Below are 45,247 nucleotides of genomic sequence, written 5' to 3' on the forward strand. Positions count from 1 at the left end.
CATGCACAAAATATACTTGAAGCCATTTGCTACAACATCAAAAGAGCTCCCCAGTTATACCTCAATACATTATTGCAAAATGAAGAAGCCTCTATAAGAGGAGCACTTGTTATGAGATAAGTACTAGAAATCCTCTGTAAAAGCTCATATTTAGAGCTTTTACAGAGGAGAATAATCAAAAAACAAGGCGATTTTTCAAGCTAGACAAGACGAAAATCTGAAAAAAGGTCAGTCAAAAACGTCTAAACTCGAATGTGCAACAGTCTCATATAAGGAGGTGTGCCGAAAGGTGCACCTCCTTTTTGGCACCCTCAGTAGGGGGAGGGCAAACAAATAGTGGGGGAAGGAGGTTTATTTATAAGGAGGAGACCTTAGACCCCAACACCAATAGGCTAGGGGGGTCCCTCTCATGGATACTATACTAATCGTAAAGAGATGGAAAAAAAGATATTCACCGTGACGGGCATGAGCTGTGCTGGTTGTGTCGCAGCCGTCCAATCCCAACTCAACAAAGCTAAAGGCGTATCGAATGCAGAGGTGCACCTCCTAGAGGGGCGCACGGTAATCACCTACGACGAGCGTAAGACCTCGCCCGAGCAGTTGCGTGCCGAGGTACGAAGCCTTGGCTACGATATGCTCATAGAGGAGCGTACCGAGGTGCGTGAGGCACAGAGAGCTGAGCGGGAGCGTGCCGAGCTTTCGCATGTCCGCACCAGGCTCATTGTCACCGTGCTTCTTACCATTGTTATGATGGCGGTGTCGCACCTAGGGGTGCCCGAGCGCCTCACACACTTGGTGATGCTCATCCTTGCCACCGTCATTATGTTTTACTCCGCTGGGGGCTACCACAAGCGGGCGCTCAAGCAGCTCACCCACCTCACATTCAGCATGGATACCCTCATCAGTATGAGCGTAAGTGTTGCCTACTTCTTCAGCCTTATTCGCTACACCATCTTGGGCACTATAGAGGAGGGTGGTCTCTTTGGTAATAGTTACTTCGATGTCGTGGGCATGGTTATGAGCTTTGTATTGCTGGGTAAGTATATCGAAGAGCGTGCCAAGTACAAGACCAATGACGCACTCCGCAATCTTATGGCATTGACCCCCGAGACGGCACTGGTACGAAGGGGCGATGAGTGGGTAGAGCTTCATGTGGACGAGATACAGATAGGCGATTATATCCGCCTGCGCAAGGGCGACCGAGTACCTGTAGATGGGCTTCTCCAGGAGCATGGGACCTTCGACGAAAGTAGTATCACAGGCGAACCTCTGCCAGTGAACAAAGAGAGCGGTAGTGAGGTCTTCTCTGGTACCGTATCGGTAGGAGCAGTCACCACCCTACAAGCTACCAAGGTGGGTAGTGCCACTCTCCTAGGGCGCATTATAGATGCCGTACGACAGGCACAAGCCTCCAAGGCCCCTATCCAGCGTATTGCGGATAAGGTGTCGGGCGTATTTGTCCCCTTTATCCTTGCTATCGCACTATTTACCCTCGTGGCGTGGGGCGTGGGTGGCATAGAGCAGCCTTGGCTCCACGGTATCTACTTCGCCATCAGCGTGCTCTGTATCGCCTGCCCTTGTGCACTCGGACTGGCTACCCCTACTGCCATTACTGTGGCTATGGGCAAAGCCTCAAAGGAAGGCTTGCTCATACGCGATGCCGTGGCGCTCGAACGCCTTGCGAAGGTCTCCGATATCGTCTACGATAAGACCGGTACCCTCACGGAGGGTACTTCCGAAGTGATTGCCTATGCTGGCGATATGAGCCAAGAGCAAGAGGCGCTCCTCGTGCGTGCGGAACTGCAGTCTAGTCATCCCCTTGCAGCCGCTATCCTCTCGAGGTTCAGTATGATGCAGCATACTGCTGAGCCACAGCATGTGGAGGAAGTGGCGGGTGTAGGGCTTCGCTTTGAATACCAAGGTGACTCCTACTTTGTGGGTAATAAGCGCCCCGCTTCACTATCAGTAGCACACCCTCTCGAGATGGCGCACCCCCTTGCTACCTTTGTGTACTACACCAAGGGCGAACAGCTCCTTGCGCTCCTCGTAGTGGAGGATAAGGTGCGTCCCGATAGTAGGGAAGCCTTGCAACAGTTGCACCGAGAGACTGGTGCTACCATCCATCTCCTTTCTGGCGACCGACTCGAACGGGCTCAAGCCCTTGGCCAGGAGCTAGGTATTGCTGAGGTGCGTGGCGGACTATCCCCACTGGATAAGAAAAGCTACATCGAGGCACTTCAGCAGCAAGGCAAGGTGGTAGCCATGGTAGGCGATGGTATCAACGATTCGCCCGCGCTTGCCACTGCCGACCTCAGTATCGCCATGAGTAGCGGTAGCGATATCGCCAATAGCGTCTCCCAAGTTACTGTTATAGGCGGTTCGCCCTATGCTCTAGAGCGCGCCATACGGTTGTCTCGCAAGACCGTGCGAATTATTCACCAAAACTTCTTCTGGGCATTTGTGTACAACCTCCTAGCCGTACCTATTGCCGCAGGAGTCTTCTATCCCAACCTATTTGTGAGCCCTATGATTGCCGCTGCTGCCATGGCGTTTAGCTCGGTCTGCGTCGTGCTCAATTCCCTCCGCCTTCAAAACTCCCCTAGCCCCCAAACCCCCTAAAGGGGGCTTCCCCATTGCTCATCTAGCTACCTGACGTTCAAGCCCCCTTTAGGGGGTTTGGGGGCCAGATGTGGGGCTAGGTTTCCTATTTTTTTGTAAGTTTGCATATCACAGATGGATAACGTATATACACTAAAAATAAAGGTATGGCGACAGAAGATTTATTGAAAACGATTAGGGCAAAGGCTGAGAGTTGGACTACCCCTCAGTATGATGAGGCAACTCGCCAAGAGGTGCAGGCGCTTCTGGATAATTCGGATACGACACAGTTGGTAGATGCATTTTACAAGGATCTAGAGTTCGGTACAGGTGGTCTGCGTGGTATCATGGGGGCTGGTACCAACCGCATGAATAGGTACACCGTGGGCACAGCAGCCCAAGGGCTTGCTAATTATCTGCTCAAGGAGTTTGGCTCTGAACAGGAGATTAAGGTGGTGATTGGCTATGACTGCCGCCACCACAGTTCGGAATTCTCTCGTATGGTGGCAGGCATCTTCGCCGCCAATGGTATCAAGGTGTATCTCTTCGAGGCACTCCGCCCCACGCCTATGGTATCGTATGCCATCCGTACCCTAGGTTGCCAGAGTGGTGTGATGCTTACGGCTTCGCACAATCCTAAGGAGTACAATGGCTTCAAGGCCTATTGGAGCGATGGCGCTCAGATGATTGCGCCACACGATCGTAACGTTATTTCGGAGGTCAATGCGATTCGTTCGGTAGACGAAATCAAGTTCGATGGTCCTGCAGAGCTGATTACGATGCTCGGTAAGGATATGGACGATAAGTTTATCTCCGATGCGCTTGCTAAGCGTCTCTCCCCTGAGGTTATCAAGCGCCAGAGTCAGCTCAAGATAGTCTTCACCCCACTACATGGTACCAGTGGTCAGGTATTACCACGCACCCTTAAGGAGGCTGGTTTCGAGAATGTCCACCCTGTAGAGGTGCAGATGCTCGTGAGTGGAGACTTCCCTACCGTGGTTTCTCCTAACCCCGAGGATCCTGCTGCCCTCAAGATGGCGATAGACCAAGCGAAGGCTATCGATGCCGATATTGTGATGGCAACAGACCCTGATGGCGACCGTATAGGTACCGCAGTAAAGGATAAAGAAGGCAATTGGGTGCTACTTAATGGTAATCAGACTTGTCTGCTCTACGCCTACTATGCGATAGAGAAGCGCCGTGAGTCAGGCAACCTCAAGCCTAACCAGTACTTGGTCAAGACGATTGTGACCACTGACCTCATCGCTGCTATTGCTAAGCGCAATAATATCGAGCTCTACGATACTTACACTGGTTTCAAGTGGATAGCCGATGTTATCCGTAAGAATGAGGGCAAGAAAGAGTACCTCGGTGGAGGAGAGGAGAGCTATGGTTACCTGTGGAGCGACTTCGTACGCGATAAGTGCTCGGTAACCGCTTGCCTTATCTTCGCAGAGATAGCTGCATGGGCTAAGGACAAGGGGCAGAGTGTCTACGAGCTCCTAGAGAAGATCTACCTACAGTACGGTTACTCACTAGAGCAAAATGTGTCGGTCGTCCGCCCAGGTAAGAGTGGTGCAGAGGAGATAGAGCAGATGATGCGTGACTTCCGTCAGAACCCACCTGCCAAGCTAGCTGGTTCGAATGTAGTGGAGATTCTCGACTATGCTACACTAGAGGGCAAGCTACTAGAGAGTGGCGATACCTATACACTAGATATGCCTACCACGAGCAACGTCCTCCAGTACCGTTGTGCCGATGGCACCAAGCTATCTATCCGCCCTTCTGGTACGGAGCCTAAGATTAAGTTCTACATTGAGGTACACTCCGAGCCAAAGAACCTTGAGGAGCTTGATGCTGCTCGGGTGAAGAGCGCAGAGCGTGTACAGCAGATCCGCACTCAATTGGGTATCTGATATTCAATAGGACTAAGGGCGGCAAGGACACTAATGGTCTGTGTCCTTGCCGTCCTTAGTGTCTTTGTAGAAGAGTAGAATGATTCTCTGTATCTGTGAGAAACCCTCCGTTGCCCGTGATATAGGGGCGGTGATAGGGGCGAATGTACAGCGTCAAGGTTATCTCGAGGGCAATGGCTTTTGGGTCACTTGGACGTATGGACACTTCTGTACACTTAAGGAACCAGGCGACTATTACCCCCATTGGCAGCAGTGGAGCTTGGTACACTTGCCCATGATACCGGAGCGCTTTGGTATCAAGGTAATGGAGGATAGTGGGGTACAACAGCAGTTCGGGGTCATCAAGCAACTGGTAAGCCAAGCTACAGAGGTGATCAATTGCGGCGATGCAGGGCAGGAGGGAGAGCTCATCCAGCGCTGGGTACTACAGATGGCGGAGTGTAGGGTGCCGGTAAAGCGCTTGTGGCTATCGTCGATGACCAATGAAGCCATTGTGAAAGCCTTTCAGGAGCTTAAGCCCGAGAGCGAGTACGTCAACCTCTATCACGCAGGGCTTGCTCGCGCTATCGGCGACTGGGTGCTGGGGATCAATGCTACCCGTCTGTATACCCTCAAGTACCGAAAAAGCGGTGAGCGTAGGGTGCTCTCCGTAGGGCGTGTGCAGACCCCCACGCTTGCGCTACTCGTGGATCGGTTCGAGGAGATTCGCGACTTCGTGCCCGAACCTTATTGGGAGATCAAGACGCTCTATAGGGAGGTGCTATTCGCTTCCACCAAAGGTCGCTATAGCACCGAGGCAGAGGCCAATGAGGTAATTGAGAAGATAGCCTCGGAGGAGCTCACCATCACCAAGATAACCAAGAAGAATGGTAAAGAGGGTGCGCCTAGGCTCTTCGACCTTACGAGCCTACAGATAGAGGCGAATAAGAAGTTTGGTCTTACCGCTGAGCAAACTCTCGCAATCGTGCAGACGCTGTACGAACAGAAGCTGGTCACTTATCCTCGTGTAGATACCACCTATCTGCCCGATGATGTCTACGACAATTGCTTGCCTACGGTGCAGCAGCTCTATCCCGCCTATGCCCAGCAGTGCAGTCCGCTTCTCCAAGGGGGCAAGCTACGTAAGCTCAAGAAGTACTTCGATAGCTCTAAGGTCACCGACCACCATGCGATTATTCCTACAGGGATGCTCCCAAGATTCCTCGACCAAGCTCACGGTCAGATATACAATATGATCGTATTACGCTTCCTCGCTATCTTCTACCCCGACATGGAGTACGAGCAGACCACGGTCTTGGCAGACGTGGCTGGGATAGAGTTTAAGGCGACAGGTAGAGTCGTGACCGCCGAAGGGTGGAAGGCTCTCTACCAAAATCAGGAAGAGGAGCGTGAGGAGGAGGGAGAGCCCTCCGACAAGCAGGTGATGCCTACTTTCACCAAAGGAGAGCACGGTCCGCATAAGCCCGATCTCCTGGCCAAAGAGACCCATCCCCCTAAGCAGTATACCGAGGCCACCCTCCTCAATGCCATGGAGACGGCAGGTAAGATGGTGGATAGCGAAGAGCTGCGAGAGGCAATGAAGAGCAAGGGGATTGGGCGACCGTCTACCCGAGCCGCTATCATCGAGATACTCTTCAAGCGCGGCTACATAGAGCGCAAGGGGAAAAGTATTTTGCCTACACCATTGGGCGTAGACTTGATTCATACCATAGCCAATGAGCAGCTCAAGAGCGTAGAGCTTACTGGGGAGTGGGAGTATAAGCTTCGACTGATAGATCGGGGAGAGTATCGCACAGATCAGTTTCTATCCGAGCTAAAGCAAATGGTTCATGGATTGGTACAAGAGGTCATCAAAACGTCCTAGATGCTCTAAATTCAACCTCGAAGTGCAATATTTATGAAGTAATTGTACTTCGATATTGAATTAGGGTAGAATAAAAACCGCCATCAGAGAGATAAAACTCAATGATGGCGGTTGTTTTAATTGTTCATGACAGTCAGAAACTATGGAAATATCAGAAGTTTTCTATTGATTCTGAGTTTTTGAAAACCCTCTTGCTGGGTTAATCTTTTTTTTTGTCCATAAAAATGAAAGTTGCAAAAAACAGCACAAATGTTACGCTTGAAAAAAAAGATTCCTTGTAAGGGATGCTAGACTCTGATAGAAGAGAAAGTATGACAGTACAAAAAACTGATATCAGAAAGAAAATAAGGTATTTCTTTTTCATAATAACAACTGTTTAACAGCGTTTGCAGCTGAAGCCCCAGCTGCTCCTCCAACAACGAGTGCTGCAGTGAGTTTCCATCCAGGAGGACCACAAAACACCCATCTAGCACCAGCTGCCACTGCACCGGCTACAGCTCCTCCAACATCTGAGACTCCGACTTCTTTCCAGCTAAAATCAGCTCTTAAGGTGTTCTCTTTGAAATAGTTATGCCAATATGAACAAGTGTTAGCAGCAATGCTAGTTGCAGTTAGAACTACTGCAAGTTCTTCTTCGCTAAGATTGTTGATAGCTCCATCTTGTACTTTCGATATTCTATTTAACACAGACTCTATCGAGAGATCGGTGTCCTTCATTATAATTTCTATTTCATCAATAAATTCCTTTTGTTTGTCGCTAAGATACTTTGCATCGTCGGAGGTATAAAATACCATATCTTCGGTTTTCTTGCCATAGTTTAATAGGACAACATCATCGTATATCTCATTGAATTCCTCTTGTGTTATTACATCACCGCTTTCTGATCTTAGAGAAAGTCCAGGAATTTCATATTTCCCAATAGACTCAAAAACCTTCTCTTTTATGAATTCGTAAGATTCTGTATCCGTCATATCGGAACTTCTTAAAGTGGAGCCGTGTTGACTTATTAATAAATCAACAATTTCATTGTGTGCTATACCCATATGGGATAGAGCATTAGAGTTGTTTATCTCCTCCAAAATATTTTTGCTTTGTTTAGCACCTAGATTTAGTAGATCTTCCTCTTGTCTTGAAGAGCAAGCAGACACAAGCAGTGCTATAGCTATAAACACTGCAGCAAAATAAAAGGGTAGATTTCTCAAGTTCATACTTTATTACGTTTATAAGTGGATAAAAATTCAACCACAAATATACTAAAATCTATCTATTCCAAAAGAATATAAATGTGACACATTCCAACGTATTTTCCAGTATTAAGTGCAACACGGAGAGCATAAATGAGTAACCGCAGAATCTGGCAGAGAAGGGAATAAATATCTCCTCAAAAGTAAGTATATTTGTGCTCCAGAATAATTTTCACTCAAAATATTGATTATATGAAGATCAAACATTTAGTGCTTGGTGCACTATTTTCTATTCTAGTGGTACTGATGAGTTCTTGTGCCGGCAAGCTCAAGCCGCTTGATGCTCGTCAAGTCGTCGTAGATCCACAGCCACTTGTACTACAGGGCGGTCGTGTACCGGTAACTATTACCATCACTTTCCCAGCTAAGTGGTTCAATAAGAACGCCGAGGTGCGTGTGACTCCTGTGCTCAAGTATGCAAGGAGCGAGGCGTGGGGCACTACCTACAACTTCCAGGGCGAGAAGCTACGTGGCAATGCTACCACCATAGCCTACGACACCCCTACCTCGGTTACAGTGTACTCCGACTTTAAGTATAAGCCAGAGATGTCCGAAAGCGAGCTAGTGCTCCTCTTCGATGCACGTATCAATGGTAAGCAAGTGGCGCTCCCCGTGCTCAAGATTGGCGAGGGCGTGATTGCCACCGAGGCACTCGCTAGCGCAGAATTTGCTACCCCAGCGATTGCCCCAGATATCTTCCAGAGGATTATCAAGGAGAAGTACGATGCCGATATCCACTTCCTTATCCAGCAGGCTAATGTACGTAGCTCGGAGCTCAACTCTGCCGATGTGCGTGAGTGGAAAGATATCGTAGAGAGTGCCGATATGACGCCTAACCAAAAGGTGGATGTCGAGGTGCAAGCCTATGCTTCGCCCGATGGCGGTCGTGAGCTGAATGAAAAGCTCTCTGCTCAGCGCGAAAAGAATACCTCCGCACAGATTGCCCGCGACCTGAAGCGTGCCAAAGCGGATGTGCCTATGAGTGCATACTATACCGCTCAGGATTGGGAGGGTTTCCAAAAGCTCGTGGAGCAGTCCAACATCCAGGATAAAGAGCTTATCCTCTCGGTGCTTTCTATGTACAAAGACCCTGAGACTCGCGAGCGCGAGATCAAGAATATCTCTTCTGTATTCAGCCAGTTGGCAGATGATATTCTGCCTAGGCTACGTCGTTCACGCCTTATCGCCAATGTAGAGATTATCGGCAAGAGCGACGACGAGATTATGAACCTATCTCAGAATAATCCAAGTAAGCTCAATGTGGAAGAGCTCCTCTACTCCGCAACCCTTACGGATAAGGTGGCAGAGAAGAGTCGTATCTATACCCAAGCTACAGCTCAGTTCCCTAGCGATGCCCGTGCGTATAACAACCTCGGTGTGCTGAGCTATCAGGCAGGTGACTACGATACCGCTAAGAGCTACTTCGATAAGGCAGCATCCATCAGCAAGCTCCCTGAGGTGAAGATGAACCTCGGGCTACTGCAGCTTCTCGATGGCAAGCTCGCAGAGGCAGAGACCCTTATCGGTCAGGCAACCAATGTGCCAGAGCTGGGCGAGACAATGGGTTTGGTGTACATGCAGCAGGGTAAGTATGCCGAGGCAGCTAAGGCACTGTACGATGTAGCTACCAATAATGGTGTATTGGCTCAGATCCTCAATAAGGACTACAGCCGTGCATCTGATCTGTTCGAACTCATCGATCACAAAGATGCCACCAGCTATTACCTACAGGCTCTCATCGGCGCACGTACGTCGCAACCCGCTATGATGGCTGAGGCTATCCGCAAGTCTGTACAGCTCAATCCTAGCATGGCAGCCCGTTTCCTCAAGGATAGGGAGTTTGCCCGTTTCGCTAGTCAGAGCTTCTTCCAGAGCGCTCTCAAGTAAGCCGAGGTACATACATAGCTAGATAAGAGGAAGATGTCGTACTATACGTATAAAAAAATGAACGCTCCGAACCTGTCTCAGGTTCGAAGCCTTCTGGAAAATCAATGATCTTAAACTAGTGTTCTTAGAGATAAAATTTAGTTGGTGGAGAATACCGGACTCGAACCGGTCGCCTCGACAATGCCATTGTCGCGCTCTAGCCAGATGAGCTAATTCCCCGTGTCTGTTGCAAACCTAAATAAATTCTTTCAGATGACCAATACATATTCTCAAATTAGGACAAAAATAGTTTGAAATCGGTATTATAGCACAATCGATAGGCTAAAGTGCCATTCCCATGGTCTCCTTTATGACTATGCGCTGAAATTTAAGTGCCCTTATGATGATGATAGAGCATAAGGGACGGGGGAAAGGCCTTAGGTCATGGAGCTTATGCTTACACGCTATGACTCATATCTTGTTGCCAAAGAGAGCACCCATCGAAATACATCATCGCCTTTGTCCACTACTGAGTCGCCAAGCGGGCTTGCCGTCGTAGGCAGTGCTACGACGGCGAGCACCCAAATTTATCTCTAGGAATAAATATATTTATTCCTAGAGATAAATATTTTTATTTGTACAGATAAATAAATTTATTCCTAGGAATAAATTTGGCTGCTTGCGCTCGTCACGGATCCCATGATGGGGAGGAGCGACAACGAGAAGGTAGCCCATAGGCAAGGGATAAGCCCCCCAAACCCCCTAAAGGGGGATTGAACGTCAGGTAGCTAGATGAGCAACGGGAGAAAAGCCCCCTTGCCTATGGGCTACCTTCGGTTTAGGGGGGTTGGGGGCTTAGATTCCGCTCCTCAGTTCAAGCGTGGTAACGAAAACCGCGCTAATGTTTCTCCCTATAACCAGTTTCGTCCCCAATAGAGCAAGTTTTGGTAAATTTGTAGCTGGGGGAAGTAAATAGTTAAATGATTATGCAGATAGTACGAAGAGTGACAACAGGGTTGGCGCTATTGCTAGCCATTGCGAGTATGCCATTCAGCTACGCTCAAGAGCTGAAAAAAGTGACCATAGAGGAAGCTACGCCTGGCTCCAGGGAATATTGGAAGATAGTACCACAGTCTTTGCCTGTGGTGGGTATATCTCCTTCGGGGGTACTCTTACACATGCAAGACGGGCTTTATGCTCAGGGGATGGATGTCAAGAGCAGGCTGTTGAAGTGGGAAGATGTCGGAGGTCGTGGCAACCTTACCCCTTTCTCTGAACGCATCCTTGCCGGATGGGTCGATGACAATTATATTCTCTTTGACTATCATGAGATGAAGGAGGTAGGGCGTTTCACTGTAGACCGTGACGAGTGGACTGCTCAGCAGGTAGCACCCAATGGGAGCTATATGATGCTATCTGACCGCAAAAATATTGCGGTGATGGTACCTGGCGGTACGCCCTACCAACTTACGCAAGACGGTTCGTTCGATGTCACCTATGGTATCGAGGTGCACCGCAGCGAGTTTGGAATAAGTGGCGGTCTATTTATCTCGCCAGATAGTCGTTACGTCGCCTTTTACCGCAACGACCAGAGTGATGTGGAGCCTTATCCTATCGTGCGTATCAATAGCCATATTGCCGTGCACGACCCCATCAAGTATCCTATGGCAGGGCGAAAGAGTGAGCGGGTTACGATTGGTATCTACGACACACAGGCAGGTACTATCCAGTACCTAGAGACGGGTGCGCCCTACGATCGTTTCTTTACCAATATTGCTTGGGCGCCCGATAGCCGCAGTCTCCTGATCGATGAGGTAGAGCGCAGCCAGCAAGTGACCCATCTGAGGGAGTACGATGTTACGAGTGGTCGCCTACTTCGTACGCTTATCGAGGAGCGTAATCCTAAGTATATCGAGCCCCGTGAGCCTATCCACTTCCTAAGCGATGGACGTTTTGTGCGCCTGAGCCGTGTGGATGGCTACAGCCACTTCTATCTCTATAGCCGCGAGGGCAAGCTACTGCGTCAGATTACAAGGGGCGCGTGGGAGGTAAAGGAGCTACTCGGTATCGATGAGCATGCTGGGAAGATTTACTTTACATCCAATAAAGACTATATCATAGGGCAAGACCTCTATAGCGTAAACCTAGAGGGCGGCGCTTCGGTTCGCCTCACAGAGGGAGAGGGTTGGCATAGCGTGACTATGTCGGATGATTACAAGCTATTCCTCGACAACTTCTCCAACCTCAATACCCCTGGTGTCTCTACGCTCGTTTCGCTTGAGTCGGGTGAGAAGAAGGAGATATTGCGTGCTGAGGATCCACTTGTGGCTTATGAAAAACCAGTAGTGGAGCTGGGGAGCCTAAAGAGTGACTCGGGCGATGATCTGTATTATAAGCTCACCCGCCCTGCGACCCTAGAGGCAGGTAAGAAGTATCCTGTAGTGCTCTATGTGTATGGAGGACCACACTCTCAGTTGGTCAACGATAGCTGGAGAGGGCTTCGCATGGGTTGGGATACCTATATGGCGAGCCAGGGATACGTGGTATTTACCCTAGACAACCGTGGTACTGCCCATCGCGGTATGGGCTTCGAGAGCATCACGCATCGCCAGCTCGGTACCGTGGAGATGGCAGATCAGATGAAGGGCATCGAGTACCTCAAGGGGCTGCCTTACGTGGATAGCGACCGTATCGGTGTCTATGGCTGGAGCTTCGGGGGCTTTATGACTACCAACCTCATCCTCACCTATCCAGAGACCTTCAAGGTAGGCGTTGCTGGTGGTCCTGTAATGGATTGGTCGTACTACGAGGTGATGTATGGTGAGCGGTATATGGATACGCCTGAGGAGAACCCTGAGGGCTATGCCAAGAATAATCTGATAAAGAGGGCGGGCGACCTCAAGCGGCGTCTTCTCCTTATCCATGGCGGTGTGGATCCTGTAGTACTCTGGCAGCATTCACAGCTCTTCCTACAGGCTGCCGTGAAGGCGGTTACCTTGCCCGACTATATGGTCTACCCTATGGACGAGCATAATGTGAGGGGGCAAGACCGTGTGCATCTGCACAAGGTGATATGTAGGTATTTTGAGGATCATCTATAAATAAGAGGTATGAAGGCTTTAGTAATAGGCAATGGGGGAAGGGAACAAGCGCTAGCTTGGAAGATAGGGCTCAGTGGTATGATCTCGGATATCTATATGGCGCCTGGTAATGGTGGTCAGCTGCCCAAGTGCCACAATGTGGCGATAGGGGTATCGGACTTCGAGGGGCTTTCGGAGCTTATCAAAAAGGAGGGGATAGAGCTTGTGGTGGTAGGTCCTGAGGTGCCGCTTGTAGAAGGCGTGGTAGACTACCTGAATGCCGATCCAGAGCTAGAGGATCTTTATATCGTTGGTCCTACCAAGGTAGGGGCAGAGCTGGAGGGGAGCAAGGACTTCGCCAAGGATTTTATGGCACGTCACGGTATCCCCACTGCTAAGTACCGTACCTTCACAAGTGAGACTCTAGAGGAGGGGCTTCGCTATCTGAGGGAGGAGGAGCGTGCACCTTACGTGCTGAAGGCCGACGGTCTGGCTGCGGGTAAGGGCGTGGTGATTCCTGAGACTCTCGAGGAGGCAGAGGCAGAAATGCGCGAGATGCTGGGGGGAAAGTTTGGTTCCGCTGGCGCAAGTGTGGTAGTGGAGAGCTATCTGAAGGGGATAGAGTGCTCCGTCTTTGTGCTCACCGATGGCAAGGATTATATGCTCCTCCCTACAGCAAAAGACTATAAGCGCATTGGCGATGGCGATACAGGACTCAATACCGGAGGTATGGGTGCCGTTTCTCCTGTGCCTTTTGTGGACGATGCCTTTATGGAGAAGGTAGAGACGCGTATTATCCGCCCTACCATTCAGGGGCTTCTCGAAGATGGGATAGACTACCGTGGATTTATCTTCTTCGGGCTGATGAATGTAGGGGGCGACCCTTATGTCATTGAGTACAACTGCCGTATGGGCGACCCCGAGACCGAAGCTGTGATGCTACGAATTAGGGGCGACCTCGTGGGCTCTATGCTTGCCTTACGCGATCAGATACTAGGCCTTATGGAACCACTCTTGGAGTTCGACGAAGTGGCTACTACCGTGGTCACGGTATCGGGAGGCTATCCTGAGACGTACCAGAAGGGGTTCCCTATCCTTGGGCTCAGAGAGGAGACAGAGGGGGTACAGGTGTTCCACATGGGGACCAAGGTGGATGGCGACCAGGTGGTTACGGCTGGGGGTCGTGTGCTAGCTGTATCGGCTATGGGCGGTTCTATAGAGGAGGCTCTAGGCAAAGCGTATGGAAGGGTAGGGGCGCTCTCTTATGAGGGGATGAACTACCGTAAGGATATAGGTCAAGACCTGCTAAAGCTCTGAGATGGTAGAAAGACCGTCACTCGTGAGTCTATACCTGCCACAACTAGGGGAGTGGTGGGCGGCTCTGCTCGCCTCGCCATGGCTGACCGTAGTCTTCGTTGTATTGGCACTGCTAGCGGTGCGGCGCCATGGTGAGTTGGCGTATGGAACCTACCATGTGCGCCCTTTGGGGCTGTTGCTCCTCCTTGTGTATCTTGTGGGTGTACCGCTAACGGGGATCTCCGCTACCAATCTTGGCTTTATCGCCATGATATTAGCGGTGATTCTGAGTGATAGTGTGGTGATGTCTATTAGCCGAAGTCGCTCTACATTCTTTGTCTACGACCTCGGTGTGGCATTGGCATTGCTTTTCCTTATTCACCCGATATTCGTGGTCTTATTGCCCTTCTTTTTGGGCAAACTGCGGACGATACACTCCTCTTCGCTTAGGCATATCATCGCCTATGTGGCAGGGTATCTTACCATTTTAGCGCTTGCCACCATGCTCTTTGCTACTCGTAGCTGGGCAGGCATCCTACAGTACTGGTCTGGATGGATAGCTCCGCTTGGTGCGCTTCATTGGCCTAAGCTGTTGGATATCCCACTGTTGGTGCTGGATACAGCCTATCTGGTGGTGGTGTCGGTAGCCGTCTCTCAGATGATACGTGCCAGTACGGTGCGTGTGCGTGTGGCAATGGGCTACCATATTCAGCTTGCATGGGTGCTGATGCTCATGAATCTCCTCTATGGTGTGCAGGGTGAAGGCAACTATGGGTTCCTCCTATCGTCTCTTTTTCTCAGTGGAGCCATTGCCGATTATCTTCTCACCCAGAGGCGTACCCGTTGGCTACTCCTCCCCTTGCTGGTCGTACTCTCTGCTGCCGTAGGTGTGCGCGTATGGTTATATTTAGGGCAACCTACATTGTGATAGATTATGCTTGATTTCCTTATAGAATACGGTTATATCGGGGTCTTCTTGGCCGCCTTCCTAGCCGCAACGGTATTACCTTTCGGTTCGGAACCCGTAGTGCTGGGCGTCCTTGCCGCTGGTGCGGCATCTGTGCCGGTATTGATTGCAGCTACCCTTGGTAACTTCCTCGGGGGCATGAGTTGCTACTGGCTTGGGTGGCTGGGCAAGACCGAGTGGATTGTGAAGTACCTCAAGATGCCACAGGAGAAGGTAGATAAGTGGACACGTTGGCTTCAAGGGCGAGGCTCCTGGATGGCTTTCTTTGTCTTCCTCCCCGGTGTTGGCGATTTCTTTGCTGTAGCCTTGGGTTTGCTCAAAGCCAATGTATGGAGTGTGGCTATGTGGATGTTTGTAGGGAAGTTCCTCCGCTACCTGGTGCTATTCGGCGCCTTCGATTGGGTGATGTCGCTTTTTTAGTTGGGGCGATTATCGTTATATTTGTACTCGTTGAGAATATTAGATAGATACTATATGAAGAAGATCAGTAGTCTGGTGGTAGTGCTATTCGCATTACTTACCAGTGTACCTAGTTGGGCAGAGGGAATTAGCCTGAAGGATATCACCTATGGCGTATATGCAGCAAGGAGCGCAGGCAATAGCTTTCGCCCTATGGCGGATGGCAATAGCTATACCGTGGTGTCGGACGATGGCACTCGATTAGTGCAGTACAGCTATGAGAGCGGCAAAGAAGTGGCGGTGCTCTTCGATACCAAGACGGCAAGAGACTGTAGCTTCGATACCTTCGAGGATTATATCATCAGTGATACCGGACACCATATCATTATCCTGCGCGATGGGAAGTCTATTTACCGCAGGAGTGCTACCTACGATGCCTACCACTATGATGTCCGTCGTAATAGGGTAGAACCCCTAACGAGCCCTGGTGCCCGGGTACGCGTGCCTCTGCTCTCTCCCGATGGTAGGAACTGCGCTTTCGTAGTGGACAATAATATATATGTCAAGAAGTTCGACTTCGATACCGAAGTTCAGGTGACCACTGATGGTAAGCAAAACGAGATACTCAACGGTGTCACCGACTGGGTGTACGAAGAGGAGCTCTACCTCACTAGCCTCATGTCGTGGAGCGCTGATAGTAAGTACCTTGCCTTTGTGCGGACGGACGAAAGCCAGGTGAAGAGCTACGATATGACGGTTTACGGTAAGGGTAATTACCCCGATATCTACAGCTTCAAGTACCCCAAGGCAGGAGAGAAGAATAGTGAGGTATCGGTTTGTCTGTATCACCTAGACAACCGCAAGACCTCAGTGCTAGACCTTGGGATGAAAGAGGAGTTTTATATCCCTCGGATGACTTTTCACAAGGAGCACCTCTACGTATTCACGCTCAATAGGCTCCAAAACCACCTCCGCACATATCAGATTAACCCCGATAGCCAAGTAGCTCGTCTGTGGTTGGAAGACCAAGATGACCGCTATATAGATAGCAATAGCTGGGTGCTGCAGCTCGCTTTTACCAATGACGGGGCATACTATGTCTCTGAGACAAGTGGCAGACCACAGCTTTACCGACTCGACCAAGCCGGCGTGCGCCAGCAACAGCTCACCAAGGGGGACTACGATATCGACACCTTCTATGGCGTAACCCCAAGTGGCGAGGTGGTCTACTCCATGGCGTACCCTACGCCTATGGATCGTACTATTGTGGCACAGGATAAAAAGGGGCGTACCCGCTACCTCTCTCCCGAGAAGGGATGGAGTACTGCTACCTTTAGTAGCAATCTGAGCTACTACCTCCTTAAGCACTCTTCGGCTACCGAACTACCTAAGTACGAAATCTATCGCACACGCGATGCCAAGGCGCTCACCCTTCTAGAGGATAATAATGCGCTGGCTCAGAGATTGGCACAGGTGAAGTACAATCATAGGGAATTCATACAAGTCAATACCAAGAGTGGGCAGACGCTTAATGCTTGGATGATCAAGCCTGAGGGCTTCGATGCGCATAAGAAGTACCCAGTGGTGATGACACAGTATAGTGGTCCAGGTTCGCAGACGGTGAAGAATAGCTTCTCATTCGGTTGGGAAGAGTACCTTGCGCAGGAGGGTTTCGTGGTCGTCGCAGTAGATGGCCGTGGCACCGGAGGGCGAGGAAGCGAGTTTAAGAAGTGCACCTATCTGCAGATGGGTATGCTGGAGAGCCAAGATCAGATAGAGGCAGCCCAAGCCCTAGGTCAGATGTCCTTTGTGGATAAAGAGCGTATTGGTATCTGGGGCTGGAGCTTCGGCGGGTATATGACACTGATGACCCTCTCTCGTGGTAATGGGACCTTCGCAGCTGGAGTAGCAGTGGCACCACCTACCGATTGGCGACTATACGACTCTATCTATACTGAGCGTTACATGCGCACCCCACAGCAAAATGCCAAGGGATACCACGACACTTCGGTGATGAACCATGTCGCAGGTCTTAAGGGGGCTCTGCTCATTGTCCACGGTACTGCGGACGACAACGTACATGTGCAGAGCGTGATGCAGCTGGTACCTGCGCTGGTGGAGGCGGATAAGGATTACCGGATGCTATTCTACACCGACAAGAACCATAGTATCTATGGTGGCAACACCCGCAACCACCTCTATAGGCAATTTACCGACCACTTCAAGAAGCACCTGATGCGATGAAGATGAGTAATAAGAAGGAACCTCTCCTTCGGAAACCCGCCTGGCTCAAGATCAGCATAGCAAGTACCGACAACTACGCAGGTACTTCCGAGACCATCAAGGAAGCGGCACTCCATACCATCTGCAGTAGTGGGCGGTGTCCCAATCAGGCAGAGTGCTGGAGCCGTGGTACTGCTACCTTTATGATTGGGGGTAATGAGTGCACCCGCTCTTGCCGTTTCTGCGGTACGCCTTCGTGCAAGAATCCTGCACCGCTCGACCCCGACGAGCCGCGCCGTGTAGCGGAGAGTGTCAGGAGGATGGGGCTAAAGTATGCCGTCATCACCTCGGTAGACCGTGACGATCTCCCCGATGGGGGAGCGGCGCACTGGGCAGAGACCGTTCGGGAGATACGGCGACTCTCGCCCAATACCACTATCGAGGTCCTCATCCCCGACTTCCAAGGCGACCTCACTGCTCTCGATACCGTGCTCGAGAGCAAGCCAGATGTCGTGGGGCACAATATGGAGACGGTGAAGCGGCTCACCCCTACGGTGCGGCACCGAGCTACCTACGATACTAGTCTGAAGGTGTTGAAGCACATTGCGGATAGCGGTTTTATCACCAAGACAGGTATAATGGTAGGGCTGGGCGAGACGCCCGAAGAGGTCGAAGAACTACTTCGGGATTGCTATTCTGTGGGGGTCTCGAGCCTTACGATAGGGCAGTACCTTCGCCCTTCGAAGCAGAATATAGCGGTGGAGGAGTATGTGCACCCCGACCAGTTTAGGAGATACAAGGAGATAGGAGAGGCACTCGGACTCTCGCATGTGGAGAGTGGTCCTCTGGTGCGCTCGTCCTACAAAGCCGACCAACAGTTTGAAGTCGCCAAGAAAAGTATCCATCTAAAAGACTTATAACCCATGCGTCGTTGTCTCTCCTTACTTCTATTCGTGTGGTGCCCCCTAATGGTGATGGCTCAGACGGGGTGGCAAGGGGAGTGGCAAGGCGACTTACAAGCATTTCATATCGAAGGCGCTACCCTCACCCATCGTAATGATGGTGTGGCGGGTAGCGCTTCTATCTTCCGGCCTTATCAGCTCGAGAGTACTCTTTCTTGGCGCTTTGGCTTCCGGTTTGTCAGTCTTCCCACTACCGCCAATACCTTTGAGTACACCCCCTTGTATATCGATGAGGGCAACTATCGGTACTACTATAAGGTCATCCCCTATGGCAATCAGAAAGGGATTCAGCTGGTGCAAGAGACCCACGAGGCTTATAGTGGGCATTGGCGCAAGCTATCGAGCCAAGTCCTCTCACAGCAATTATTCAAGTCCGCCCTACTGGTATGGAACAACCTACAGGTAGAGCTCTTCTACGACAAAGAGCGAGGGCTACAGCTGCAAACCTTTAGTACGCATACCGGACTGTGGCAGGGGGAGTGGGTGAAGATACGACAAGGAAAGGTTACGCCACGTTTTACCATCTCCACAAAGTTCTCTTCGCAAAGGAAACTAGACTATACCTACCTTCTCCCTGAGCTGGTAGGCGGTAGCGCAACTCCTGAGGAGGTGAAAATCCTACGCTTCGAGCCTGAGGATATAGGGCGGGTTACGCTCTACCTCTCTGCCCCAGTGCTGGTGCACAATGCTAGGGTCACTTGCGGCGGTTTTCAGCCTACCATTGCCTCTGGGGCTGCGGCAGATCAGTTGGTGGTCTACCTAGGCATTGCTTTTGCGCCTAATAGCCAATACGACTTCACCATCCACGGGCTTCAAGATAGGTCTGGGCGCACCTTCTCTCTCTCGTTTGTTGTGGAGACTAAGGGCGAGACCTCGGGGAGTACCGCCATACCCACGGGTATCTACTTTACCGAAATTATGGCATCCCCTCCCGAGTCGGGACCTCTCCAAGCGGTGAAGTACATAGAGCTCTACAATAATAGTGGCGCACCTCTTGCGCTAGGCGATTTGTATCTCCTCTACGGTCGTACCAAGTACCCCTTGCCAATGGCTACGGTAGCCAACCGCTCTTTTGCTGTCCTCTATCTAGAGAGTGATTCCCCTCCCTCCCGCCTGGGTACCCTTGTGCCTATGGAGCGCTTCCCCACTCTAGGGAGTAATTTCACACTGTCGCTCAATGATGCCAATGGCGTGGAGTATGACAAAGTCGCCTTTTCGTCTCGGCTATATGGTGAGGGAGAAGCGAAAGGGGGCGCCTCTATTGAGCGTGTCACTTACAATCCTGATAGCTGGCGAAGGAGCAACCACCCCAATGGCGGCACGCCTGGTGCGCCTACCACGCTGATGCCTTATAACAAGGTGGCTCAGGGGAGTGTGGTGATCAATGAACTGATGCTCTCGCCTGCCACTACGGGGGAGAAGTATATCGAGTTGTTCAATAACTCGTCTGAGGTGGTCGACCTCGCCGATCTCTACCTCTCTTATACCAATAAGGAGGAGGGTGTCTCTGCCGCTTCGTGGTTGCTGGTGCGTGAGTCGTATCTCCTACAACCGAAGAGCTATGTGGTGCTCTCGCCATTTCCCGAAATACTCCCTAAGCTCTATCCTCAGAGTGATGCTCATGCCCTTGTAGAGCGGATAGACTTCCCCGCTATCTCCCCTACTTACTCCGAAATAGCACTCCACGCACACACCTCCCACCAAGTGGTGGATGCGGTGGTCTATCGCCGACAGTGGCTGGGGGAGAATAGCTCGGATCGTACGGGTTTCTCGCTCGAACGCCTCAGTCCTAGTGCCGACGGCACCCAGCGTCATAGCTGGAGGCGAGCACTAGAGAACGGCTCAAAGAAAGGCATGGGTGGTACCCCTGGGATCAAGAATAGTGTAGATGGGAGCGCCCTCCCCGATGACACTCAGACAGGTGCAATAGAATGGCCTGATAATCCTACGCTCAGCCTGGAGCAAGTGGTGCCTATGTTCCAACGTTTTTCCTCCCTAGCTACACTCACGCTGTATAGTCTCACGGGCGATGTCCTTATGTCAGTATCGGGCGCAGATATACGTCCACTTTTTACTTCGCTGAGGGCGGGCACGGCACCGCTTCCTACCATGTTGTTCCTTGTGGATTTGCACTTTTACAACCCCGATAAGGAGCCTGCTTCGGTAAGCTATAAGTCTACATGGCTACATATTCGGTAAGTCCCGGATTTAACCTATCCCTATTTCTATTATCAAAAGGAGAGAAAGGAATAGATTACTTAATGAAAATTGGACTTTGGATATGAAGAAGATTAAGTTGCTACTCGCTGCTGCTACAGTGTTGCTTGTGTCATCGTGTTCGATGTTTATCCCTATGGGTGGACAAAGGTATCCTTATGGTGGAAATAATGGCAACCACTATGGGGTGATTAGAAAGGGCACCCATATTAGCGATGTGATTAGGGTCAATGGTGAGCCTGACTATGCGGATTCTTACATGAATGGGCGCAACCGTATGGATGTACTCTACTACTATCGACCCAATTGGAATAATAGATACAATTCTCGGGATCGCATAGCGGTTAAGTATACTTTCCGCAATTCTTACCTGCAGAGTACGAAGCAAGAGAAGATTAAGACTCGCAAAAATAAGAGCCGTTACGATCGTGATGACGACCGATATTACCGCCGCTACGATGACCGTGACCATCGCCGGAATAAGCGCAATAAGTCTCGTTGGGACTAAGAAGCTATAGATGGAGTGGGACAATGCCCCCAAACCCCCTAAAGGGGGCTTTCCCTTGCTCACAGGATGTACAAGCCCCCTTTAGGGGGTTTGGGGGCTAACTCTCCACGGCCTCGGGCTTCGCCCTCAACCGAGGCTCGCGTAAACTGCGCTACTGCCCCCAAACCCACTAAAGGGGGCTTTCCCTTGCTCACAGGAAGTACAAGCCCCCTTTAGGGGGGTGGGGGCTAACTTTCCACGGCCTCGGGCTACGCCCTCAACCGAGGCTACCGTAAACTGCGCTAATGTTTTCTATTATTGTTCGTTATGAGTGATCCCGAACCCCAGCGGTGTCGTGGGGGTGCAGCCTTCTAACCGTAATCGCTCAGGCGAGCACCAGTTGTGACGAGCGAGAGCGGGCAAATTTATTCCTAGGAATAAATTTATTTATCTGTACAAATAAATTTATTTATCTCTAGGAATAAATTTTGCTGATATAGGGTCTCAGGAAATGGTTATAGCGATAACAAGCAAACGATGATATAGACCATAGGGATTGAGGGAACATTATCAGGCTATTACACTGATGAATATTCGTGATGGCGACATTGGGTATACGGGGGTGTAAACAAATGTGACCCGCTGGTGGGCGGGTCACAACTATCTTTGCTATGTCACTGCTTCTTGAGTTGTTTGGCGTACTTCTCGAGGAGCTGATGGAGGCGCTTGTCGTCTTTTTTCGGAGCGATCAGGAGGGTGTCATCGAGGTCTACGATGAGGTAATCCTCTAGCCCTACCACCACGATGTCTTTGTGCTTGACGCCTTGGTGTACCATGGTGCGGGAGCTGTCTTCGAGTAGCACCTTGCCTTTTCCCTCGGTATTTTCTGGCGTGCAAAGTGTGGGGTGATGCTCTAGATGCTGCTGTAGGCTCTGCCAAGTGCCGAGGTCGTCCCAGTCGAAGGTCCCTTGAATACAAGCTACATTATCGGCCACTTCCATTACGCCATAGTCTATGGAGATAGAAGGGCAAGCGAGGAATGCTCTGGATACGGCATCTATCTCTCCAGGCTGACCATATACGTTGATCTCGGCGAAGTGAACCGCTACCTCGGGGAGGTACTTCTCAAGAGCGCTGATAATATCACGCACACGCCAGACGAACATCCCCGAGTTCCACACATAGTTGCCTGTGGCAAGGAGCTGTACCGCTTCCTCTTCGCAGGGCTTTTCCTTGAACCTAACGATAGGTCCTACGCCTGTGGCTTTGGCTTCCTCGCCTAGCTCTATGTAACCATAGCCCGTAGCGGGATAGGTAGGGGGGATACCTATGGTCATGAGGCAGTTGTGTTCCTTCACATAGGCGACGGCTCCGAGGAGGGTCTCTCTGAAAGCTTTGATATTGGTGATATGCTGATCGGCAGGGGATACAATCATCACCGCATCGGGGTTGATGCTGGCAATCTTGTAGGCAGCATAAGCAATTGCGGGAGCGGTATTGCGGCGATCTGGCTCCGTGAGCACTTGGCTCGGGTGGAGGGCAGGCAGCTCATTGAGTACCATCTTCTCGAACTTCTTACCCGTTACGACCAATACATTGTCCTCGGGGACTAGGGTATCGAAGCGGTCGAAGGTCTCTAGAATCATTGACCTCCCGCTCCCTAGGATATCGAGAAACTGCTTGGGACGATTCTGCCGGCTCCAAGGCCAGAAACGGGAACCAATCCCTCCAGCCATGATAACACAGTAGTTGTCGTTGAGTAGACTATTCATCTTCGCTTACTTTTGTTGGGAGAATAAGAGGGTACTATCCCGCTGAATGGCAGGCTCTGTCCACTCTTTTGGTTCGAAAGACCACTTTGCCTTTACAATAGGAGTATAAGGATTGTGTTTCTTGAAGAAGTCTATGAGATAGAATCTTAGATCCTTGTCGGTAGACTTGACTAGCCTCTCTGGTAGCTCCTCGGCAGGGATGCCGCCGCCACGTGTAAGGAGCCCACCACCGCCATTGCCCCGATAGGAGTTGATGGCTACTAAGTATTCCTTTTGGGGGTCGAACTCCTTGGTTCCTACTTTCTCTATTATCACGCGCTCTCCTTTGGGCTGGGTAACGTCTACAGTGTAGGTCATCCCAGAGGCGGAGTCGAAGTTAAAAGAGGCATTCTTGGTAGCGAGGTATTGCCCACCGAGCTTCGACTCGTCTATCTGAATAAGACGGTCGGTAGGCGAGGTCATGGTCTGTATCCAGCGATCATAGCTCTCCTCTAGCGTCTTGCGGATTTCGTCGCCCGTGAGCTTCATGAGGTAGAGGGTATTTTCGTACCTATAGAGCTTGAATAGGTCTCTTACCGCTATCTCGCCTTGGTTAAGGGTGACATTGAAGTCCAGTGGAGCGGTAAAGGATACCTCTGCCTCGGGATAGATGAAGAACTGTAGCTGGTGGATAAGATCGGTAAAAGGGGTGGGGCGGAAGAAGGCACTCCTAGCCTCGATAGGGCTAGTGAGTGTAGCGATGGGGCGCGCCACGAAGTCTCTGACTGCCTGCTCTTGGTCTTTGAATCCCATCAAGAGCGCTGGGTCGGGCTGTACCTCTTCGAGCGATACAATCTCAGGGGCAAGGGTGATTCGTCCTTTGCCCTTCTTGCTATCGTGGAAGGTGACCACGGTGTGGCTCACCGCATTGGCATCGTTAGCGGGGTTGAGGAGGTAGGTGACCTTACCATCCTGATGCACTACCGAGTCAAGTAGCTGTCGATGGTCGTGCCCTAGGAGTACGAGATCCAGCTCGGGCACCTCGCGTGCCATTTGGTAGCCTACATTCTCCGACAATGGGCGAGTCTCGCCATCCTTATCGCCGCTACCACTATGGATGAGTGCCACAATCATATCGGGTTTGCTCGCCTGTATCTCGGGGAGATACTTCTTTATGGTCTCCACCTGGTCGGTAAACTCCAGTCCCTCCCACAATACGCGAGGGAGGTTGTGGGTAAGACCGGGCATAGTGGTACCTATCACTGCTATCCTGCGCCCGCCCTTCTGGATAAAGACGTAGGGCAGGAAGTAGGGGGCGTCTGTCCCCTCCTTCAGTACGTTGGCACCCAGTACGGGGAGCTTAAGTTCCGCCACGAACCTATCATAGGTGCTGTGCCCTGTCTCGATATCGTGATTACCTATAGAGATAGCGTCGTAGCCCATCTGGTCGAGCACCTGAGCATAGATATGCGTGGAGGCAGTGTCGATAAAGTTGTAGTAATAGGCGGAGGGTTGTCCTTGTAGGATATCCCCCGCATCAAGAAGCAGTACTTCATCGCTTCCCTGCTTTAGCTGCTTGATATAGCTGGAGACACGGGCGTAGCCTCCAGTGCCTGGCTGGTCATTGACAAAGTCGTAGGGAAAAAGATTGCCATGGACATCGGTAGTATGCACGATGTGTAGCGTGGTGCTCTTCTCAGGGGGTTGGCACCCAGCCAAGAGAAGGAGCAGAGAGGCAAATAGTATTATCCGCTTCATCTTGAGTATTATTCTACAATGTCGATTTCGTCGAGTAGGCGTTGGGCTCCGAGGTACTTGTCAAGTACTAGGAGTAGGTAGCGAGCATCCACGATGATACTTCTCTGGTAGTCGGGGAGGTATTGTATATCACCACCTACGCCTTCCCAGTTGCGGTCGAAGTTGATACCCACAAGCTCGCCACGACCATTCACAAGTGGTGAACCAGAGTTGCCACCTGTAGAGTGGGTAGTAGAGATAAAGTCCACAGGCATCTTGCCATTCGCTAGGGCTAGTTTGCCGAAGTCCTTAGCCTTATATATCTCTACGACCTTAGGGAGCAGGTAAAACTCGGGGCTATTGTCGTCCCACTTCTCCATGATACCCTCCATCGTGGTCTGGTGCCCATAGTAGACATTGTCTCGTGGCGAGTAGCCCTTTACTCTACCGAAGGTATAACGAAGGGTGAGGTTGGCATCAGGCCATAGGTTCATCTCGCCCTCCATCTCGAGCATCCCTTGGAGCATCGTTTTGCGTGCGAAGGCGAAGTCTCTGTCGTACTCTGCTAGTGCCTTAGATATTGTAGCTATGTCGTTGTGTGTAGCCATGGCAAGTGCCACAAGAGGATCGCTAGCATAGTCGTTGTAGGTTTTGCCCTTGAGGATTTGCTGGAGCTTCTCTCTATTTTGGTAGAGGCTATTGTCGAAGACCTTATCTAGTTCTCCGCGCTCAAGAAGAGCTTTCGCAATCGCTGGCGCTGCTAGCTCCACTGGTAGTGTCTCAGTGCCCTGCACCTTTTGGATATAGTCGAGCACTGCGGTAAGCATCGCTTTGGTGACCTTCTTATCTACCGCTATATTGTAGTCCTTATTGAAGTAGTTGTCGAGCTGCTTCATGAACTTATCTGGCTCTGTATTGGCAAACTCTTTCTCCGTAAGTAGGGGAGCACGCATAGTTTCTACGGCTCGGTTCAGACCCTCATCGTATATCTTGGAGAGTGCACGTAGCTTGGCACGCTCTGCCACCATGGATTCTATCTTGTCTATAGCTTGGGCATACTCGGGCTTGCCTACCTTCTTGGCGTAGGCGCGGAGCTTGTCTACCATTGCCCGCTTATTGCCCTCGAAGTCCATCTTATTGGTTGCCCAATTGGTGCCTATGGCATTTTTGTAAGCGTTGGTGGAGCCTTGGTACTTAGCTGCGTACTGGATATTGACCGCCTCGTCCTTCATCATCTCTTCCCACATGGTCTCCTGGCGAACTTTCCTGAGGTCGATGCGGATCTGGTTGTCTATATCTCTACGCTCTACTACCTCGCTAGGGGTATAGAAGTGATTGGTGGTGCCAGGGAAGCCCATCATCATTACGAAGTCGTCCTCCTGCACTCCAGAGCTATTAATCTTGAGGTAGTACTTGGGGTTGAGTGGGATATTCTCTGCTGCGTACTCTGCTGGCGAACCGTCGGGAGCGGTGTAGATGCGGAATACCGAGAAGTCGCCAGAGTGGCGAGGCCAAGCCCAGTTATCGGTATCGGCACCAAACTTGCCGATACAGCTAGGAGGTGCAGCTACCAATCGGATATCGGAGTAGATCTTCTTGACAAATAGGTAGTACCTATTGCCTTCATAAAAAGGCGCCATATCTAGGTTCACACCATTGGTGAGCTCGCCTCTATTCTCCTTGTACCACTGTTCCGCTACCTTGCGAAGAAAAGCACGGCGCATGTATTGCAGTGGGTCGGTGATGCCTTTCGCCTTGATATAACTATTGAGATAGTCGGTAGCATCTACGATCTCCTCTACTATCGTGACCGTGAGCCCAGGGTTGGGGAGCTCGGACTGTAGAGTAGGGGCATAGAACCCATCACGGAGGTAGTTGTGGTCTACCGAACTGTGGTTTTGGATCTCACCAAAACCGCAGTGGTGATTGGTGATGACCAATCCCTGACTAGATATGATCTCTCCCGTACATCCGCCACCGAACTGTACTACAGCGTCTACTAACGACCCTTTGCCAGGGTTGTAGATATCCTCTGCCGACATTTGCATACCCATTGCTTGCATCTTGGCGAGGTTCTGTTGCTTCAGGAATTGTACCATCCACATCCCTTCGTCGGCCTTAGCTATTGGCGCTACGAAGAGTACCGCCGCGGCGGCTGCTAACCATCTCTTCATCATCTTCATGCTCTTATCTCTATTTGTCTGTTATTTATTCCAAGTACTGTAGGGGTGTTGTGCCAAGTAGTAGTTGAGGTAGTGCGGGTCGTTGGTCACCTCCTCGCCTATCCATTCAGGGATGATGACCGTCTCTTCTAGCGATGGTAGCTCCAGCTCCGCTATGATCAACCCTTCGTTCTCCTCCAAGAAGAAGTCCACCTCCCACCTGCGTGCGCCATCTGTGATGATATGGCGCTGTTTCACAATCTTGCTGTAGTGGCTCAGCTGCATCATCTCTATCGCATCCTCTACAGGGATTGGGTACTCAAACTCACTGCGGATACCGAGTTCCTCTGTCCGAGCCTTCTTGATGGTGAGATATGCCTCCTCCATATTGATTAGGCGAATGCGCACCGTGAGTCCCTCATCGTTGGCGATATAGGCTTGCTGTATATTTAGTACTATATCGCTCTCAGGCAATTGTGCTCCAGGTTTGAGCAAAAACTTACGTTCTATCTCTAATGCCATAGCTCCTATCTTATCTAATGGTTACCTGTGTAGCGCCAAATCCGTATTGCTGGAATGAGGCGTCCTGCTGGTCATATCTGGGGTACTTGCGCTTTAGGAGATTGATTACGGCTTGGCGCAATACACCCTCGCCCTTGCCGTGTATAAAGATAATCTTCTTTCCCTTGAAAGAGGGTTTGCGATGTGCTCGAAGCACTTCCTCTACCCTTTTGAGTTGGAGCTCCAGCATATCCCGAGGCTCCAAGCCTACGGTGCTATCTACCACTTCATCTATATGTAGGTCGATTACTAGAGGCTCGCTGAGTTTCTTTTGGGGCTCGGTGTGAGGGCGCTTCTGCTGAGTAGCCACCTTCTGAGACATCATTTCTGCTGCGAGCTTCTCGGCATCAATCTTATTTGTGGTCATTACCTTGTCGTCCTTCACTAGTTCGTACACAATGGCGTGGTCGTCGAAGTAGGGCGTCTCTATAAAGGCATTCTCCTTGAAAAACTTAGCACCATCTATCTTCAGTTCGACATCCACAGAGTGCTTAGGGCGGTAGGGCACCCCTTCCTCCTTGAAAGCGATAATCTGGAAAGTACTCTTGGCACGCTCGGGTAGCTCGTCGGGACTAAAGCTCTCTAGTAGCTCCGAGCTATCGAAAGAGATCATACCCGCGAATCTGAGCTCATGGGCTGCACCGCGCCCCGAGGTGTAGGTGACAAAGAGATCGTAGTTGGAGTCATTGACGAGGAATACCTCGTAGTGGCTCTGTCCGATGCGCCCACCCTCCTCGGGTAGATAGCATAGGGTGATATTGAGTAGCTCTCCACTAGGGTCGCTCCCTCGCTTAGGGGCAGGTTGGTAGGTGCTCTTGCGCTGGGGCTGAACCGCAGTAGTTGCGGGAGCCTCTTGCTTCTTAGCACTCACGGGCGGTACTATAGTAGCCCCATCCTCTACCTTAACCACCTCATTATGTAGTACGGGAATCTCGAAGCCCGACTCGTCTTCTACATATACTACACCACTAGAGCGTAGTACCTTGCGTACAATACCCCCTCCAGTGGTATTGAGAAACCGAACCCTATCCCCGATATTTAATTGTATATCCATGCTCGTTAACGTTATATTGCACAAATGTACCTAATTTATCAGTGATAAGCGGGGTCTCTTATTGCCAAATGTCGGTCGTCCTCATCATTACCAATGTGTCGTAAGGGCTATTTTAGCACCGATAGTGCTCAATAGAGTAGAGCTCCAAGGTAGAAGTAGTAGGGCGGAAGTTTACCTTCCCTTATCCATTGGGTAGGGATGCCGAAAAGCTCCTCGGAAGTGCCCATGAGGTCGAAACAGAAGTTCTCCAGAGAGTAACGAATAGCTTCGGGATGACGGCAAGGCTTGTCCTTGAGTCGAGCACAGGTACCACGAGGACACCTGCGGCAGCTTCCCGCAAAGCAGGCTCGACTGCCGGGTCGGCTCTTCTCCAGTGCCAGAATTTCCCGATCGGTAATCAGGCGAACGGCATCGCCTATCTCCTCGGCAAGATCCATAAGCTCTTGCATCGAGCCCTCACGCCCAGCATATTCCTCATTGAGTACTACCTCGTAGCCATATAGCTCTATCTGTGTGTAGCCCTCTAGGAGGGTGTTGAGGTCAAAGTTAAAAGGCGGACAGCTCCAGAGCTTTCCATACTGGCGGCAATGCTTACAAGCCTCTCGGAACCGCTCTATATGTTGATACCGCTCCACGTATTCGTGAAGCGGTATCAATCTAGAATGAGTCTTTATCTCTCCGTATTTCATCTTTCCTTGAGGATGACATCGTGGGCGCCTCCCTCTACGATAGAGGTGGAGGATACGAGTGTTATCTTGCTATTGTAGTGTAGCTCATGGATGTTTACTGCGCCACAACTGCACATGGTAGACTTCATCTTGCCCAGCGTGAGCATTAGATTGTCTTTCATCTTACCAGCATAGGGGACGTAGCTATCTACACCCTCCTCAAACTTCATGCCCTCGGTAGTGCTACCGCTATCGTAGCGCTGCCAGTTCTTAGCACGGTTCGAGCCTTCGCCCCAGTACTCCTTTACATAGTTGTTGTTGATCTTGAGCTTCTTCGTAGGGCTCTCATCGAAGCGCGCAAAGTACCTACCCATCATCAGGAAGTCGGCTCCCATGGCGAGCGCTAGCGTCATGTGGTAATCATGCACGATGCCACCGTCCGAACAGATTGGGATATATACCCCTGTCTCCTCGAAGTACTTGTCGCGGGCTTTGGCGATATCCATTATCGCTGATGCCTGACCACGACCAATACCCTTCTGCTCACGAGTAATACAGATAGAGCCACCACCAATACCTACCTTTATGAAGTCTGCCCCAGCCTCTACGAGATAGAAGAAGCCATCTGGGTCTACTACATTACCTGCTCCGATAGGCGTGTCGGGATAATGCTCCTTTACCCAAGCGAGGGTCTGCTGCTGCCATACCGAGTAGCCATCGGAGCTATCGATACATAGGACATCTACCCCTGCCTCTACGAGTGCAGGCACACGCTCCTTGTAGTCGCGGGTATTGATACCACCGCCTACTAGTAGCTGCTTATTCTCTTTGCCAGAGAGCTCGAGAGGGTTCTCTTTGTGGCTATCGTAGTCCTTACGGAATACGAAGAATTGGAGGTTCTGATCCTCATCAATGATAGGCAAGGTATTGAGCTTGTGCTCCCAGATTACATCGTTGGCCTCCTTGAGGGTAGTACCCAGCTTGCCTACCGTGAGTTTCTCAAATGGCGTCATGAAAGACTCTATCTTGGTCTCTAGTGGCGTAGTGGAGATACGATAGTCGCGGCTCGTAACAATGCCGAGGAGCTTGCCATTGGCAGTGCCATCCGCTGTGATAGCGATGGTAGAGTGTCCCGTCTTCTGGGTGAGTGCCAATACATCTCGTAGGGTCTGGGAAGGAGTGAGATTGGAGTCGCTGGTTACGAATCCAGCCTTGAACTTCTTCACTTTGCGCACCATCTCGGCTTGGCTCTCAATAGATTGCGAACCGAAAATAAACGAAAGGCCACCATTGCGTGCCAACTCAATAGCAAGGGTATCATTAGATACCGATTGCATGATGGCGCTTACGAAAGGAATGTTGAGGTTAATCTTGGATGCTTCACCTTTGTGGTGCTTCACCAGTGGTGTCCGCAGGTCTATATTTTCAGGGGTGCACTCTGCTGTAGTGAGTCCCGGAATCAGTAGATACTCCCCGAAGGTGTGGGAGATTTGGTCTAGTACTTTTGCCATGTTTCCTCTAATGGTTCTAAAAGTTATGAGGTACAACTTGCTCGCAAATTTACACAAAATGTCCGAGCTTGCAAAGCCCCCCCCATCCTTCCCTCAATGGCGCGCACCGGTAAAAGAAGTCCGAGTATAAGGCGCTATACCATATTGTATATCGCCATATATTGCTGGAAAACGCTCTAGTATTACCCCTCTCAATTTCTCCTAATAATGATGATTAAAGGGAGCAACATGATTAGTAGGTAGCCGATTATTTCCTTTCTATTAGATCCTTCAGCCCAAATATCCAATACTATAGCTAACGCAATTAGTATTATACTTAGAACAAGGACGGTTTTGTTCTTGCGCAATATCATATTCTTTATTGGATGTCTCCGCTCAGTATGAGTTATTACTCAGTTGCAAAGATACAACAATATTGCCCTATTTGAACTGAGGAGAGGAGACTTGATACCGTCAGAATGAAGGGATATTTTTTGTTTTGTTGGTGCGTTAGTTTTTTATTATTTTGTCGGTAAGAGTTGTTCGGGATATTGATTTCATTAAATAAATATGAGGAAAATATGCAGTAGCATTTTATTGGTACTATTATGCATTCTACTTTCCGTTTCCTGTAATAAGAACAGTGAATTGGAGGAAACGTCTTTGTCGAACTTCACACAATTCGAAAGTGTAAAGAATAAATTAGACGCTGATGCTAAAGTGGCAAATAGGCGTGCGCGATTGCGTTCGGCATCGGATGACGAGACCCCACTTATACTGAAAGAAGTCGATATAGACTGGGATGAATCTAGATTTGTAACTTTTGGAGATTCTACCATATTTATGTGGGTTCCTTTTGATGCCAAGTTCAATTCTGTATTGGTCTCGAATGAAGTTGATTCCATCAGAGCAAAAGAGTTCAACCACAAATTGAGTTATACAACGCTGGTTCGGTACGAAAATATTTCTGATTCGATCTCAGGAGTTAGCTTGTATGCACATATTATACCTAGCATTGAGTACCTATATTCGGGAGCACCTCTTTATGATTCCGATAGATTTGTCCCAAAGCACTTTGATGGACAGATACACCTATATAATCTAGATGGCAACTTGATTGGCATACGTCAGTACATAGATGGCAAGCCCTATGAAATAGCAGAGGAGCTTCGTGCTATTCTTTCTATCTGCTTCACGAGAGTTGTCGAAATGTACGCAGGGGTAGGTTCAAATCTTGAATTTAAGGGTTACGCATATCAGCGACATTGTATACATGACTTTGGCTACACAAATTCCAATATTTCACCACTGGTATACCTTACTATGTCCAAGATCGATTCTGGAGAAGGTGGTGGAGGGGGAGGAGGCTCCTATTCGCCTCCCCTACCGCCTCCGGAAACACCTATTCGAAAAGACCCATGCGGTGAAGCCAAGAAATTCATAGCAAGGACACAAATATCTGACAAAATAAAAGAGTTGTCAGCGCATAGGGAGGCACAAAGAGGGCGGTCGATCCAGGAAGAGAAAGGGTATGTTGAACTATCCGATGGTACATTCAAGCCAATTCCGGCAATCAAAGATGGACACACAATGAATGTGGAATCGGTCGTGGGCGATAAAAAAGGATATATACATACACATACAACTGATTATGAGGCTGCAGACGGATATATTAATAAACCTATTCAGATTTTAAAGTCAACCATAATGATAGAATGTAAAGAGTAAATAACTAAGAGTATGAAGAAGATCGTAAAATTAGTCGCTTTCTGGAGCTTTGTCCTCCTCTTTGCGTACACGCCACTTAAGGCGCAAGAACAACTCCCCATTATACCTCTGGAAGATCATATCCCGTGGAGGAAGCACGAGGTACACCAAGATATTAAGTATGCGTATTTCAAAGATGTCCATAATATACTGCGACCGATGGTGGGGCATTGGTCTGCGGAAAAAGGGAATTATCTATATGACTTTTGGATTACAAAACAAGAATATGTAGAAATCCCTCAGGGAAGACATGACAATCTTATTATCCAGTATGAGGTTTATGAAAAGGGGAAGATTCTTTTCTCTACTTTACCTATCACTTTGCAGAAAAGACCACGTATTCCGAAGGGATTCCGATACTACCCGGATAGAAAGGAGTATTCCGTTTTCTATTTCGGGGGTAAGGGTCAGGAGGGTTTATGGTGGCTCAGTCCGGGAGCGAAACCTCAAACTCTTAAACTTGTATATCGCGATGATGCCTATTTGCATGGCTTTGACCCCAAGACACCTCAGCTATTCCCGATGTTCCCGGACTACCTGGTGCTTACGAGAATTAATCCTAATCCGGCGATTGCTGAAAGGTTACTGTCGATGGACAACATCAGTGCTTTGGGGGTAGAGAAAGTTAAGAAGCTGATTCAGATATCTCGTATGATATCCAAAAAATCACGAACTTTTACCATTGGAGACTTGACTACTGAAGTGAAGTTTCTAAGTGCCAAAGGCCGTCCTGTACTTAATAAGGAGGAAGTCGAGCGACACAACTACTACAGCATCCGGTTTACTGCAGACAAAGAGATCACTCCAATCACAATACAGTTTTATAACCATCCTACCATTGTGTATGAATCTGTCGTCCCGATATATCTTCAAGCTTTGTGTCACTCTCTTTTGATAGAGAAAATCAAGAATCTAAATAATGATAGCAGTGTCTCTTTCCTCAAGAGTCCATCGAGCCAAGACTTTGGTTTTGGATTATTATGCTCAGCATACGAAGCAGGCTCCATCGGCTTTGGCAGATCAGTATGTTCGAGAGATGGGAGATGTGATTGCGTTCTTTGGGGATGACTTAGATGATGTTGCCCCGATATTATGGTGGGGTATTCGAAATAGTGCATCCTTTAGTGAACTGCCGCTAATGGAACAGGCTAGGATCGACGATATCCTAAGTACTCTTGGATATATTATTCGTGATAATGTACGTCGTCCAATGGATCCGAATCTGGATACCCAGGAGCTAAAGTAATTGAAAATACTTATTATTGACTTATTGGTAGCTATAAAGGAACTTTGTGTTAAGGGGAGGTATGGCATGGTGGTAGCGAAAGGGAGCTAGGTGGGTGTGTTTTCGTGTATTTTATCTGATGGTTTAGCGATATTTTGGTATCTTGTCGGGAGTGAATAGAAATTGATAACCAGAAAGAATAGTATTACTATGTCGAATGAGATTTTGAAACTGAAGCCAGAGACAGTCTGGGCTTATTTTTATGAGCTTACACAGATTCCTCGCCCTACTGGGCAGATGAAGGAGGTGGTAGAGTATGTCTCCTCGGTAGGAAAAAAACTGGGATTAGAGACGCATGTAGATAAGGTAGGTAATATCTTGATACGCAAGCCTGCCACAAAGGGGTATGAGAATCGTCCTGTGGTAGCATTGCAGGGGCACTTGGATATGGTGCCTCAGAAAAACAACCATGTGCAGCACGACTTTGCCAAGGATCCTATCCAGCCACGTGTTGATGGCGAATGGGTGAAGGCCAATGAGACTACACTGGGTGCCGATAATGGTATCGGTGTATCGATGGCGCTTGCTGTGCTATCCGATGACACACTAGAGCATGGTCCTCTTGAGGCGCTCTTTACGATAGACGAAGAGGTAGGTATGGTGGGTGCTTTCGCTCTGGAAGCTGGCTTCTCAAAGGCTGATATCATGCTTAACCTCGATTCTGAGCTTGTGGACGAACTCTATGTGGGCTGTGCTGGTGGTGTAGATATCAATGTGCGCCTAGAGTATAAGGATGATAAGCCTGTACCAGCTAATGATGTTGCGGTGAAGGTGACGCTAAATGGTCTGAAGGGTGGTCACTCGGGCGTGGATATCCACCTCGGTAGGGGCAATGCCAATAAGATGATGGTACGCTTCCTGAAGAAGGCTACCGAGGAATTTAATATCTCTATAGCTGAACTACAGGGTGGTTCGCTCCGCAATGCTATACCACGCGAGGCTTGGGCTGTGGTTACGCTGCCCGAGGAGGAGGTGAAGGACTTCCAGGCTAGGGTTGCAGAGTTCGAGTCGCTCTACATCACCGAGTACCAGGGTATAGAGAGCGGTATCAAGATACATGTAGAGCGTCTTGCCGACCTACCTAAGACGGTTGTGCCTCAGGAGATTGCCGATAGCGTTATCCAGGCTGTTGAGGCGGTGCAGAATGGTGTGATCACTTATCTATCAGAGTTCCCCGATACTGTGGAAGCGTCTAGCAACCTAGCTGCCATCAAGCTCGCTGAGGGAGAGCTTACGGTGACTTTCCTCACCCGTAGCTCTAGCGAGAGCCGCAAGGAGATGGTGGCATCGAGCATAGAGAGTGCTTTTGCCCTCATTGGTGCCGAAGTGGAGTTCGATGGGGACTACAACGGTTGGCAGCCCGATGCACATTCTCACGTACTTGAGGTGATGAAGCGAGTATTTAAGGAGGAGCATGGCGTGGAGCCACCAGTGAAGGTGATGCACGCTGGTCTAGAGTGCGGTATCTTACAGGGTGTGATGCCAAATACTCAGATGATTAGCTTTGGTCCTACCATCAAGTTTCCACACTCTCCCGATGAGAAGCTGGAGATTTCTACTGTAGCTAGGACTTACGACTACTTGCTCCGTACACTCAAGGCACTTTAATGCTCGTAGAGACCGAACTTATCGTGCTCAGTGCTGTGCGTTATTCTGATAGCGCCAGTATTGTGACTACATATAGTGAGCGTTTTGGGACGCTCGCATTTAAGGTCGTTCGCTCTGCCTCTCGTAAGAGGGGAAGGGCGAACGCTCTTTTTATGCCCCTCTCTGTAGTGCGTATGACTATGGAGTATCATCCGACGAGGACTATCCAACTGCCTGGAGAGGCGGTCGTGCTACACGCGCCTATGCGTCCATCGGTCGATGCTGCTGCCAATGCTGTAGCCCTCTTTGTGGTGGAGCTACTTACCCGTATCGTGCGTTCGGGGAGTGCCGATGCCGAACTGTACCGTTACCTTAGGGATGAGATTATGGGGCTGGAGGCTCTGAGTGATCGGGGAGTGAGCTCTTTTCACCTCCGTTTGGTAGTAGGGATGCTGCACCACATGGGTATTCTGCCCGATCAGAGCCGGTATCGGGAGGGATACATATTGGATTTGCCCGAGGGGGCATTCCGTAGGGCTTGGACATTGGAAGAACAGGCACTGGGCAGGAGTTCTGAACTACTGGTGCAATTTATCACTACCGAATCTCCCGAGGAGCTTCCGATCTCTCGGCAAGAGCGCAATGCCCTCCTAGATATGCTGCTCGCCTATCTTGCGTATCACTTCCCCGATGTGGGCACACTGAGGTCGCCCGAAGTCCTTTGCCAGCTATTTTAGAGCTGGGTGAAGGTGTGGTCGATGTGGTAAATGCGAGTGGAGAGGTCTTTGAGATGCTCTATATTGTGCGATACCATTATCAGCGCAGTGTGCTGCTGTAGGGTAGGGAGCATCTGGTGGAGGGTCTCTTCGAAAGTGCGATCTACATAGGTGGTAGGCTCATCAAGAATCAGTAGGGTGGGTTCGCTCACGATAGCACGAGCTAGGAGTACGCGCTGGAGCTGTCCGCCCGATAGTGCTCCTATGGCGCGATGAGCGACTTCGAGCATGCCCACTTGCTGTAGTGCTTCATGTGCTTTTGCCCTTTGCTCCTTGGTGGAGTACAGACTATTATGAGTGAATAGCCCACTCAAGACCACCTCCTCTACCGATATGGGGAAAGCCTTATCCAGACGGTTCTGCTGCGGCATATATCCGATATTGAGTTGGTCTATCTGCTGCCCTTCGGGGGTATAGTAGGTGATACGCCCCTTACGGGGTATGATGAGCCCTAGCAAAGCACGGACAAAAGTGGTCTTCCCCGCACCATTAGGACCGGAAAGACCGATGAAGTCGTGGGGATAGAGCTCGAAGTCAAGCCCCGTTAGGATACTCGGCTCATCATCGTAGCCGAGCTCCAGTTTCCTCGCTATCAATATAGGATGGCTCATTATCGCTTCCTAAATACCTCTATAAGGCGTTTCATCTCTGCTGTCCAGTCTTCCGCAAGCGGCTGGATGGTTAGAGGTGCTATCCCTAGTTGGCGAGCTATGTTTTCGGCATTCTTTGCGTCGAACTCCTCTTGTATCAATACAGCACGTGTGTCCATTGCCTTTGCGGTTTCTAGTAACTGTACTAAGTGACGGGGGGTAGGCTCTAGCCCATTCTCCTCTATCACCAACTGGGTTAAGCCCCATTCACTAGCGAAGAGGGATAGGGAGGGGTGGTAGATGACGAAAGCGCACGAATCGCTCTCCCCGAATACCTCGTGGGCGAGGGCTTCGACCTCGCCAAACTTGGGGGTGAGATGGCTCTCGTAATTGGCGCGTAGCTCTGCTTCTTTTTCGGGGAATATCTCGATAGTAGCCGCTAGGATAGCTTCTGCCATAGCTTTGCCGCCCTGTAGCGAAGTCCAGTAGTGCGGGTCGCCATGGATATGTGTGTGTTCGTGACCTTCCTCATGCCCATGGATGAGGTCGTGAGGTAGCCTTTCCGCAAGGTTGATCACGGCAACACTATCGGGTAGTGCATTGATCCACTGTTGCTCAAAAGGCAGAGTGCCGATAGCAAAGTAGCCTCGTGAGTCTTGGAGCTTAGCGATGTTTCTTGGGGTAGGGTCGTAGTACTCAGGGTTATTACCGTAAGGTACGAGCACGTGAACCTCGGCGAGGTCGCCCACGATATGCTTCAAGAAGTACTTCTGGGGCAATAGGCTCACCGATAGGATGGGCTTGTGACTCTCCTTGGACGGGGTGCAGCCTGTGGCGAATAGGGCTACAAGGAGTAGTGTAAGTAACTTATTCATATTGAGTTGGTGATAAGTACAGCGTTGTAAGCGATAAAGAGAAGTAGCATAATCAGCCCTTCGGGACGTTTGATCTCACGTTTGCCCCAGAAGAGTGCCATAGCAAACGCCATGATTGTAGCAATCAACTGCATCCAGATATCGAGAGTAGTAAACTGGAGGTGCTGCAATGGGTGAACGACGCCCGAGATACCGAGCACGAAGAAGATATTGAAGATATTGCTCCCAATTACGTTGCCCACAGCGATACCAGTATTCTTTTTGAGTGCTGCGACTACCGAGGTGGCTAGCTCGGGTGCAGAGGTGCCCCAAGCCACTAGGGTGAGCCCAATCAGGGTGTCGCTTACTCCTAGTTTCTTGGCTATGAGCGAAGCATTGTCCACAAATAGACCGCCACCATAGATGAGCCCTGCTAGCCCTACGATGATGAGCAATACATTTAGCGCCCAGTGCTTCTCGCGCTCGGCGGGTGCCTCTGTCTCCTCTCTATTTTGCCGTCCCATATACATGGTGTAGCCGAGGAAGAGCAATCCAAATAGGATGAGTATCAAAGCCTCGGCACGTGAGATAGATGATGGTGCGCCATCGAGTGCGGGGTCGGAGACGAAGATCATCATCACCGTGGCGGCGAGGATAGATATGGGGATGTCGAACCGGATGGAGTTGCGCTGCACCGGGATGGGATACACCACGGCACATAGTCCGAGGGTGAGTAGGATATTGAAGATATTGCTTCCGATCACATTGCCTACCGCAATGCCTCCATTGCCACCGATACTACTGAGTACGCTCACCGATAACTCGGGAGCGGAGGTGCCGAAAGCCACAATCGTAAGCCCTATGATGAGCTGAGGGATCTTGAACCTCCGAGCTATCGCTGCCGCACCATCGGTAAGGAAGTTGGCACCAGCCAAGATGAGTGCCAGCCCAACCACTACTAAAGCAATCTCTAACCACATAATCCTATTAGTCCAAATATGCGTACTCGAGGGTGGTCACCGAACCATACTCAGGTACCCCTACAAAGAGCTCTTCTAGCCCTATCAAACCCTGACAAAGGCGAGCACTATTGATGACCCCTCCGTGGCAAAAGACCGCCACCCTGCGGTAGCGCTCTCTCCTCACTTCTTGTACAAATGCCCGCACTCTTTCGATTAGTTGGTCCACCGTCTCGCCACTAGGCGGAATTGCCTCACCCTTAGCATCTGCATACTTTTCGGGTTGCTCCTTCATAAGTGCGAATACCTCCGTCCACGGTTTTAGTTCCCATTCGCCAAAGTTGCGCTCCATGAGGCGTGGGTCTCGTGTGGCTATATCGTCGTAGCCACAGAAGATACAGAGATCCTGTGCCCTCGAGAGGGGGCTCGTGAATACTGCATCATACTTTCGCCCTTCCAGCCTATGGTGTACCACCGCTGCCTCGTCGGCAAACGTATCAGCTACCTTGAGGTCGGTCTGCCCATAGCAAGTCGCCCCTGTGATGTTTAGTGAAGTGTGTCTAATCCAGTCTATTCTCAACATTAATATTCTTCTTCGTAATTCTTGCCGTGGCGCTTCTTGCGGTTGTCCTTCCTTCCCTTGCGTAGCTCCTTGCTCTTAGGGTTGTCGGAGAAGTTCTCTTCCGCTTTCTTGTGGCTTCCATACTTCTCATCGGTCTGGCGCTCAGCTGCCTCACGGGCAAACTTCCTAAATAGTCCCTTCAGAGGGATCGACACATCATCGAGGGTTACCCTGTCCTCTACCGAGGCTTTGTCGCCAATGCCAGCGGTCTGGTCGTTTACCTTGATACGTCCTTGACGAAGTAGCTCCTCTGCATCCTTTCGTGTGTACTCGTAGTACTCACTCACAATACGACTAATGCGTACCTCCATACTATTGGATTAAATAGTTACTGATATTTATTGAAAATTGATTCCTTCATCGCCTCTGCTGTCTCCCTAGGAGTGGCAAGAGGACTAATATATTCTATCTCAAATCCATTGCGCTCCATCCCTCTCGCCCACGTCATCTGTCGTTTGGCAAACTGGTGTATCGCTGTCTCTAGCCCTCGGTGCATCTCCTCGTAGCTGAGTTTATCCAGTAGGTAGAGCGTTACGAACTTATACTCTAGTCCGTAGCGAATGAGTGCATCGGGCTCCACTTGCTCCAAGAGCCCCCGCACCTCATCTATCATCCCCTTTTCTAGTCTTGCCAAGAGTCTTCTCGAGATTCGCTCTCGGCGTACCTCACGGCTTACATCCACACAGAAGATAGGGCCTCTCAGGGGCGCCCGCTCTTCTACCTCCACTTCGCCCGCAAGTGCCAATTCTATGGCACGCACTAAGCGCCTGCTATTGTGGCAGTCTATTCCCTCCAAACTGCCACCTGCTGCCAATAGCCTAGCTTGGAGTCCCTCTACTGAGAGGGCATCCAGCTCGGCACGTAGCTTGTGGTCTATAGGCGCTTTGGGCATCTTATACCCTCCGAGGACGGCTGTTATGTAAAGTCCGGTACCACCACAGAGTATCTTAGGGGTCTCTTGGGGAAGGGCATCGAAAGCCATGTAGAAGTCCCTCATGTATCGGTGTAGGTTGTACTGCTCGCCAGCCTCCGCTACATCAATCATGCGGTAGGGGACAGAGTAGCCGCCCACCTGATACTCCGAGAGATCCTTGCCTGTGCCGATATCCATGCCACGGTACACTTGGCGCGAGTCTCCACTAAAGAGTACCGCACCAAGCATCTCTGCCAACTGCACAGCGATAGAAGTTTTACCGCTGGCGGTTGGTCCATAGATGGTAATGATATCGATGCCGAGCGGCAGAGGTTGCATTTACTTCCCGAGTAAATTCTGTGGATAGGTACCCTCGTCGGCGAGCTTCTGTAGCTTAGCTACAACATCGGGACGGTCATTGGCATAGGTGACACCAAACCACTTGGCAGGGGTGTCGAGTACCTTGCAAGTAGATGTACCATTATTAATAAGTTGGTTGACCACGAAGGGGATGTAAAACTCACCCTTCTCGCTATTGATATTTTGCTCTAGGAAAGAGACAAAAGCCGCTTCGGAGTGCTGGAAGTAGTCGGGCGTAAAGCCCCACATATTCATTGATACAGGGGTATGATCGTCTATGGCCACTTTCTTGCCGTGCTCATCGGTGAAGACAATCTCGCCATCTACCCTCTGCACATCGGTACGCTCTACTACGCCAGTGAGGAAGCCCTCCTCATTGGTCTCGCATACACCACGGGCTACAGTGCCGCTCTCGCTGAGCGTATTGCCTACACGATAGCCTACCATGCAATACTGGTTGGTAGTGCCCTCCATACGGCGTAGTTCTTCGGCAAGAACCTCGAAACTCTCACGTCCGTAGAAGTCGTCGGCATTGATGACCGCAAATGGCTCCTTAATCACATCACGCCCCATGAGTACAGCGTGATTGGTACCCCAAGGCTTGGTACGACCCTCAGGGCAAGTGAAGCCCTTGGGTAGGTCGTTTACAGCTTGGAATACTATCTCTACTGGTAGAAGATGCTCGTACTTGCTGGCTACCTTGGTACGGAAATCCTCCTCAAAGTCTTTGCGAATCACAAATACCACCTTGCCAAACCCAGCCTTCACTGCGTCATAAATTGAGTAGTCCATAATGGTTTCTCCACTAGGTCCTACGCCATCTAGCTGCTTCAGACCGCCATAACGGCTGCCCATTCCTGCTGCCAGTACAAATAATGTTGGTTTCATCTTTTACTTTGCTTATAACTCTTTCTAAACAGTGCGTAAAGCTACACAAAAAAAGTGATAATGGAATGATTATTAGTAGGCTCTCCACTCTTTTAAGGAGTGTTAGAGCAATATGAATGCCCCGAGATCATCAACTCAGACTAAGGCGTACAGTATACGAGCAAGAAGTGGGTAGAGCTACTAGAGGAGAAAGGAATGAGGATATGTATGGATGGAAAAGGACGTTGTAAGGATAATATTTGGATAGAACGCTTCTGGAGAAGCATCAAACAGGAACATATCTATCTTAATCCAGCCCATACAGTCTCAGAACTAAGGCAGGGGATAGGGAAGTGGATAAAGTTCTATAACTATGAGCGCCCCCACTAGAGTATCACCAAGCTACTCCCTGCCATGGAATATGGAATAGTAGTAGCTGCATAACAATAACTAATAACTATGTAAAGAGAAAGAAAATGTGTACTTTTGTTACGGTGAAAGAAAAAAACACTAGCCCGTTGTCTAAAAATGGGGAGTACTATACACAGTAATACAAAACTTTAAGGATGAGAAACTAAATATTGTACAACTACTATTTAGTAATGTTTATTCTTCTTGTTATGCAGATAGGCGTCATAGTGCTGTTATTAACTATAATGGGGATGTTTACAAATGTACAGCAATTGACTTCCTCAATACTACAAGAGATGGTTATTTAAGTGAGGATGGGAATATAATTTGGGAAAATGATAGCCTAGAGAAACGAATGGATAGTAAGTTCAAAAATGCTCCATGTCACAAATGTCGTATTCAGCCAATATGCAATGGAGGCTGCAGTCAAAAAGCACTTCATTATGCCCATAAGGACTATTGTATACATGATTATAATGAAAGCAAGAAAGATAAAGTTATACTTGATAAGTTCTACTCATTACTTCAAAAGAAAGTGAAATCATTTATATGACAAAGCTGGATTTACTTTACTCAAAAATGGAACGTAAAAAACAAAGCGTATCACTTGTAAAGTCTGTGAGAGGTCTTTGGATACTCTTATTGGCGGGAATAACTATGGGGGTCGGTCCAAGTGCCTTTGCTCAATTCCAAATCACTGGACGACTACTCTTTGGCTCCGACTCTACTTCTGTCGCTGGTGCGTCGGTCTCCCTCTATGAGGGTGATCGATTGGCAGAGGGGACGATAAGCAAGGAAGACGGAAAATTTGTACTCCATCGGGGTACTCGCCAATCGACACAAGTAAGCATCAGTATGCTTGGTTGTGCACCTATGGTGATTTCGATAAAAGGTGCTAGTAAATCATTAGACTTGGGCAACCTATATCTAGACGACACACATCAATTAGACGAAATCGTCGTAACCGCCCAAAGGGAGAATGTACAGAGGATATTAGTTTTCCCCAAAAAACATGAGCTTGTCGCTAGTCCCGATGTGCTGAGCTTGCTTAGGAATATGGGTCTTAGAGGACTAAGCATTAGTCCAATGTCACAGACGGCATTGGTGTATGGCAAGGCGGTACAGTGGCAAGTGAATGGTGTCCCAAAGTCGCGTGAGGAAATCTTCAATATTATCCCAGAGAAGATTTTGCGTATTGAGTACTCCGATATGCCAGGTGCGAGGTATCTAGACAAAGGGATCGGTGGAGTGGTCAATATCGTACTAAAGGAGCAGAATGATGGGGGCTCCTTCAGGGTATCTGCTCAGCCAGCACTGACGACGGGTTATTTCAATGGCAATACAGGCTTTAGCTACAATATCGGCAAGCATGCCCTCACACTGGGCTACAACCTTTCGTATAGAAATTATAAGAGTAGGCTGGTAGAGCTCGATGAGCGCTTTATCGGCAAAGGAGAGGAAGTGCATAGGGTGAAGATGCCAGTGGCTAGCCCATTTGGCTATAGCGACCACAACCTCAGTCTCTCTTATCTGTATCAGATGACCCCCAACAGACAGTTTTCGGCCACTTTTAGCGGGAAGCTTTTGGACACTCACTCCATAGAGCAATCCCATGTAATAGAGACCCATAAGGCAGATTACTTTAGGACCGATTACTCTAAGGGTAGGTCTGTGGCTCCAACGCTCGACCTATACTTCTCCAATCTGTTTGATAATGGTGGTAAGCTCGAACTTAATGTCGTGGGGACCTATAGGCAGGGCAAATATGAGTCTAGTGTCTCTGACAAGATGGGTGGAGCAGTGAAGCAAGAATATACCAATCCAGTAGAGAGCCATCGTAAAGCTCTGATTAGCGAGGTGTATTATACTCAGCAGTTTAGACCCTCTCTAGTCTTCACTACGGGTGTGCAAAACCATCTTGGACACTCGGAGAATACCTACTTCTCGCCAAGCAAATTTACAGATGTCTTGAGCGAAAATAATAATTATCTGTATGCTCAATTGTCGGGCTCAGCAAATAAGTTTCAGTACTCTGTGGGTACAGGGGTAAAAGCGTATTGGGTCAAAAGCTCTACCAACCAGAAGAGCTATTACAAAAATCTGAGTACCTTGACCCTGATGTACTCCTTGAGTAATAAAGCACACCTCCGCTTGGCAAGCTCCTATATGCCTAGTTTGCCTAGTTTGAGCCAGCTCTCAGAGGTGTCTCAGCGCTACGATGACTATTTAGTACATAGCGGTAACCCACAGCTCTCCGCTGCCCAGTATGTATATAATAGACTGGGGCTATACTACTCCTCAGAGCATTTTGCACACGACCTAGAGGCGACTTACTACCGAATTTGGGATCCTATTCTTTATGATGTCTCCTATAATAGAGAAAAGAACTATTTCCTTTCACACGCAGTTAATGGCAGGTATAGCCAGGTGCTAGGGCTGAGCTGGAACTTAAAGATGAAGAACCTCTGGGATTTCCTGACCATTTATAGTACGGTGGGATATGATTTCCAAAACTCCGATACAGGAGTAGATAAGTTTAGCCTCAATTCGCTCTACTGGGACATCTCTGCAATACTACAATACAAGGAATGGTCGCTTGCCTATTACTATACCCAGCCGAAGAGATCGCTGTATAATAACGTCGTCTCAAGGGGTGAAAACTCATCCCAATTGACTTTGATATGGAAGCGTAATAGGCTCACCCTATATGCAGCCCTCCACTTCCCATTTACTAAGAACGGTGCAACCTACGAGTCGGAGCTCCTCTCAAGGGTCAATCCCAAGACAAGCTACGTGAGCATCTTGGATAATCGTAATATGTTTTCACTAGGCCTCTCCTGGAATATAAGCTTTGGGAAGCGACTAAAGACCAGCCAAAGAGGTCTCTACAACACCGACTCCGACAATAGCATGGTCTCTACCTCTAGTAGGTAAGTATTAATCATTAATAATTGCAATTGAGATGAAACAGAAAAATCTCTCTTAAAATTACAGGCGCAGGTGATGCAAGAGATAGAATATATCAAACAGAAGGATGCGATGGATTGTGGACCAGTGTGCTTGGCTATGGTGGTTAAGCATTATGGTCGCCATCCTGACTTGGAGCAAATCCGTAAGGATTGTGCTTTAGGTAAGGAGGGGGTCTCTTTATTGGGGATTAGTAAGGCGGCAGAGAAGAGGGGGTTGCACTCGCTGGGTGGTCGCATCACTTTTGAGACGCTAGCAAATGAAGCCCCACTTCCCTGCATCGCTCACTGGAATCAGAATCATTTTATAGTTGTTTATAAGGTCAAGAGACTTCGTAAGGGTAATTATAGGGTCTATGTCGCAGATCCAGGAAAAGGATTGTTCACTTACACCAAAGAGGAGTTTTGCGAGCATTGGATTAGTACCAAGACTAATGGCGAAGAGAAAGGTATAGTCCTACTTTTAGAGCCGACAGATGAGTTTTACAGCCAAGAAGTGACTGATGGCGGAAAGTTCGAGAAAGGTAATCGGCTGACCTTCCTTTGGAGCTATGTCAAGAAGTATCGTAGGTACTTTGGGCAAATTATACTAGGCCTATTGCTGGGTTCGCTGATACAGCTTGTTTTCCCATTCCTTACTCAGGCTATAGTCGATACTGGTATAGGTGGGCGAGATATCGGTTTTATTTGGCTGGTGCTATTGGCTCAGCTGATGTTGCTCTTTAGCCGTACGGCGATTAGCTTTAT

At 49.6% G+C, this 45,247-nt stretch carries 36 protein-coding genes and 1 tRNA gene; 21 read left to right on the plus strand and 16 right to left on the minus strand.

Annotation, left to right across the window (positions count from 1 at the left end):
* The first annotated feature begins 435 nt into the window (after nucleotides 1-435).
* From A3GG_RS0102040 to A3GG_RS0102050, 3 genes are all read left to right on the plus strand, one after another.
* Entirely contained in the window at nucleotides 436-2,619 is a 2,184-nt protein-coding gene (locus A3GG_RS0102040; protein WP_018357666.1) for a heavy metal translocating P-type ATPase, read from the plus strand.
* Nucleotides 2,620-2,765: 146 nt separating this feature from the next.
* Nucleotides 2,766-4,514, plus strand: coding sequence for a phospho-sugar mutase (locus tag A3GG_RS0102045; RefSeq protein ID WP_018357667.1), 1,749 nt, complete (start codon nucleotides 2,766-2,768; stop codon nucleotides 4,512-4,514).
* A 79-nt stretch (nucleotides 4,515-4,593) separates the two neighbouring features.
* Nucleotides 4,594-6,378 carry a DNA topoisomerase 3 gene (locus A3GG_RS0102050; RefSeq protein ID WP_018357668.1) on the plus strand — a complete coding sequence of 595 codons (1,785 nt, stop codon included), beginning with the start codon at nucleotides 4,594-4,596 and terminating at the stop codon, nucleotides 6,376-6,378.
* Nucleotides 6,379-6,738: 360 nt separating this feature from the next.
* On the opposite strand, the gene A3GG_RS0102065 is transcribed toward A3GG_RS0102050, so the two are convergent.
* Nucleotides 6,739-7,587, minus strand: a complete 849-nt coding sequence (locus A3GG_RS0102065; protein WP_018357671.1) for a hypothetical protein — start codon at nucleotides 7,585-7,587, stop codon at nucleotides 6,739-6,741.
* A gap of 228 nt (nucleotides 7,588-7,815) precedes the next feature.
* Between A3GG_RS0102065 and A3GG_RS0102070 the strand changes: the two genes are divergently transcribed.
* Nucleotides 7,816-9,510: a tetratricopeptide repeat protein gene (locus tag A3GG_RS0102070; RefSeq protein ID WP_018357672.1), complete on the plus strand. Its 1,695-nt coding sequence runs from the start codon at nucleotides 7,816-7,818 to the stop codon at nucleotides 9,508-9,510.
* Nucleotides 9,511-9,652: 142 nt separating this feature from the next.
* Here A3GG_RS0102070 and A3GG_RS0102075 read toward each other — a convergent pair.
* Nucleotides 9,653-9,729 (minus strand) — tRNA-Ala (locus A3GG_RS0102075).
* A gap of 746 nt (nucleotides 9,730-10,475) precedes the next feature.
* Between A3GG_RS0102075 and A3GG_RS0102080 the strand changes: the two genes are divergently transcribed.
* From A3GG_RS0102080 to A3GG_RS0102115, 8 genes are all read left to right on the plus strand, one after another.
* Nucleotides 10,476-12,590 (plus strand): S9 family peptidase, encoded by a 2,115-nt coding sequence (locus A3GG_RS0102080; RefSeq protein WP_248637641.1) that lies wholly within the window; start codon nucleotides 10,476-10,478, stop codon nucleotides 12,588-12,590.
* 9 nt (nucleotides 12,591-12,599) lie between these two features.
* Entirely contained in the window at nucleotides 12,600-13,886 is a 1,287-nt protein-coding gene (gene purD, locus A3GG_RS0102085; RefSeq protein WP_018357674.1) for a phosphoribosylamine--glycine ligase, read from the plus strand.
* A 1-nt stretch (nucleotide 13,887) separates the two neighbouring features.
* Complete coding sequence (locus A3GG_RS0102090) at nucleotides 13,888-14,793, plus strand: hypothetical protein (RefSeq protein WP_018357675.1); 906 nt, start codon at nucleotides 13,888-13,890, stop codon at nucleotides 14,791-14,793.
* Between the two features lie 6 nt (nucleotides 14,794-14,799).
* Complete coding sequence (locus A3GG_RS0102095) at nucleotides 14,800-15,252, plus strand: YqaA family protein (protein ID WP_018357676.1); 453 nt, start codon at nucleotides 14,800-14,802, stop codon at nucleotides 15,250-15,252.
* Between the two features lie 54 nt (nucleotides 15,253-15,306).
* On the plus strand, nucleotides 15,307-17,475 hold the full coding sequence (locus tag A3GG_RS0102100; protein ID WP_018357677.1) for a S9 family peptidase: 2,169 nt from the start codon (nucleotides 15,307-15,309) through the stop codon (nucleotides 17,473-17,475).
* Complete coding sequence (gene lipA, locus A3GG_RS0102105; RefSeq protein ID WP_018357678.1) at nucleotides 17,472-18,374, plus strand: lipoyl synthase; 903 nt, start codon at nucleotides 17,472-17,474, stop codon at nucleotides 18,372-18,374. Before A3GG_RS0102100 ends, lipA begins: the two co-directional genes overlap by 4 nt.
* Nucleotides 18,375-18,428: 54 nt before the next feature.
* On the plus strand, nucleotides 18,429-20,615 hold the full coding sequence (locus A3GG_RS0102110; RefSeq protein ID WP_018357679.1) for a lamin tail domain-containing protein: 2,187 nt from the start codon (nucleotides 18,429-18,431) through the stop codon (nucleotides 20,613-20,615).
* Nucleotides 20,616-20,697: 82 nt separating this feature from the next.
* Nucleotides 20,698-21,141, plus strand: coding sequence for a hypothetical protein (locus A3GG_RS0102115; protein WP_018357680.1), 444 nt, complete (start codon nucleotides 20,698-20,700; stop codon nucleotides 21,139-21,141).
* A gap of 653 nt (nucleotides 21,142-21,794) precedes the next feature.
* On the opposite strand, the gene A3GG_RS0102120 is transcribed toward A3GG_RS0102115, so the two are convergent.
* From A3GG_RS0102120 to A3GG_RS0102150, 7 genes are all read right to left on the minus strand, one after another.
* Nucleotides 21,795-22,892, minus strand: a complete 1,098-nt coding sequence (locus A3GG_RS0102120) for a mannose-1-phosphate guanylyltransferase (protein ID WP_018357681.1) — start codon at nucleotides 22,890-22,892, stop codon at nucleotides 21,795-21,797.
* A gap of 6 nt (nucleotides 22,893-22,898) precedes the next feature.
* Nucleotides 22,899-24,629 carry a bifunctional metallophosphatase/5'-nucleotidase gene (locus A3GG_RS0102125; protein WP_018357682.1) on the minus strand — a complete coding sequence of 577 codons (1,731 nt, stop codon included), beginning with the start codon at nucleotides 24,627-24,629 and terminating at the stop codon, nucleotides 22,899-22,901.
* A gap of 8 nt (nucleotides 24,630-24,637) precedes the next feature.
* Nucleotides 24,638-26,791, minus strand: coding sequence for a S46 family peptidase (locus A3GG_RS0102130; protein ID WP_018357683.1), 2,154 nt, complete (start codon nucleotides 26,789-26,791; stop codon nucleotides 24,638-24,640).
* Between the two features lie 21 nt (nucleotides 26,792-26,812).
* Nucleotides 26,813-27,292 carry a CYTH domain-containing protein gene (locus tag A3GG_RS0102135; RefSeq protein ID WP_018357684.1) on the minus strand — a complete coding sequence of 160 codons (480 nt, stop codon included), beginning with the start codon at nucleotides 27,290-27,292 and terminating at the stop codon, nucleotides 26,813-26,815.
* Between the two features lie 10 nt (nucleotides 27,293-27,302).
* Nucleotides 27,303-28,385: a Smr/MutS family protein gene (locus A3GG_RS0102140; protein ID WP_018357685.1), complete on the minus strand. Its 1,083-nt coding sequence runs from the start codon at nucleotides 28,383-28,385 to the stop codon at nucleotides 27,303-27,305.
* 128 nt (nucleotides 28,386-28,513) lie between these two features.
* Nucleotides 28,514-29,074 carry a DUF2284 domain-containing protein gene (locus A3GG_RS0102145; protein WP_018357686.1) on the minus strand — a complete coding sequence of 187 codons (561 nt, stop codon included), beginning with the start codon at nucleotides 29,072-29,074 and terminating at the stop codon, nucleotides 28,514-28,516.
* Nucleotides 29,071-30,564, minus strand: a complete 1,494-nt coding sequence (locus tag A3GG_RS0102150) for an IMP dehydrogenase (RefSeq protein WP_018357687.1) — start codon at nucleotides 30,562-30,564, stop codon at nucleotides 29,071-29,073. The genes A3GG_RS0102145 and A3GG_RS0102150 overlap by 4 nt, the downstream gene beginning before the upstream one ends.
* A 549-nt stretch (nucleotides 30,565-31,113) precedes the next feature.
* Here A3GG_RS0102150 and A3GG_RS0102160 point away from each other — a divergent pair.
* From A3GG_RS0102160 to recO, 5 genes are all read left to right on the plus strand, one after another.
* The gene (locus A3GG_RS0102160) at nucleotides 31,114-32,271 is read left to right on the plus strand and encodes a hypothetical protein (RefSeq protein ID WP_018357689.1); all 1,158 of its coding nucleotides are present in this window, start codon (nucleotides 31,114-31,116) and stop codon (nucleotides 32,269-32,271) included.
* A 12-nt stretch (nucleotides 32,272-32,283) separates the two neighbouring features.
* Nucleotides 32,284-33,378 (plus strand): hypothetical protein, encoded by a 1,095-nt coding sequence (locus tag A3GG_RS0102165; protein ID WP_018357690.1) that lies wholly within the window; start codon nucleotides 32,284-32,286, stop codon nucleotides 33,376-33,378.
* On the plus strand, nucleotides 33,356-33,556 hold the full coding sequence (locus A3GG_RS13295) for a hypothetical protein (protein ID WP_156808644.1): 201 nt from the start codon (nucleotides 33,356-33,358) through the stop codon (nucleotides 33,554-33,556). The genes A3GG_RS0102165 and A3GG_RS13295 overlap by 23 nt, the downstream gene beginning before the upstream one ends.
* A 189-nt stretch (nucleotides 33,557-33,745) precedes the next feature.
* Nucleotides 33,746-35,203 (plus strand): aminoacyl-histidine dipeptidase, encoded by a 1,458-nt coding sequence (locus A3GG_RS0102175; protein WP_018357692.1) that lies wholly within the window; start codon nucleotides 33,746-33,748, stop codon nucleotides 35,201-35,203.
* Nucleotides 35,203-35,919: a DNA repair protein RecO gene (gene recO, locus A3GG_RS0102180; RefSeq protein WP_018357693.1), complete on the plus strand. Its 717-nt coding sequence runs from the start codon at nucleotides 35,203-35,205 to the stop codon at nucleotides 35,917-35,919. The genes A3GG_RS0102175 and recO overlap by 1 nt, the downstream gene beginning before the upstream one ends.
* Here recO and A3GG_RS0102185 read toward each other — a convergent pair.
* From A3GG_RS0102185 to A3GG_RS0102215, 7 genes are read right to left on the minus strand one after another with little or no spacing between them, the layout of a single operon-like run.
* A complete protein-coding gene (locus A3GG_RS0102185; RefSeq protein ID WP_018357694.1) occupies nucleotides 35,916-36,569 on the minus strand; it encodes a metal ABC transporter ATP-binding protein in 654 nt (217 codons plus the stop codon). The two genes, recO and A3GG_RS0102185, sit on opposite strands and share 4 nt — an antisense overlap.
* Entirely contained in the window at nucleotides 36,569-37,423 is an 855-nt protein-coding gene (locus A3GG_RS0102190) for a metal ABC transporter solute-binding protein, Zn/Mn family (protein WP_018357695.1), read from the minus strand. Before A3GG_RS0102190 ends, A3GG_RS0102185 begins: the two co-directional genes overlap by 1 nt.
* The gene (locus tag A3GG_RS0102195; protein ID WP_018357696.1) at nucleotides 37,420-38,382 is read right to left on the minus strand and encodes a calcium/sodium antiporter; all 963 of its coding nucleotides are present in this window, start codon (nucleotides 38,380-38,382) and stop codon (nucleotides 37,420-37,422) included. Before A3GG_RS0102195 ends, A3GG_RS0102190 begins: the two co-directional genes overlap by 4 nt.
* 7 nt (nucleotides 38,383-38,389) lie before the next feature.
* Entirely contained in the window at nucleotides 38,390-38,944 is a 555-nt protein-coding gene (locus A3GG_RS0102200) for a histidine phosphatase family protein (RefSeq protein ID WP_018357697.1), read from the minus strand.
* Nucleotides 38,944-39,294, minus strand: coding sequence for an Hsp15 family protein (locus tag A3GG_RS0102205; RefSeq protein ID WP_018357698.1), 351 nt, complete (start codon nucleotides 39,292-39,294; stop codon nucleotides 38,944-38,946). Before A3GG_RS0102205 ends, A3GG_RS0102200 begins: the two co-directional genes overlap by 1 nt.
* 17 nt (nucleotides 39,295-39,311) lie before the next feature.
* Entirely contained in the window at nucleotides 39,312-40,235 is a 924-nt protein-coding gene (locus tag A3GG_RS0102210) for a tRNA (adenosine(37)-N6)-dimethylallyltransferase (protein ID WP_018357699.1), read from the minus strand.
* Nucleotides 40,236-41,144, minus strand: coding sequence for a glycosyltransferase family protein (locus A3GG_RS0102215; protein WP_018357700.1), 909 nt, complete (start codon nucleotides 41,142-41,144; stop codon nucleotides 40,236-40,238).
* A gap of 195 nt (nucleotides 41,145-41,339) precedes the next feature.
* On the opposite strand from A3GG_RS0102215, the gene A3GG_RS12740 reads away from it, so the two are divergent.
* The 4 genes from A3GG_RS12740 to A3GG_RS0102235 all read left to right on the plus strand — a co-directional run.
* Nucleotides 41,340-41,513: an integrase core domain-containing protein gene (locus A3GG_RS12740; protein WP_083900364.1), complete on the plus strand. Its 174-nt coding sequence runs from the start codon at nucleotides 41,340-41,342 to the stop codon at nucleotides 41,511-41,513.
* A 190-nt stretch (nucleotides 41,514-41,703) separates the two neighbouring features.
* On the plus strand, nucleotides 41,704-42,087 hold the full coding sequence (locus A3GG_RS13995) for an SPASM domain-containing protein (RefSeq protein WP_428829140.1): 384 nt from the start codon (nucleotides 41,704-41,706) through the stop codon (nucleotides 42,085-42,087).
* A 26-nt stretch (nucleotides 42,088-42,113) separates the two neighbouring features.
* Nucleotides 42,114-44,468, plus strand: coding sequence for a TonB-dependent receptor (locus A3GG_RS11645; protein WP_156808645.1), 2,355 nt, complete (start codon nucleotides 42,114-42,116; stop codon nucleotides 44,466-44,468).
* Between the two features lie 69 nt (nucleotides 44,469-44,537).
* Nucleotides 44,538-45,247, plus strand: a 710-nt coding sequence (locus tag A3GG_RS0102235; RefSeq protein WP_018357704.1) for a cysteine peptidase family C39 domain-containing protein, incomplete at its 3' end; no start/stop codon positions are given.

The organism is Porphyromonas levii DSM 23370 (genome assembly GCF_000379925.1).
GTDB classification, from domain to species: Bacteria; Bacteroidota; Bacteroidia; order Bacteroidales; family Porphyromonadaceae; genus Porphyromonas_A; species Porphyromonas_A levii.

Excerpts from the sequence above, each read along its gene's own strand:
- A3GG_RS0102160 (WP_018357689.1), top strand. The coding sequence starts at position 31,114 with ATGAGGAAAATATGCAGTAGCATTTTATTGGTACTATTATGCATTCTA.
- A3GG_RS0102045 (WP_018357667.1), top strand. The coding sequence starts at position 2,766 with ATGGCGACAGAAGATTTATTGAAAACGATTAGGGCAAAGGCTGAGAGT.
- A3GG_RS0102150 (WP_018357687.1), bottom strand. The coding sequence starts at position 30,564 with ATGGCAAAAGTACTAGACCAAATCTCCCACACCTTCGGGGAGTATCTA.
- A3GG_RS0102040 (WP_018357666.1), top strand. The coding sequence starts at position 436 with ATGGAAAAAAAGATATTCACCGTGACGGGCATGAGCTGTGCTGGTTGT.
- A3GG_RS0102080 (WP_248637641.1), top strand. The coding sequence starts at position 10,476 with ATGCAGATAGTACGAAGAGTGACAACAGGGTTGGCGCTATTGCTAGCC.
- A3GG_RS12740 (WP_083900364.1), top strand. The coding sequence starts at position 41,340 with ATGAGGATATGTATGGATGGAAAAGGACGTTGTAAGGATAATATTTGG.
- A3GG_RS0102100 (WP_018357677.1), top strand. The coding sequence starts at position 15,307 with ATGAAGAAGATCAGTAGTCTGGTGGTAGTGCTATTCGCATTACTTACC.
- recO (WP_018357693.1), top strand. The coding sequence starts at position 35,203 with ATGCTCGTAGAGACCGAACTTATCGTGCTCAGTGCTGTGCGTTATTCT.
- A3GG_RS0102070 (WP_018357672.1), top strand. The coding sequence starts at position 7,816 with ATGAAGATCAAACATTTAGTGCTTGGTGCACTATTTTCTATTCTAGTG.
- lipA (WP_018357678.1), top strand. The coding sequence starts at position 17,472 with ATGAAGATGAGTAATAAGAAGGAACCTCTCCTTCGGAAACCCGCCTGG.
- A3GG_RS0102135 (WP_018357684.1), bottom strand. The coding sequence starts at position 27,292 with ATGGCATTAGAGATAGAACGTAAGTTTTTGCTCAAACCTGGAGCACAA.
- A3GG_RS0102210 (WP_018357699.1), bottom strand. The coding sequence starts at position 40,235 with ATGCAACCTCTGCCGCTCGGCATCGATATCATTACCATCTATGGACCA.
- A3GG_RS0102095 (WP_018357676.1), top strand. The coding sequence starts at position 14,800 with ATGCTTGATTTCCTTATAGAATACGGTTATATCGGGGTCTTCTTGGCC.
- A3GG_RS0102115 (WP_018357680.1), top strand. The coding sequence starts at position 20,698 with ATGAAGAAGATTAAGTTGCTACTCGCTGCTGCTACAGTGTTGCTTGTG.
- A3GG_RS0102205 (WP_018357698.1), bottom strand. The coding sequence starts at position 39,294 with ATGGAGGTACGCATTAGTCGTATTGTGAGTGAGTACTACGAGTACACA.
- A3GG_RS0102165 (WP_018357690.1), top strand. The coding sequence starts at position 32,284 with ATGAAGAAGATCGTAAAATTAGTCGCTTTCTGGAGCTTTGTCCTCCTC.
- A3GG_RS0102190 (WP_018357695.1), bottom strand. The coding sequence starts at position 37,423 with ATGAATAAGTTACTTACACTACTCCTTGTAGCCCTATTCGCCACAGGC.
- A3GG_RS0102185 (WP_018357694.1), bottom strand. The coding sequence starts at position 36,569 with ATGAGCCATCCTATATTGATAGCGAGGAAACTGGAGCTCGGCTACGAT.
- A3GG_RS0102050 (WP_018357668.1), top strand. The coding sequence starts at position 4,594 with ATGATTCTCTGTATCTGTGAGAAACCCTCCGTTGCCCGTGATATAGGG.
- A3GG_RS0102200 (WP_018357697.1), bottom strand. The coding sequence starts at position 38,944 with ATGTTGAGAATAGACTGGATTAGACACACTTCACTAAACATCACAGGG.
- A3GG_RS0102215 (WP_018357700.1), bottom strand. The coding sequence starts at position 41,144 with ATGAAACCAACATTATTTGTACTGGCAGCAGGAATGGGCAGCCGTTAT.
- purD (WP_018357674.1), top strand. The coding sequence starts at position 12,600 with ATGAAGGCTTTAGTAATAGGCAATGGGGGAAGGGAACAAGCGCTAGCT.
- A3GG_RS0102195 (WP_018357696.1), bottom strand. The coding sequence starts at position 38,382 with ATGTGGTTAGAGATTGCTTTAGTAGTGGTTGGGCTGGCACTCATCTTG.
- A3GG_RS0102120 (WP_018357681.1), bottom strand. The coding sequence starts at position 22,892 with ATGAATAGTCTACTCAACGACAACTACTGTGTTATCATGGCTGGAGGG.
- A3GG_RS0102145 (WP_018357686.1), bottom strand. The coding sequence starts at position 29,074 with ATGAAATACGGAGAGATAAAGACTCATTCTAGATTGATACCGCTTCAC.
- A3GG_RS0102090 (WP_018357675.1), top strand. The coding sequence starts at position 13,888 with ATGGTAGAAAGACCGTCACTCGTGAGTCTATACCTGCCACAACTAGGG.
- A3GG_RS0102130 (WP_018357683.1), bottom strand. The coding sequence starts at position 26,791 with ATGAAGATGATGAAGAGATGGTTAGCAGCCGCCGCGGCGGTACTCTTC.
- A3GG_RS0102065 (WP_018357671.1), bottom strand. The coding sequence starts at position 7,587 with ATGAACTTGAGAAATCTACCCTTTTATTTTGCTGCAGTGTTTATAGCT.
- A3GG_RS0102125 (WP_018357682.1), bottom strand. The coding sequence starts at position 24,629 with ATGAAGCGGATAATACTATTTGCCTCTCTGCTCCTTCTCTTGGCTGGG.
- A3GG_RS0102140 (WP_018357685.1), bottom strand. The coding sequence starts at position 28,385 with ATGGATATACAATTAAATATCGGGGATAGGGTTCGGTTTCTCAATACC.
- A3GG_RS0102110 (WP_018357679.1), top strand. The coding sequence starts at position 18,429 with ATGGCTCAGACGGGGTGGCAAGGGGAGTGGCAAGGCGACTTACAAGCA.
- A3GG_RS0102175 (WP_018357692.1), top strand. The coding sequence starts at position 33,746 with ATGTCGAATGAGATTTTGAAACTGAAGCCAGAGACAGTCTGGGCTTAT.
- A3GG_RS11645 (WP_156808645.1), top strand. The coding sequence starts at position 42,114 with ATGGAACGTAAAAAACAAAGCGTATCACTTGTAAAGTCTGTGAGAGGT.